The sequence below is a fragment of the Serratia sp. AKBS12 genome, from assembly GCF_024793895.1.
Classification (GTDB): domain Bacteria; phylum Pseudomonadota; class Gammaproteobacteria; order Enterobacterales; family Enterobacteriaceae; genus Serratia_F.
In genome coordinates, this window is the sequence record NZ_JANUSB010000015.1 from 173,015 (window position 1) to 228,943 (window position 55,929).

Here is a 55,929-nt window from a genome sequence, read left to right on the forward strand (position 1 = left end):
CACAATATATCCATGCCTGTGATTAAAGAATTCGTTGTATCAATTTTATACTCAATCGATTGCAAGCGACGGCCTACAGCGCTGTCGTTTGAAAGATGAAGAGTAATCTTTTATTGGAGTAACAAGATGCAAAAAATAGCTGAGCTGTATCGCGGGAAGGCGAAAACCGTCTACACCACCGAAAATCCCGATTTGCTGGTGTTGGAGTTCCGCAACGATACGTCAGCACTGGATGGTCAGCGCATTGAGCAGTTCGATCGCAAGGGGATGGTGAACAACAAATTTAACCACTTCATCATGAGCAAGCTGGAAGAAGCCGGCATCCCGACGCAAATGGAACGCCTGCTGTCTGACAACGAAGTGCTGGTGAAGAAGCTGGACATGGTGCCGGTCGAATGCGTGATCCGCAACCGCGCAGCCGGTTCGCTGGTGAAGCGTCTGGGCATTGAAGAAGGCCTGGAGCTGAATCCACCGCTGTTCGATCTGTTCTTGAAGAACGATGCGATGCACGATCCGATGGTAAACGAATCCTATTGTGAAACCTTCGGCTGGGTTGGCAAAGAGCACCTGGCGCGCATGCGTGAGCTGAGTTATCAGGCCAACGAGGTGCTGAGCAAGCTGTTTGACGACGCCGGACTGATCCTGGTGGATTTCAAACTGGAGTTTGGTCTGTTCAACGGCGAAGTGGTGCTGGGCGACGAGTTTTCGCCGGATGGCAGCCGCCTATGGGACAAGAACACCCTCGATAAAATGGACAAAGACCGCTTCCGCCAAAGTCTGGGCGGGCTGATTGAAGCCTATGAGGAAGTGGCGCGCCGCATCGGCGTGAAACTGGACTAAACCCCGCGCATTATCCGGGGCGGCCTTGCTGCTCGCCCCGTCATTTTTTCATTTCCAGCAAATTTCTGCCTTTCCTCCGCCAACAAGCATTTATAATGGCAATCAGTGGGCGAGTTTCCTACGATTATTAAAAACCTACACTGGAGTTTATTTATGCGTTGGCAAGGGCGTCGAGAAAGTGACAATGTTGAGGATCGTCGCGGGCAGTCTTCAGGTTTGGGTGGCGGCGGTTTTCGGCCGCCGATTCGCGGCAAGGGCGGCATTGTGCTGCTGGTGGTGGTACTGGTCGCCGGCTATTATGGCATCGATCTGTCGCCGCTGCTGACCGGTGGCGACGTCTCTCCTACCCAGCAGCAGAGTGCCAGCATCAGCCCCAGGGATGACGAGCTGGCGAAGTTTACCTCGGTGGTGCTGGCTTCCACCGAAGACAATTGGAATGAAGTCTTCCAGCGGATGGGGAAAACCTATCAGCCGCCGAAGCTGGTGATGTACCGCGGAGTGACGCGCACCAGCTGCGGCACCGGTCAGTCGGCAATGGGGCCGTTCTACTGCCCGGGTGACAAAACGGTGTATATCGACCTGTCGTTCTATCAGGACATGAAAGACAAGCTGGGCGCCGGCGGTGACTTCGCTCAGGCTTACGTGGTAGCGCACGAAGTAGGGCATCACGTGCAGAACCTGCTGGGCATCGAACCGAAAGTGCGTCAGATGCAGCAGGGTGCCAGCCAGGTGGAGGTTAACCGCCTGTCGGTGAAAATGGAGCTGCAAGCGGACTGCTTTGCCGGCGTGTGGGGTAAATATGCCGAGAAGCAGCAAATGTTGGAAGAAGGCGACCTGAAAGAGGCGCTGAATGCCGCGCAGGCGATCGGCGACGATCGGCTGCAACAGCAAGGTCAGGGCCGCGTGGTGCCGGACAGCTTTACCCACGGTACCTCCGAACAGCGCTACACCTGGTTCAAACAGGGTTTTGACAGCGGCGATCCAAACACCTGCAATACCTTCGCTTCACGTTAAAACCACCGGCATGCCGGTGGCGGTATTGGCGATTGTCCCCGTTGTCTGACGCACCCGTCAGCGGGGGCGCGAACGGTTGTCGCCTCGATGCAATATCCCTTTGCTGGATGCGCTGTCGGCGATGCGTTCGCCGAGCTTCCTGAATGCGGGGCTGGAAAAATGATGTTACAGACAACGCAACGGCTGATGCAGCAACAAGGTATCCGTCGACTGCTGGTACTGAGCGGCGACGCGCAGTGGTGTCGGCAGCAGGCGCAACAATTGGTGGCCAGCCTGCCAGGCGATTGGCCGTGGGTGGGAGACGACGTACCGGACGGCATGGCGGCCATTACTGGCGGGGCGGTACGCTCTCTGCTGGGGCAAGAGCGGCTGCACGCGGTGTTTGATGCTGCCAACGGGCTGGACGTTGAGGCGCTGGCGCAGTTGGCTGGCGTATTGCGGGCCGGCAGCTGGTTAATCTTGCTGACGCCGCCATGGAGCCTGTGGCCGCAGCGGGCAGATGCCGACAGCCTGCGCTGGAGCGATTGCCCGCAGCCGATAGCCACGCCGAACTTTATTCATCACCTGCAACAGCAACTGGCGGCAGACGCCGAAGTCAGCCACTGGCAACAGGGGCATGCACCGCAGTTTGCCGCCTTACCGCCGCGAGCCGTCTGGCAGGCGCCGGACGGCACACCAACCGCCGAACAGCAGACGCTGCTGGCACAATTACTCACCGCCGAGGCCGGCATCTGGGTGCTGACTGCGGCGCGTGGCCGCGGCAAGTCTACGCTGGCCGGCATGCTGGTCACGCATTCACCGTTCAACTGCTGGATCACCGGCCCCAGCCGTGCAGCCACCGAGGTTGCAAGCCAATGGGCGCAGGGGCAGGCGCAGTTCTGGGCGCCGGATGCCCTGTTGGCGCATTGTCGCGAACGGGGGGCGCCGCACGTCGATTGGCTGCTGGTAGATGAAGCGGCGGCGATCCCCGGCCTGCTGTTGCAACAGTTGGTCAGTTATTTCCCACGGGTATTGTTAACCACCACCGTCCAGGGCTATGAGGGCACCGGGCGCGGCTTTTTGCTGAAGTTCTGCGCGGCTCTGCCGCAATGGCAGGCGCTGACGCTCAGTCAACCGATGCGTTGGGCGGCAGGCGATCCGCTGGAGCGGCTGATTGATAATGCCTTGCTGTTTCACGAGCTAGCGGCCTGGTCAGCGCCAGAGCAAACGCCGGTTTTGCGCATGCTGGAGCAGCCGCAACTGTGCGCCGATGCGCGATTGCTACGCCGTTTTTACGCGCTGCTCAGCAGTGCGCATTATCGGACCTCACCGCTCGATCTGCGTCGATTAATGGACGCGCCAGGCATGCATTTCAGCGCGGCATTATTGGCAGACGAGGTGGTGGGGGCGCTGTGGCTGGTGGACGAAGGCGGTTCGAGCAATGCGCTGGCACACGATGTGTGGGCCGGGCGACGACGGCCGCGCGGTAATCTGGTGGCACAATCGCTGGCGGCACACAGCGGCCAGTGGTGGGCGCCGACGCTGCGCGCTCGCCGTATCAGCCGCATTGCGGTACTGCCCGAACTGCGGCAGCAGGGCATCGCGCGTCAGCTGATTGAACAACAGCGCCAGCAGGCACGGGGGCTGGATTACCTCTCCGTCAGCTTTGGCTATACCGAGCCGCTGTGGCGTTTCTGGCGCGCCTGCGGCTTTGAGCTAGTACGCATCGGCAGCAAGCCGGAGGCCAGCAGCGGCTGCTACAGCGCGATGGCGCTACTGCCGCTCAGCGAGCAGGGCGAAGCGCTGTGCCATGCGGCACACAAGCATTTGACGCGTGACTGGCGCTGGCTACGGCAGCGCATCGATCTGGCACTGGACATCCCCGGTGACGACGGTGACCCGTTGCTTAACGAAGCCGACTGGCGCGAACTGGCCGGTTTTGCCTTTGCCCACCGTCCGCTAGAGGCTAGCCTGGGCGCCTTGCAGCGGTTATTGCTGTCCAGCTGTCTGCCATTGCCGGCGTTGCGCATGCATCTGCAACGGCAACAGACGGTAGCACAATGCGTCGCACAGACCGGCGTCAGCGGTCAGAAGGCATTGCTGCGCCAATGGCGGCAGGAGGCCGGGGAGGGGCTTGAGCAGCTACAGCCGCAGCACTGCCGGCAGTGGCGCGAATGGGCGCTATCATCTCCCACCGAGTCATTGCAATAAATGGAAAGACTTGTTCAATTTACCGCTGGGGCGTGAGATGCTGAAGTTTGCAGAGAAAGTCGATCCCGATCAGGTGTATGAGGATATCGCGCAGTTGGTTGCGGACCCTAAGGGCGTTCTTGATGCTCTCCGCTAGACCAGGGGGGCGGTTCGGAAGATGGCTGGCAGTATTTGCGACGGTAACCAATGAAAATCCATCCTGGCACCGGTTAAAAGAGACCGGCGAAGGTTTTGACTATTCTCAACCTCTGGCTGAGAAGAAAAGCCAAAGCGCAAAAAGAGTCGTTACAGCCATCGAAAACCGATCTGGAAAAAGCGAAAATTGCCGTTCCTCACACCGTGAAGGGCTGAAAAAGGCCGGGCGGATGTCCCCTGGCACGCCGGAGAAGATGAAAAAAATAGAAGAATATAGATTGCGGCTGGCATGTATTTGATTGTTTCTCCAGGAACAAAGCGGCATCACTAAAGCCGCTTCTACCTGATGCCAGGAATGATCTGATAAAAACGAGACAGCCATTGCAAACGACGCTGGTTCGCAGCTATTACGGTCCCAGACAGCGTATCAGGCCAGGAGCTTCAACTAACGTTTTGCTTAATGGACAGTTGAACATTCTGACCATGGGCATTGCATATTGGCTTTGATGCAAACTAACAACACTCTCCGCCAAATTCCAGATAGATTTTCGCCAGGTTCTGATACTGATTGAAACGATTTTCATCCAGCGCCAGCTCCGCCTGACGGCGCTGTTCCTGCGCATTCAGCCAATCAGTGATGGCTACCGCGCCTTGTCGGTAGCGCACCTCGTTCAAACGTTCTGATTTGCGCGCTAGTGTCAATGCTGCCCGTAGACGCGCCTCCTGTTCCATTAGTTGTGCACGCAGTGACAGAGCGTCCTCCACGTCGGACATCGCCTTGTACAGGGACTGCCTGAACGTCAATACTCGCTGCTTATAATCGTTGTGAGCAATGTTGATGTCCAGGTTCATTTGCCGCCATTCGAGAAACGGTAACGTCAGGTTGGCACTTACTGAGCCAATAGGATTACGCAGAAACTCCAGCAGTTCGTTACTGCTGCTACCCAGGGAGCCGGTCAGGCTAAAGGCTGGATAATACTGGACGCGTTTTATGTCGATGTTGGCCAGCGCTTCACGCAGTCGCAATTCTTTGGCGCGGATATCCGGTCGGTTGCTCAGCACGCTGACCGGAATCCCACTTTTGATGTGCGGCAGCGGCCGCGCCGACAAACGAACGGGTTCCACTACCGTGTTACCTGGCGGGGCGCCCAGTAACACCGTTTGCTCATTCAGCGCCTGCTGACGATCGCGATGCAGCGTCAGCAGACGGTTTTCCTGCGTCAGCAAATTTTGTTCAGCGTTCACTACGTTCAGCGCCGAGATACTGCCAGCGTGATAACGGGCAGTGGCCAGTCGTAGCGTGTCTTTAGCATAGGCGATACTTTGTTGAAAAATTCCGATCTGCTGATTGATAAAGCCAATTCGCCAGTAGTTGTTACTGGCCTCAGCTATCAGAGTCAGCCGTGCGGCCCGCAAATCCTGTTCGGTAGCCTGGCTGGCCCACTCAGCAGCATCGCGTTGACGGGCCAGTTTGCCCCACAGATCGACCTCATAGCTTGTATTGAGGCTGGCGCTGCTGGTTTTGTTCCATGCAAACGAATTGGACAGCGAACGCGTGGCACCGCTGTTCATCGTGACGTTAAGGCTGGGTTTTGTACTTATACCGACTCGTTCGGCCTCAAGTCGGGCTTGATACAAGCGCAGTACCGCGACAGCCAGATCGGTGTTGCCAGCGATCACCTGCTGTAGCCAACGTTCAAGCTGGGGATCATGAAAATCGTGCCAGTCGAACGGTATCGGAGTGCTGACGGCATTGGCCTCATACTCCCAGTGCTCTGGGTAACTGACCTGTGGCGTCTGATAATCACTTTTCAGCATATTGCCGCAACCCGTGTTGAGCAGGGTTGCGAGGAATAATGCTAGAGGAGGTAAAATTTTCATGGGTTACTCGTTGGCCAAAGAGGTGACTGGATCCATCCATGCAGCCTTACGGGCGGGGAGATAACCGAAAATCATGCCGATTAAAGTAGAGCAAAAAAATGCTGCTGTGGCGGCCTGCCAGGAATAAATGGCGGTGAGCATGCCCCCTGCCAGCGCCGTAAACAATGCGCTGGCAGCGAACGATAGCGCAATGCCCAATGCGCCGCCGATCAGACATACCAACACCGCTTCGATCATAAATTGCTGCATGATATCGCTTCGTCGAGCACCGACTGCCATGCGTACACCGATTTCATGGGTACGCTCAGTCACTGAGACCAGCATGATATTCATTACGCCGAGACTGCCGACCACCAGCGAGATTGATGCCACCATCAGGATCAGCAAGCTGAGCGTCATAGAGGTATGCTCGATAGACTTGCGAAATTCATCACGGTTGAACAGCATGAAATCCTTCACGCCGTGACGCTGTGTCAACAGTTGAGTAATGGCGCTGACGGCTGCCGCGTTATCGATGCCATCTTTCAGCCGCACGCTAATACTGCTCAGCACCGACTTTCCCACCATGCGGTACATGACTGTGGTGTAGGGCATCCATACGGTGATGCGGTTAGGCGTGTAGTCACGGTTACTTTTAGCGATACCGACCACCCGTGCCGGAACGGAGCCGAGAAACACAATTTGCCCAAGCGGCTCCACGCCAAGGTCACCGAACAGTGCCTGACGAGCATTATCGTCGATGATCACTTCTTGCAGCGCATTACGATCATCGCGGAAGGTCGTACCTTGTACCAAAGTAATGCCATTGACGCGAAAATAGTCACGTCCGATGCCGCTAATCGATGCGCTGGCTGACTTGCTGTTAAACCGGATGATATCTGCAGTGCTGACCTCGGGGCTGACGCTGTCGACGAAGTTTTGCTTCGCCAGCGCATCTGCATCGGCCGGTACCAGGGTACGGATGCTGTCGATGGCATCATCGAAAAAATCGCGCCCAGGATAAATACTGACCATGTTGGTACCCAGCTCCTTGATATTAGCCAAGGTGCGTTGTTTGGCACCTTCGCCCAAGGCCACCACCGTGACTACCGCGGCAATGCCGAAAATAATGCCGGTCATGGTCAGAGCAGTGCGCAAACGGTGTGAGTTCATCGCTTTCAACGCCATTTGCAGCGATTCGTGGGTGCGGTCGAGCAAACTTTGCCAGCCCTTTTGTCGACTACGGTTCAGTAACGGAAGAGGCTGAGAGACTACCGATTTACGCCCGGTATCCGTGACGATTTCCCCGTCCCGCAGTTCAATCACGCGCTGTGCGTGCTGCGCCACGCTTAGGTCGTGAGTGACAATCACTACCGTGTGCCCGCACTGATTCAATTCACTGAGAATTGCCAGCACTTCCTGCCCAGACTGGGAATCCAGTGCGCCAGTGGGCTCATCAGCCAATATGATCTCCCCACCGTTGATCAACGCGCGAGCGATGCTGACACGCTGCTGTTGTCCTCCGGAAAGCTCACCGGGTTTGCGGTGCTCACGTCCTTCCAGTCCCAGCCGGGCAAGCAGTTCGGCCGCTCGTTGACGGCGTGTGTCTCGCTGGCTGTTAGCGTAAATCGCCGGGATCTCAACGTTGCTTTGTGCGCTGAGATCGGGCATCAGGTGGTAGCGCTGGAAGATAAAGCCGATGTGCTCACGACGTAACCTGGCCAACGCGTCTGGTGAAAGGTGGGCAGCATTCTGTCCACCGATGTAATAGTCACCCTGGTCTGGCACCTCGAGGCAGCCCATGATGTTCATCAGCGTTGATTTGCCGGAGCCGGAAGCACCGATGATCGCCACCAGTTCGCCGGCGGCAATGGTCAGGTTGATATCTTTGAGCACCGTTAACGGCTGGCCGCCGTTGGTGTAGGTGCGACTAATGCCTTTTAACTCGATAATGGTATTCACAGGGAAATGTCGTCCTCGCGCGATTCAGTGCTAGGTTGCGACAGCACCACGTTTTCGCCGACCTTCAAACCCGCGAGGATCTGAACATCGACGTTATTGGTAATGCCGGTTTTTACCTCGCGTATTTCCAGTTGATTATCTGGGGTAATTACCTGTACCTGTTGTTTTTTCCCTTCGACTTTACGCACTGCCTGGATCGGCACCAACAGGGTGTTTTTGGCTTCGTCCAGCAGCAAAGAGACTTGTGCGGTCATGGCGATACGCAGATGGTTGTCCGGATTCGGCACATCCAGCAGCGCATTGTAATACACCGAGGCATTCGAGGTGCCGGAACCGGAGACTGAGTTACTGCCGACCAGAGAATCGTCTTTCATCACCGATTCCGGCGCCAGTTCGATAGTACGTAACGTAGCATCGTAGCGCCGGTTCGGCTCCGAGAAGATGGTGAAGTAGGCTTTTTGCCCGGAGGAAATCCGGGTGATATCGGCCTCGGAGATTTGGGCTTTGATGGTCATCACGTTCAGCCGCGCCAGTTTGATGATGGTAGGCGCACTCTGGCTGGAGTTCACGGTTTGCCCCTGCTGAGTAACGATTGCGATGACGATGCCATCCATCGGTGCCAGTACGTGGGTGTAGCTCAGGTCAACCTTTTTCTTATCGACTTCTATTTGTGCCTGTATTAGGCGAGCGTTGAGGGACAACAGTTCGGCACGAGTGATGGCAAGGGTAGCCTCGGAGGACTCAAACTCCTCACGTGAGCTGGCTTCATCGTTCAGCATCTGGCGCTGACGTTTAAAGCGCGACTCCGCCTGCTTCAACTGCGCTCGTTTGGCTTGTAAATCAGCTTTTACGACGTTGAGTGCTGCTTCGGCGATGCGCAAGTCGTTACGTTGCGGCAGGTCATCGATATCAGCGATCGGTTGCCCTTTGGTGACGCGGTCGCCCAGTTTCACCTTCAGTGATCTTACTTGCCCGGATACCTGCGCCCCGACATTAACACGCTCTATTGCATCAAGGTGTCCGGTTGCCAGCACGCTGTTTTCGATGTCGCCTAGTCGTACTGGCGCAGTAACATAGGCTGGAAGTGGTGAACGCTGCAGGTAAATCGCCCCTGTAATCACGATAATGACAAGCAGGGTAGCAACGATAAACATCTGGCAACGAGAAGGGATTTTCATTATTGGAATGAGCCCAAATTTTTGGTCATGTATTCAATGTGTAGAACAGGTGATTACAGGTAATACTCACGTTTGATGAATGTGCCGAAAACCTTGCTGCATATTTCCGCTAACATACGTTCAAAACGTTGCTTCCATGCATATCATAGTCATTTTTATCACCCACAAATGATCCTATCTCGTTAATATGGCAGATTAGTTTAATTTGTAGATTATCCAGCGCCAGGGCGGATACCGGCGTTGTGTATTGCAAGATCAATAACCTGTTCTTTCATACCGGGTTGGTAGGCATGATTAGCGTAATCAAGTTGGAAATCTCGACAACGTGACTGGCAGTGGTAACTCTGGTGTCCAGCCCGATCCACACTTTTAACAGTGTCAATGTGTTCATAAAAGAGATCTTTCGCGTCAAACAAGAGTCATGAGTTCTAACCCGTAAGGTAGAGAATTATACATGCCTGTCTACATATTGAATAGTTGACAAAATTTTCGGCAGTAGCATAAGAAAAAAACCTGAATAATATCTGGTCAACGACAGGAGTTGGTAAAATAAAATAAAGAAACGGCAGGTTTCACAGATAATGCAGTAAAACCTGTCGTTTTCATTGAAAGAAAATTATTTTTTATTGCACTGAATAGTATGGAACAAGGCTTTTCCTCGCCATAATCCCATCGCCTTACCTTTAGCTTCCCCTTGTCCGCCAGCATACACGGTAACTTTATTTAAGGCTTTCCCTGTGTAGCTTTTAGCTGAGCAGGAGTAGTTCGTAGGGTACGCTGCGGATGACGAGAATGAAAAAGCCATCAGTAACGGAGAAATCCAAAGGAGATGTTTAACCTTCATAATTTAAACCTTCTGTTGATAAATGTTATTTTAGCTAGCAGCTAATACTATTTTGGTAGTCGAGCTGCTTGGGGATTAAATTAGCACTGTTAATTAAAAAACACACACAGCAGTAAAGTATTTTTTCATGATTAAATACGATGTTTTCTGTGGCTTAATATGATAAGTCTCATGATTAAATATGATAAAAATGAAAAAAACTCTTAAGCAATGGCCTGGGAGTTGGGCGGGGCGCCACGGGGTACGGATTGTAACCCGCCGGGTAATCTATGAGAGGTTTATGGTTTAATGAAACAGTTATGGTTAGTGTATGCAGATTATTTTGCCATGATATAGATAACAGTTATAAGATAAATAACAAAAAGGTGAAATAAAAATCACAATATACTCTTTTAAGTATCAGTGTGGGAATCTGTTTTCGTAATGATCTTTCATATATGGTTCATTCGTGATGTCGCGAAATATTAATTTATAAATGCTCATCTGTTAATAGACAGGTTTATATAACTCCCGACTTTACGGATTAGGATTCATGACTCTTGTTTGACGCGAAAGAGCCCTTTTGTGGGCACATCGATGTTGTCAAAAAGTTTCCGTCATATTAGTTAAAGCCTGACAGCACTGGTTTTGATACGCATAGGTTCTGTCGCATTAAGGCGTCATCGGATAACATTCTGTTTTTTGTCATGGTGCCTATTCATAACTTTGATTGGAGGTGCCTTTAAGCGCCAGCACTATTCCAGCGATGTTATTGCCCAGTGTATTTGCTGGTATCTGGTTTATACCTTCAGCTTGCGCAATCCCGAAGACAGGAACCGCGAGTCTCTTTGGTTAAGTGGACTTTCCAGTGGTGCTGGTATTGCGCCTGCAGGTAGCGCTTCCACTGCTTCTCACCACAAAAGTGGTCGTGATCGGGCAACGTGCCGAGGCTAAACACGGTCATAGTTGTCATGCAGCAAGTGTGCTACCGTTCTCTGTGCGGCGTATAGTAATGACAGGTGCCGGGCCTGCCCGGCGTATTCGTGCAACCAGGGAGTCTGTGATGAAACACGCACATTTCGTTGTCCAAAGCCCTGCAACGCCGGCTGAGCAATTATTTTTGCTGTTTCATGGCGTGGGCGATAATCCGGTCGCGATGGGCGAGATTGGCAGCTATTTTGCCAAATCGTTTCCCAATGCGCTGGTTGTGAGCATCGGTGGACCACAGCCGTTTGGCCATGGCGCCGGTCGTCAGTGGTTTTCCGTGCAGGACATCACGGAAGAAAACCGCGTCGCACGCATTGCGCAAGTGATGCCAGATTTTATTCAGACGGTGCGCTACTGGCAGCAGCAGAGCGGCATCGGCCATGCTGGCACCGCGCTGGTCGGTTTTTCACAGGGGGCGATCATGGCGCTGGAGGCGTTGAAAGCCGAGGCGCAGCTGGCGGGGCGTGTGGTGGCGTTCAGCGGGCGCTTTGCGCGTCTGCCTGAAGGGCGTTTTGGTGACAGCGTGGTGCATTTGATTCACGGCCAGGATGACGCGACGATTGATGTCGGGCATGCGCAGGCCGCAGCCGAACGAATGCAGGCTAGCGGAGTGGATGTCACGCTGGACGTAGAGCCGGGCGTCGGCCATGGTATCAATCAGGGCATGATGGACAACGCGTTGGAGCGTTTGCACTTTTACGTGCCGCAGCGCTATTGGGATGAAGCGCTGTTTGGTCGGCGCGGTGACCTGATTGCCTTCAAATAAACCTCAGGGCGCATAATGCGCCCTGATGCTATTTCTTTTTCTTTGGCCAGTCGTCTTCGTCATCCCACTGCGCATTATTATCGCGGTGCGGCGGCAATTCCGGCTTGTCGGCCAGGTATTTCTTTACGTCAACGCGACGCAATTCCTTGATCCCACTGACAATCATGCCAACCAGGATCAGCAAGATAATCCACCAGTAATCCGCTAACCATTCCATACTTACACCTTTCCTTCAGGGGAGATAAAACGCGAAAAAATTGCCGGTAAATGGCGTTCAAGCCATTCGGCGCCGGCAACCTCCCTATCTTGCCAGGCCGCCAACAGCAGCGCTGGCGTCAGCAAATGTTCGGCTTCCTGTGCCAGCGGACGATAGCTTAAATGCCAGGGTTCCACCGCAACGCCGTCGCCGTCTTCGGTAAACGGGCGATAAAAACCGAACTCGGCCATGTGCGCGCTTAGCCATTGATCAAGCGCATGAAAATAGCCGCCTTGTTCATATTCCCACGGCTCCAGCTGGAGCTTTTTCCCCGGCGGCAACAGCGTAGGATCGTATACGTCCAGATCGCTGCCCCAGTGGTGGCGGCTGGCGCCCGGCAATGCCGACCAGCGCAAAATCGCTTCACAGCGTTCGCCGGGCGACAGGGAAGCGACGCCGATCGGTTGGCTATTTCTATCTAATACTGGGCGCTCGCCGCAATATTTGCCATTCCAGATCGCCAGTTGCCGATCGAAGTCACGAAAGGTGCTGGCCGGCTGCAAGTCAAAACCGGCTCGTTGCGCGGCCTGCTGCATGGCTACAAAAGCCGCGACCGCCTGTGGTTGCAGACGATGATTGCCGACCAGTGGCGCCAGGTGCGCGGTTGAGCGGCCGGTGAGCATCTCGGCGGTGATCATGCGACCAGTTGCTCCATAATGCGTTGATACATACGGCTCAGCAGTTGCAGGTCAGCAGCGTTGACGCATTCATTGACTTTATGAATGGTGGCGTTGACCGGCCCCAGTTCAACTACTTGCGCTCCCATCTGGGCGATAAACCGCCCGTCGGAGGTGCCGCCGGTGGTCAGCAACTGCGGTGTGAGTTCCGCGTAGTGTTCGACCGCATTGACGACCGCATCCACCAGCGCACCGCGTGGCGTCAGGAACGGTTGGCCGGACAGCCGCCAGTCGATGCTGTAGTTCAACTGATGCCGTTCCAGCAGCTCTTCCACCCGCTGTTTGATCTGCGTATCGGTCAATTCGGTGCTGAAGCGGAAGTTAAACTGCACGAACAGTTCGCCGGGAATCACGTTGTTGCTGCCGGTACCGGCCTGCACGTTGGCAATCTGCATGCTGGTGGGTGGGAAGAATTCGTTGCCGCGATCCCATTCGGTCGCCACCAGTTCGTTCAGCGCCGGCATGGCGCGGTGCACCGGGTTGTCGGCCAGATGTGGGTAGGCAACGTGTCCCTGAATGCCATGGATATGCAAATTGGCGGTGATCGAGCCGCGACGGCCATTCTTCACCACATCGCCGACGCGATCGGTGCTGGAAGGTTCGCCCACCAGGCAATAATCCAGGCGTTCGTTGCGCGCCATCAGCGCTTCCACTACCTTGACGGTACCGTGCGTGGCGCTGGCTTCCTCATCGGAGGTAATCAGGAACGCCAACCGGCCCTGGTGATTGGGGTGGGCGGCGACAAAGCGCTCCGCTGCCACCACCATTGCTGCCAACGAGCCTTTCATGTCTGCCGCGCCGCGGCCATACAGCATGCCGTCGCGGATGGTCGGTTCAAATGGCGGGTTGTCCCAGCGTTTTTCATCGCCGCTCGGTACCACATCGGTATGGCCGGCGAACGCCAACGTTTGGCCTTCGCCGCGCCAGGCCCAGAAGTTTTGCGTGTCTTCGCTGTCCATCGGTTCGATGGTGAAGCCGATGGCCTTGAGACGTTCAACCATGATGGCCTGGCAACCTTCGTCGTGCGGGCTCAGGGAAGGGCGCTTGATCAGCTGTTGCGCCAGTTCGATTACGGGGCAAATCATACGCCTACCTCGGAAATGAATTGCTGATAGCCGTCGGCGCTAAAACCGAGCAGGGCATGGCCGCGACCGTCGTCCAGCAGCGGACGCTTGACGATCGCCGGTTGGGCCAGCATCAGCGCAATCGCCGCCTCGGCGTTGTCGCAGGCGTTGCGTTCGGCTTCGTCCAGCTTGCGCCAGGTGGTGCCGCGGGTATTCAGCAGCGGCTGCCAGCCCAGTTGTTCGACAAAACCGCGCAGCTGCCGTTCGGTCAGCCCGTCAGCCCGGTAGTCATGAAATTGATAGGCCACGCCCTGTTCTTCCAGCCAGCGACGCGCTTTTTTGATGGTGTCACAATTTTTGATGCCGTACATGGTCAACGTCATGGAGTTAAAACCTTTTCTGCCACGAAACACCGAGGGTTAACCGGTGGTAAACCGCCTGCGGCGGCGAAATGAGAGTCAGCGTTCAGCATGCCGAAAAACGGCGGCGAGTTCCACCGTACAATGGTCTTAAAGCGCGGGATGGGTGAAAAAAGCACGCATCTCGTCCAATGGGTCACCGGGTCAGGCGTTCGCTAGCGGCACTGGTGGTTTCGGCATTCGCCGGATTGGTCACCGGCGGAGGAGCGGTTGGACGCGGCGCGGCGGTCATCGACCGCAGTGGCCCAGTTTATATGCCAGCTTCCTTTTGAGCATTAGCCACTCATGATCGACGATCGAGAACATCACCACATCGCGCTAGCAGCCATCCGCGTTGCGTTGATGATTGCTCAGCACACCGTCTTGCCTGGCGCCAAGACGGGCAATGGCCGCCCCTGAAACAGCATTGATCCCGATCGCGAGCGGCATTATTTGACGCCTTCATACGGTAATCCCTATTGATGGTTCAGCGCACATAGCCGCTGTTTTGCAGTCGGGTCAGGGTGGCGCCTTCCGCAAACACCATACCGGTGGTCAGGTCGTGGAAACCGTATCTTTTGTAGAACGCCAGCTTGTCAGGTACCGAATAGATGAATATTTTGCCCAGCGGAGCCAGATCCTCCATGATGCGATCCATCAACTGACCGCCGTAGCCGCGCCCTTGAAAGTCGGGGTGAATGGCGACGTCAGCCAGATAGGCGACGGAAATGCGATCGCTGATGGCATGGGCGGTAGCGATCAGCTCGCCGTCTAGGTAGCCCCAATAGCAGAATTGGTTATTGCCGTAGACCTGTTCGGTGAGCAGCGGATCGCGCTTGCCCAGCCCGGCCGCCTCCAGCAGCTCGGCCAGTCGTTGCCAGTCAACCGGGTAGCGGCGTTGATCGGTGACAATCTCCATGTTTTCTCCTTAGCCGATGCGATCGAGATCGGCGGCATATTGGCGGATCGCCCGTTGGTAACTGCTGATATCGCGATGCGCAGAGGTTTCTGCCAGCAGCAGCAGCAGGTCGGTCACCGCCTGTTTGGTTTCTCCCAGGTTGTACAGCGTCATCGCGCGGAACAGGGTAATCTCTTTGGCCTGCGGGAATTCTGCCAGCCCGTGGTCAAAGGTGGCCAATGACTGCTGATACTGCCCCAGCGCGCGGTAGGTGCTGCCCAGCCCAAGCCAGGCCTCCTGGCGCTGTTGTGCCGGCAAGTCACGGGCCAGCGCCGCCAGATAGCAAGGGATCGCCTGTTGTTCCAGGCCTTGGCTGTCATACAGACAGGCCAGCTGATAATGCAGCACGGGGTCTTCCGGCTGCCGTTGCAACTGCTCTATGGCCAGCTCGGTCGCTTCCTGATAGCGGCCAAGCGCTTTCAACTGCTCGATGGTTAACGTTGCAGGCATAATGACGGCACCTTGGTGTATATATGACGTTTTTGGCACGCTACTACGGAAAAATTGACGGTACAAGGCAAACGCACGCCGGCTTGAGTTGGTGAATAATCCGAAAATGTGCGCCAACCCCGGTTTCATTGGCTGGAACCGTTCCCGAAACGCTTCACTTGGTCAAATAACAGGCGTAGAATTCGCAGCGTTAAATAAGTGAGGTTGTAAAGTTTATGGTAGATCGCGAGTTGGGAAACTGGAAAGATTTCATTGACGAAATGTTGGGCAACTGACGGTTAACAACAAGGCTGGTTCAATTGTTTAGTCTTGAAACCCTCCGGGAACATCCTGCGGATGGTTCTCGATAAAAAGTAGCATCGGTGTGCCGACGCTGCTTTTTTTATGCTTACTCTTCGGTTTTCTCCACCAGCGGTGGCAGCGTTTGCCGACCCGGGAAGCGTCGCCGCACCAGCACAAAGAACAGCGGCACGAAGAAGATAGCCAGCAGCGTGGCAGAAATCATCCCCCCCATGACGCCGGTGCCGACGGCGTGCTGGCTGCCGGAGCCAGCACCCTGACTGATGGTCATCGGCAGTACGCCGAAGATGAACGCCAGCGAGGTCATCAGAATCGGCCGCAGACGCATACGTGCCGCCTCCAGCGTCGCCGCCGTCAGATCCTGTCCTTTTTGATTCAGTTCGTTGGCAAACTCGACGATCAAAATGGCATTCTTGGCGGACAGGCCGATAATGGTCAGCAGACCTACCTGGAAGTAAACGTCGTTTTCCAGCCCGCGCAGCCAGGTGGCGGCCACGGCGCCAATCACTCCCAACGGCACCACCAGCATCACCGAGAACGGAATCGACCAGCTTTCATACAACGCTGCCAGACACAGGAACACCACCAGCAGCGAAATGGCATACAGCGCCGGCGCCTGTGAACCGGAAAGGCGTTCCTGGTATGACATGGCGGTCCATTCCAGCCCAAAACCGTTCGGCAACTGGCTGACCAAGCGTTCCATTTCGTTCATCGCAGTGCCGCTGCTGACGCCGTCGGCCGCTTCGCCGACAATTTCTACCGCTGAGCTGCCGTTATAGCGTTCCAGGCGCGGTGAGCCGTATTCCCAGCGGCTGGTGGCGAAGGCAGAAAACGGCACCATGCCGCCGTTGCCGTTGCGGACGTACCATTTGTCGATATCGCCCGGCAGCATGCGGAACGGCGCTGCCGCCTGTACGTAAACTTTTTTCACCCGGCCGCGATCCACGAAGTCATTGACATAGGTCGAGCCCCAGGCGGTCGACAAGGTGTTGTTGATATCGTCGATGCTGACGCCCAGTGCCTGCGCCTTGCGTTGATCAATATCGATTTGCAGCTGCGGGCTGTCATCCAGTCCGTTGTGGCGCACCCGCGACAACAGCGGGCTTGCCGCCGCCAGTTGCAACAGTTGATCGCGTGCCGCCATCAGCTTGCTATGGCCCAGCCCGCCATGATCCTCCAGCTCCATATCGAAGCCGGACGAACTGCCCATGCCGCTGATTGCCGGCGGGCTGCTGGCGATCACCCGCGCTTCGTTGATGTTGGCGAACGCTTTGGTGGCACGGGCAATAATATCAAACGACGATTCGCCGGAACCGCGCTCGTCCCAATCCTTCAAGCGCACGTACATGCGCGCCACGTTCTGGCCATTGCCGCCCGGGCCCGCGCCGATGGTAGCGAACACCGACAGTACGTCCCGTTGCTCTTTGGTCAGCAGATAGTGTTCCACTTTTTCCACCACCTTGGCAGTCTGCTGCAAAGTCGAACCCGCAGGCAGTTGTACCTGCACGGTGAACACGCCGCGGTCTTCCAGCGGCAGGAACGAGGTCGGCAACTTCAGGAACAGCAACGCCAGCCCGCCAAGCAGCAACAGGTAGATGAGCATATAGCGCACGCTGTGGTGCAGCACCCGCGCCACGCCGCGCTCATAGCGCATGGCGCTGCGGTTGAACATGCGGTTGAACCAGCCGAAGAAGCCGCGCTTACCGTGATGATGCCCTTTAACAACCGGCTTGAGCAGCGTGGCGCACAGGGCAGGGGTGAGGATCATCGCTACCAGTACCGACAGCACCATGGAAGAGACGATGGTGATGGAAAACTGACGGTAGATGGCGCCGGTGGTGCCGCCGAAGAACGCCATCGGAATGAACACCGCCGACAGCACCATGGCAATGCCCACCAGTGCCCCCTGGATCTGACCCATGGATTTTCGGGTGGCTTCACGCGGCGGCAGGCCTTCTTCGCTCATTACGCGTTCGACGTTTTCCACGACCACGATGGCATCATCCACCAATAGGCCGATGGCCAGCACCATGGCGAACATGGTGAGGGTGTTGATGCTGAATCCGCAGGCCGAGAGAATGGCAAAGGTGCCGAGCAGCACCACCGGTACGGCAATGGTCGGGATCAGCGTGGCGCGGAAGTTCTGCAAGAACAGGTACATCACCAGGAACACCAGCACAATCGCTTCCAGCAGGGTTTTCACTACGTCCTGGATCGAGGCTTTGACAAACGGCGTGGTTTCATAGGCTACCTTGGCCTCCAGCCCACGTGGAAAATACTGCGACAGCTCGTTGATTTTGGCCTTCACCAGTTCATCGGTCTGCAATTCATTGGCGCCGGAGGCCAGTTTGATATTCATCCCCGCGGCTGGCATGCCGTTATAGCGGCTGAGGTAATCGTAGTTCTCACCCCCCAGTTCAACGGTGGCAACGTCGCCGAGCGTCACCAGCGAACCGTCCTGATTGACCCTTAAGGTTATCTGGCGAAACTGTTCCGGCGTTTGCAATTGCGACTGGGCGTTGATGGTGGCGTTCAGCGCCTGTTTGTCGATCGACGGCGTTCCGCCAAGCTGGCCGACCGCTACCTGCGCATTCTGCGACTGGATGGCGCCGACCACGTCTCCGGTGGTCAACTGGTAACCGTTGAGCTTGTTGGGATCCAGCCAGATGCGCATGGCGTATTGCGACCCGTAGACGTCCATGCTGCCGACGCCGTTGATACGGCTGAGTGGATCCTGCAGGTTGGACACGATGTAATCGGCGATATCCTGTTTGTCCATGCTGCCGTCGGTGGAGACGAACGCCACCATCATCAGGGTGGTATCGCCAGATTTCGATACCGTTACACCTTGCTGCTGCACCGCCTGCGGCAAGCGTTTTATCGCCGCCTGCAGCTGGTTCTGTACCTGTTGCATCGCCTCGTTCGGGTCGGTGCCGGCGTCAAAGGTCAGCGTGACCGTGGCACGGCCGGTGTTGGTGCTTTGCGACGACATATACATCATGTTGTCTAGCCCGGTCATGTTTTGTTCGATGATTTGCGTAACGGTATTTTCGAGCGTTTTCGCCGAGGCACCCGGATAGTTCGCGCTGATACGCACGTTTGGCGGCGCCAGGTTGGGATATTGTTCAACCGGTAGCGAAAAAATCGCCAAGGCGCCGGTGAGGCAAAGAATAATTGCCAACACCCAGGCAAAAATCGGGCGATCAATAAAAAAATTGGCCATGTAGCGCGAACCTCGTGGTGTCTTGTTCTATCTTTAATTACGCATTAACGTTGCATTATTGGCGGTTGGGAAGGATTCCGACGCTAATGCACTTTACTCGTGAAGCGCGATTAAAGCGTGGAGAAAAAAAGGAGATAATGTAAATAACGGTAGCCTATGCCCGCGCCGGCGGCGAGTTTTGCCAAACAAACGCCATGACAACGACTTATCAGCGTTTGTTAACTAAACCGGCATTAATCTGACGTTGGAGTAAGGAATGGAAATAAACCCGGTATTTGCCCGCCGCCTGTATTTATGCTGGCTGATTAGCCACAGCGAGCGGCCGAATGTGCCACGGCTGATGGAGCTGACCGGCTGGCCGCGTCGCACCTTGCAGGACGTGCTGAAGGCGTTGCCTGGCCTGGGGGTGGAATTGCAGTTTATACAGCAGGGCGTGCGCAATAATGACGGCTATTATCAATTGGACAGTTGGGGGCCGCTCAGCAAGAGCTGGGTCTATCAGCATCATCAGACGCTGCTGGGGGCGATAGCATAACGATCCCCGGCGTGCCGGGGATCGGCTTATTGGCTCTTGTATTCCAGATACATTACCGTAGCGGCCACGCGCGAGCGCACGTCCAGCTTGCGCAGCATATTGCGAATATGCACCTTTACCGTTTCTTCCGAAATGTGCAATTGCATTGCTACCTGCTTGTTTGACATGCCGCGAGCCACTTCCTGCAACACATCCAGTTCCCGTTCGGTGAGATCGGCAAACGGATCGTGCTGTTCGCTACGGGAAGAAAGATAATCCGCCACCGCATCACTGATCACGTTCTCGCCCTCGGCGGCCAGTCGAATCGATGTCAATAACTGCTCCGGCTCGCTGTCCTTTAACAGATAACCGTCGGCACCGGCGTCGATCAGGGCATACACGTCGTTGCGTGCGTCTGACACGGTCAGCACGATGATGCGCGCATCAACGCCGTCGTTACGCAAGGCTTTCAGGGTATCGAGGCCGGAAAGGCCCTTCATGTTCAGATCCAGTAAGATGACATCGGGCGAGTGCTGCGCGGCCAACGCGATGGCGTCGTTGCCATTACTGGCTTCAGCCACCACGGTAAACAGCGGATCCAGCCCCAGCAGCTGTTTAATGCCGCGACGCATCAGCGGGTGGTCGTCGACGATCATCACTCGGTAGTGCTTCATCATGAAAATTGCTCCCTGTAGCGAGTAAAGCCACTCTAACACGGGGTAAACGAGTGGAACTGACTCTCATTTAAAATAGTGGCAATTGGCGCGAACTGCCGTAACGAAAGGGCGTACACCCGTTGTTTATTTTATGGTGGAAACGTCAGACAGACGTCGGTGCCGCCCCGTTCTCCACGTGCTATATGTAATCTTCCCCCCAGACGTGCGGCCCGCTCGCTCATGATCGACAGGCCGTAGTGGCCTTCCGGCTCGTCAAGGCTGTCGATACCACAGCCGTCATCGCTGATACAGATATGGTTGTCGCCGTTGGCGGCCATGCTGCAGTGAATGACAATCTCTTGTGCGTCGGCGTGTTTGATGGCATTGAGCACCGCTTCCCGCACGATTTGCAGCGCATGAACCTGCTGTTGGGCATTCAGCGCCTGCGAGGAAAGTCTACAGTGTAACCGAATCCGGGCGCGGGTTAGCATTTTTAATGGCGCCAGTAATTGCTGTAGAGCCGTATTTAAATCCGCTTCCTGAATGCTCAGACGGAAGGTGGCCAACAGCTCGCGTAGCTGACGGTAAGCGTCGGCCAGCGCACGCTCGAAGTCGGCGATGATCGACTGCGCCTGCGGTGAACCGTCCGCCAGCGTACGTTTCAGCAGCGTCATCTGGATGCGTAAAAAGGTCAGTGCCTGCGCCAGTGAATCATGCAGTTCACGGGCGATGGTGGCACGCTCTTCCATCAGCAGAAACTGCACGTGCTGCTTTTGAGTCCGGTTGAAGTATACGCCGCGGCCGAGCATATTGGCCACGCTCTGCATCAGGTGCGGGTTTGGCATCTGTGCGTCGGTCTGCCAGCTCAACTGCCCCAGCGGCCGGTCTTCCTGCATGATGGTCAGTCGCTGCCAGGCTCGGTCTGCCAGTGCTTCACCGCTGCCGAGCCGCCACTGACTGAAGCTGTCCTGCACATTGAGTTGAATGCAGGGCAATCGCTCGCTATGACGCACGATGCGCAATACCTCTTCAAACGCCTGCTGATCGATCTGCCCCACGCTCAGCGCCTGCGAACAGCTGTACATCACTTCCAGCGTTTTATTGGCCTGTTGCAGGCGCTCGGTTTTTTCCTGCACTTTCTGCTCCAGCGACTGGTAGAGCCGGGACAGATCGCTGGACATGGCGGTAAAGGCTGTCGACAGGACCCCCAGTTCGTTCGGCAATGCAACGTCAAGTGGCGGGTGGTTGAAATCCCGCTGTTGCACTCGCTGGCTGGCGGCCACCAGCTGCTTCAACGGTGCCACCACCTGGCGGCGCATAAAGCGGATGCAGAACAGTACCAGGCCGATAATGGCGATATAGCCCACCACGCTGATGGTGGCAACGATCGCCAGCTTGAGTTCCGAATAGCGTTGCAACGCCAGCACAAATCGATCGATCTGGCTGACGTAGCTGGCGACATTGTCCTGATAGTATTGCGTTTGCCCGTTATGAATCTGCTGTTCCAGCCGTTGCCATGCTTGCAGCAGGGAGAGGTATTTCTCGCGTACCTCTTGCGGCACGTAGAATCGGTCCAGTTTCTGTAATGCTGGCGCCTGCAGGGTATGTTGATAAGCCGCCAGATGCTGTTCCAGCATGGCGTTGTGTTGCGCCAAATCGTAGGCCAGGCGGTAACTTTGCATGCGCAGCGAACCGGCGATATTGACCGCTTCGGCGTCGCGCAGGCTATCGGCAACGGTGGTTAGCGCCAGGCCGGTAGAGAGTACCGACAGCACCACAATGCAGATCAACGCCTTGGCCAGGCTGCTGGTCACTGAACGTTTAACGAGCAAAACGGTTTCCTTCTAGGGTAACGGCATGTGTGGCGATGCCATTCGAAGACAAAACCGGCGCTTTTGCAACAGAAATGCGCTGGCGTGGCGATACGGTACGGTGGGCGACAGGCGGTGAGGCCCCCTCGTTATATACAAAAAGCAATAACGCTTCGGCAGTAAAACGGGCATCAAATGACCTTACAGATGATAAGAGATTGATCTGGCGCAAGCTACCCCCTGATTTACCCCTTTAGGGTGATTATCTACCCCTGAAGTCCAGCCTATTTTAGCCTCACCTACACCAGGGAAAGACCGTTTAAAACAACAAAAAGGCGATTAAATCGCCATTGGATTTGCATACAGCAATGTCAAGGATAAATAGCATGGCCGAATTGTCGCGGCGCAAACTGCTCAGTGGACAATGGCGTCACCCCTCAACGGCGATCCGCCCTCCGTGGTCGCTGGCTGAACCTCGCTTTATCGCCGGCTGCAGCCGCTGCCAGGCGTGCATCAGTGCCTGTGAAACCGGCGTGCTGCGCGTCGGCAGCGGCGGGTATCCGGAAATCGACTTCACCCAGGCGGAATGCACTTTCTGCGGCGCTTGCGCCAGTGCGTGCGACGCCGCGCTGTTCCATCCGCTGAACACTCCGCCGTGGCGGCTGCACGCCGTGATAGATGCTGGTTGTCTGGCCTTGCGTGGGGTGGAGTGCCGCAGCTGTCAGGACAGCTGCGAGTCACGGGCGATTCGCTTCCAGCCACGCCTGGGTGGCGTGGCGCATCCCGGGCTGAACGCCATGGCCTGTAATGGCTGCGGCGCCTGCGTGGCAGGCTGCCCAACTCATGCAATCAGCTTAACCCGGAGTGAACACCATGAATAACCAATGGCATGTCAGCGGGCTTGTCGTACAGGCTCGGCCGGAAAAATTCCCGCAGCTGTTGCCCCGGCTGCTGGCGATCCCGGATAGCGAAATCCCGGCGCAGGATCGGGCGCAGGGCAAGCTGGTGGTGGTATTGCAGGCCGCGCACTCCAATGCGCTGCTGGAAAAAATCGAGTCGGTACGCAATCTGGACGGCGTGCTGGCGGTGTCGCTGGTGTATCACCAGCAAGATGAGCAAGGTGAGGTAACGCCATGAAACTCAGTCGTCGAGACTTTATGAAGGCCAACGCGGCAGCGGCAGCCGCAGCGGCAGCCGGGCTGACCATACCGACGGTGGCGCAAGCCGTGGTCGGCAGCACGGAAGAGATCAAATGGGACAAGGCGCCATGCCGCTTCTGCGGTACCGGCTGTGGCGTGCTGGTCGGTACGCAGAATGGCCGTATCGTTGCCTCGCAGGGCGATCCGGATGCGCCGGTCAACCGTGGCTTGAACTGCATCAAGGGGTATTTCCTGCCAAAAATCATGTACGGCAAGGATCGCCTGACGCAACCGATGCTGCGCATGAAAAATGGCCAGTACCATAAAGAAGGCGAGTTCACGCCGATCGGCTGGGATCGCGCCTTCGACATCATGGCCGAAAAATTCAAGGGGGCATTGAAGGAAAAAGGTCCGGAGGCGGTCGGCATGTTCGGTTCCGGCCAATGGACCATCTGGGAAGGCTACGCCGCCGCCAAGTTGTTCAAGGCGGGGTTGCGCTCCAATAACCTCGATCCGAACGCGCGTCACTGCATGGCGTCGGCGGTGGTGGGCTTTATGCGCACTTTTGGCATGGATGAACCCATGGGCTGCTACGACGATATCGAGCAGGCCGACGCCTTTGTGCTGTGGGGATCCAACATGGCGGAGATGCACCCGATCCTGTGGTCGCGCATCACCAACCGCCGCTTGAGCGACGACAAGGTCAACGTGTCGGTGTTGTCGACCTTTGAGCATCGCAGTTTCGAACTGGCGGACAACGCCATGGTGTTCACACCGCAGACCGATCTGGCGATCATGAACTATATCGCCAACTATATTATCCAGCACGACGCGGTCGATCAGACCTTCCTCAAGCAGCACGTCAACATTCGCAAGGGCGCCACCGACATCGGCTATGGCCTGCGCCCGACCCACCCGTTGGAGAAAGCCGCCAAAAACCCCGGCAGCGACGCCTCTGAGCCGATGAGCTTCGAGGACTACAAAGCGTTTGTCGCCGAGTACACGTTGGAAAAAACCGCAGAACTGAGCGGCGTGGCGCCAGATCAGCTGGAAGCGCTGGCCAGGCTGTACGCCGATCCTGACATCAAGGTGGTTTCCTACTGGACCATGGGTTTCAACCAGCATACCCGCGGCGTGTGGGCCAATAACCTGTGTTACAACCTGCACTTGCTGACCGGCAAGATTTCCCGACCGGGCTGTGGGCCGTTTTCGCTGACCGGCCAGCCGTCCGCGTGCGGTACCGCACGTGAGGTTGGCACTTTTGCCCACCGCCTGCCGGCCGATATGGTGGTCACCAATGAAAAGCATCGCCAGATTGCCGAGCAAAAATGGCAGTTGCCCGCCGGTACCATCCCGGCCAAGGTCGGGTTGCATGCGGTAGCGCAGGATCGCGCCCTGAAGGATGGGACGCTCAATGCCTACTGGGTGATGTGCAACAACAATATGCAGGCCGGGCCGAACATCAATCAGGAGCGCATGCCGGGCTGGCGCGATGCGCGCAATTTTGTGGTGGTGTCCGATCCGTATCCGACGGTCAGCGCACTGGCGGCCGATTTGATCCTGCCCACCGCCATGTGGGTCGAAAAAGAGGGCGCTTACGGCAATGCCGAACGCCGCACTCAATTCTGGCGCCAGCAGGTAACCGCGCCGGGAGAGGCAAAATCCGATCTGTGGCAGATGGTGGAGTTCGCCAAACGTTTCCAGGTGGAAGAGGTGTGGCCAGAAGCGTTGCTGGCGCAGAAACCGCAATATCGCGGCAAAACCTTGTATGACGTGCTGTTTGCCAATGGGGTGGTCAACCGGTTCAAACTGGCGGAGATCCCGCCGGAACAGCTGAACGACGAAGCGCGTGCAGTCGGCTTCTACATCCAGAAAGGTCTGTTTGAGGAGTACGCCGATTTTGGCCGCGGGCACGGCCACGATCTGGCTGCCTTTGATATGTACCATCAGGCGCGCGGCCTGCGCTGGCCGGTGGTCGACGGCAAAGAAACCCTGTGGCGTTACCGCGAAGGCACCGATCCGTACGTCAAGACCGGTGAGTCAGTGCGTTTTTACGGTAAGCCGGACGGTAAAGCGGTGATTTTTGCCTTGCCGTATGAGCCGGCGGCGGAAAGCCCGGATCGGGAATACGATCTGTGGCTGTCTACCGGCCGGGTGCTGGAGCATTGGCACACCGGATCGATGACGCGTCGAGTGCCTGAACTGCATCGCGCATTCCCGGAAGCGGTGCTGTTCATCCATCCGCTGGACGCCAAGAGCCGTAATTTGCGCCGTGGGGATAAGGTAAAAGTACTGTCGCGTCGCGGTGAAGTCGTGAGCATCGTCGAAACGCGTGGCCGTAACCGTCCACCGAAGGGGTTGGTGTACATGCCGTTCTTTGACGCCGCCCAGCTGGTGAACAACCTGACCCTCGACGCTACCGATCCGCTGTCGAAGGAAACCGACTTTAAAAAATGTGCGGTCAAGCTGGAGAAGGTGTAGGAGCCGGCAATGAGCCAGCCACGAGACAAAACCCCGGCGCGGCGGCGTTTTTTGCGCGACGCCGCCCGCAGCGCAGCCGGCTTGGCCGGGATTGCGCTGGTGCTGGGTTTGCAGCAGAAACAGTCGCAGGCGCGGGACGGTTTGGCGTTGCGTCCGCCGGGGGCACTGGCAGATGGGGCATTCGACAGCGCCTGCATTCGCTGCGGCCAATGCGTACAGGCCTGTCCGTATCACACGCTGAAACTGGCGACGCTGCTGTCGCCACGGGCGGCCGGTACGCCGTATTTTGTTGCGCGCGACGTGCCGTGCGAAATGTGCGAGGACATTCCCTGCGTACTGGCATGTCCGAGCGGCGCGCTCGATCCTGCGCTGACTGACATCGACAACGCCCGCATGGGGCTGGCGGTGTTGCTCGACCACGAAAACTGCCTGAACTGGCAGGGTTTGCGCTGTGAAGTGTGCTATCGGGTCTGTCCGCAAATCGACCAGGCGATAACGCTGGAGATGCAGCGCAACCCGCGTACCGGCAAGCACGCGCTGTTTTTACCCACGGTGCACAGCGACGCCTGTACCGGCTGCGGCAAGTGCGAACAGGCATGCGTGCTGGAGCAGGCGGCTATCAAGGTACTGCCCCTGTCGTTGGCACGCGGTCAACTGGGCGAACACTATCGCTGGGGCTGGCGTGAAAAACAGCGTGCCGGTCAGGCGTTGGTGCCGACCGGCGGGCAGTTGCCGGCGCGTGGTAGCAAGGAGGAGTAATAATGGCCAACCCTGTGGCAGAGGCGGGGCGCGAAGCGCGTCGACGCCATGGCTGGTGGCGCAGTCAGCGGTTTTTACTGCTGCGCCGCAGCAGTCAACTGCTGATTCTGCTGATGTTCTTATCCGGCCCGCTGTGGGGCGTCTGGATCCTGCGCGGCAATTACAGCGCCAGTCTGTTGCTGGACACCGTGCCGTTGACCGATCCGCTGATGCTGCTGGAAAGCCTGTTGGCCGGCAACTGGCCCGCCTGGCTGGCCTGGGTGGGGGCGGCGGTAGTGCTGGTCTATGGCCTGATCGGTAACCGGGTGTTTTGCGGCTGGGTCTGTCCAGTCAATCCGCTGACCGATCTGGCCGCCTGGTTGCGGCGGCGTCTGGGGCTGCGCCAATCGGCCAACCTGCCACGTAATCTGCGCTACGGCATTTTACTGGCGGTGTTGGCGGGCAGCGCAGTCAGCGGCACGCTGTTGTGGGAATGGATAAACCCGGTGGCGCTGATGGGGCGCGGTCTGATTCACGGTGCATCGCCCCGGGCAGCCGGTTGGTTCGCCGGGCTGTCGGCGGCGTTTGGCGCCGGTATTTGGCTGCTGTTGGCGCTGTTCCTGTTTGACCTGCTGGTGGTTGAACACGGCTGGTGTGGCCATCTTTGTCCGATGGGCGCGCTGTACGGCGTCATCGGCAGTCAGGGCATGCTGCGCATCAGCGCCAGTGGGCGTGAAAACTGTACGCGCTGTATGGACTGCTTCCACGTTTGTCCGGAACCGCAAATCCTGCGTGAGCCGCTATTGGTACAAAAGGGCACGCCGCAGGTGGCCAGCGACGCCTGTATTGCCTGCGGGCGCTGCATCGACGTCTGTGCAGAAAACGTATTTGAAATAAACACCCAATTCCACTCTTCGGGAGCCAAAAAATGAAAAGCAATGTCCTGAGAAAGCGGTTGTCCTTGTGGGCTGCGCTGATGTCACTGGTTATCGCCGGCGTTGCGTTTGCCGCTGATGATGTCGATCTCAGCCAGTCGCCGGAGGTTGCCGCTACCGCCGAAGGCCAAATCAACATGCCGAAGCAGCAGGAGCGGATGGCGCTGAACTACGTCAATCAGCCGCCAATGATCCCGCACAGTATCGACGGCTACCAGGTCAGCAAGAACACCAATCGCTGTCTGCAGTGTCACGGCGTCGAACACTATCGCACCACCGGCGCGCCGCGCATCAGTCCGACGCACTTTATGGACAGCGACGGTAAAGTGCGTGGCAACGTCGCGCCGCGTCGCTATTTCTGCCTGCAATGCCATGTTCCGCAAACCGATGCGGCACCGATTGTCGGTAACACCTTTGAGCCTATGCCGGGCTTCGGCAAGTAAGCGGGGAAATGATGGCTGAACAACACACAGAGAAAAAAACGGGGCCGATTCGCCGTTTGTGGCGCTGGTGGCGTCGTCCGAGCCGTTTGGCGCTCGGTACCTTACTGCTGCTGGGTTTTGTCGCCGGGATTATCTTCTGGGGCGGTTTCAATACCGGCATGGAAGCGGCAAATACCGAACAGTTTTGCATCAGTTGTCATGAAATGCGTGAAAACGTCTACGAAGAATATATGGAGACGGTGCACTACAACAATCGCAGCGGGGTGCGCGCTACCTGTCCTGATTGCCACGTGCCTCACGAGTGGGGGCCTAAAATGCTGCGTAAGCTCAAGGCCAGTAAAGAATTGTATGCCAAGGTGTTCGGCTTGATCGACACGCCGCAGAAGTTTGAAAACCATCGTCTGGCGATGGCGACCAACGAATGGGCACGCATGAAGGCCAACGATTCACAGGAATGTCGTAACTGTCATAACTTTGACTATATGGATTTCACCGCACAGAAAACCGTTGCGGCAAAAATGCATGACAAGGCGATTACCGAAGGCAAGACCTGCATTGACTGTCATAAAGGCATTGCACACAAGCTGCCGGATATGCGCGACGTGGCCAACGGTTTTTAAACCTCTTGGGGTTTGATTATCCCGCCGAGCCGTCAGGCCGGCGGGTTTTTTATTGCAAATTGACCGCGGCTGAGTTTTGCTATTGAGCAACAGGTTAGATGCAGTACGAAACGGAAGAAGGGTCAATGTCAGCAAAAATCGAGAATGTGAACAAAGAGCTACTGTCCGACAATTGGTATGTGCTTAATAAATATACTTTTGATTTAAAACGTAAAAATGGCGGTTTTGTCCGGCAGATGCGCGAGGTCTATGACCGTGGCAACGGCGCCACCATCCTGTTGTATAACCGGGACAAAGGCACGGTAGTGCTAACCAACCAATTCCGTATGCCGACCTACGTCAACGGTAATCAAAGCGGTATGCTGCTGGAGGCCTGTGCCGGTCTGCTGGACGGCGATGCGGCGGAACAGTGCGCCCGTCGGGAAGCGATAGAAGAGACCGGCTTTCAGGTCGGCGAGGTGAAGAAAATTTTTGAAGCCTATATGTCGCCGGGCGGCGTTACCGAGCTGATCCACTTCTTTATCGCCGAATATGATGATAGCCAGCGCCATACCGGCGGCGGTGGGGTGGAAGACGAAGATATCGAAGTGGTGGAGTTACCGTTTGACCAGGCGGTGGCGATGATTGCCGATGGCCGTATCAAGGACGGCAAGACCATCATGCTGTTGCAGTATCTGCAGATCAATCGCCTGTTGGCATAAAAAAGCCCGGCTGAAAGCCGGGCTCAGACTGATGACAAACCTCATTCCTGCACAGAGCGAATAGAGGTCAATCAATAAAAAATCAGGAAAATCAATTTATTGATTTTCGGCCGATCGCCACAAAGCAGGGAAAACCACGTTTTTTCCTGCTTTGTCAGCAACCTAAGCCCGGCTGATAGCCGGGCTTTCCATCGGTTACTTCAACAACGCCCTGGCCTTCGCCACCACGTTGTCGACGGTGAAGCCAAATTCCTTGAACAGCTGGTCCGCCGGCGCCGATTCGCCGAAGCTGGTCATGCCCACCACCGCGCCGTTCAGGCCGACGTACTTGTACCAGTAATCGGCAATGCCGGCTTCGATGGCTACCCGAGCGGCTACCGCCGACGGCAGCACCGATTCGCGGTACGCCGCATCCTGTTTGTCGAACGCGTCGGTAGACGGCATCGACACCACCCGCACCTTGCGCCCTTCGCCTGTCAGCTGCTCATACGCGCCCACCGCCAGCTCCACTTCCGAACCGGTGGCAATCAGGATCAGCTCCGGCGTACCGTCACAGTCTTTCAGCACGTAGGCCCCGCGGTACACGTTGGCCAACTGCTCGGCGTCGCGTGGCTGCTGCGCCAGGTTCTGGCGCGAGAAAATCAGCGTGGTCGGGCCGTCGTTACGCTCGATGCCGTACTGCCAGGCAATCGCCGATTCCACCTGGTCACACGGACGCCAGGTGCTCATGTTCGGGGTCACGCGCAGGCTGGCCAACTGCTCCACCGGCTGGTGGGTCGGGCCGTCTTCCCCCAGACCGATGGAGTCGTGGGTGTAGACGAACACGTTGCGGATTTTCATCAGCGCCGCCATGCGCACCGCGTTGCGGGCGTATTCCACGAACATCAGGAAGGTCGCCGAGTACGGCAGGAAACCGCCGTGCAGCGCGATGCCGTTGGTGATGGCGGTCATGCCGAACTCGCGCACGCCGTAGTGGATGTAGTTGCCGGCCAGGTCATCGCCGAGCGATGTGGAGCCGGACCACAGGGTCAGGTTGCTGGGCGCCAGGTCGGCAGAGCCGCCGAGGAACTCCGGCAGCAGTTTGCCGAACGCTTCCAGCGCGTTCTGCGACGCCTTGCGGCTGGCGATGTTGGCCGGGTTGGCCTGCAGCTGCTCAACCACTTTCTTCGCTTCTGCCTGCCAGTTGGCCGGCAGTTCACCGTTCATGCGGCGTTTGAACTCGGCCGCCAGTTCAGGGAAGGCCTTGGCATAGGCGGCGAACCTGTCGTTCCAGGCGGCTTCTTTCGCCTGACCGGCTTCTTTGGCATCCCACTGGGCGTAGATGTCCTGCGGGATTTCAAAGGCGGGGTATTTCCAGCCCAGCTGTTCGCGGGTGGCGTGCGCCGTGGGAGTCGTGGGTACCGGCCTTGTTCGGCGAACCGAAGCCAATCACGGTTTTGCACATCAGCAGCGACGGTTTGTCGGTAACGCGGCGGGCTTCTTCAATCGCCGCCTTGATGGCGTCGCTGTCGTGGCCGTCGACGCCGCGCACCACGTGCCAGCCGTAGGCTTCAAAGCGCTTGGCGGTGTCGTCGGTGAACCAGCCCTCGACGTGGCCGTCGATGGAGATGCCGTTGTCATCGTAGAAGGCGGTCAGCTTGCCGAGCTTCATGGTGCCGGCCAGCGAACAGACTTCGTGGGAGATGCCTTCCATCATGCAGCCGTCGCCCATGAAGGCGTAGGTGTGGTGGTCAACGATGTCATGGCCCGGGCGGTTGAACTGCGCCGCCAGGGTGCGTTCGGCGATGGCGAAGCCGACGGCGTTGGCAATGCCCTGACCGAGCGGGCCGGTGGTGGTTTCGACGCCAGGGGTATAGCCGTATTCAGGGTGACCCGGGGTTTTGGAGTGCAGCTGACGGAAGTTTTCCAGCTCGCTCATCGGCAGGTCATAGCCGGTGAGGTGCAGCAGGCTGTAAATCAACATGGAGCCATGGCCGTTGGACAGCACGAAACGGTCGCGGTCAGCCCAGTGCGGGTTGGTCGGGTTGTGGTTGAGGTAGTCACGCCACAGGACTTCGGCGATATCCGCCATTCCCATGGGGGCGCCCGGGTGGCCGGATTTTGCTTTTTGTACGGCGTCCATGCTGAGTGCGCGGATGGCGTTGGCAAGTTCTTTACGCGAAGGCATAACAAAGTGCTCCCAAAAAATTACAGTTCAGCGGCCAGCATGTCTTCCAGCTTCTGCTGGTCAACGGCGAACAGGCGAATGCCCTCGGCCAGTTTTTCTACCGCCATGGCATCCTGATTGTGCAACCAGCGGAATTCCGCTTCTGCCAACGGGGCAGGTTGGTGGAAGCCTTCGGTCGACGGCGTCAGTTTGCGTTCGATCGGCTGGTCGCTGTTCTTCAGTTGCTCCAGCAGGTTTGGCGCGATGGTCAGACGATCGCAGCCAGCCAGCGCCAGAATTTGCTCAACCTTACGGAAGCTGGCGCCCATGATTACGGTTTGATAACGGTGCTGTTTGTAGTACTCATAAATGGTGCGCACGGATTTCACACCAGGATCCTGCTCGGCATCATAGTCGCCGGCCGGTTGTTTGGCCTGATACCAGTCGTAAATACGGCCAACGAACGGCGAGATCAGGTACACGCCGGCTTCGGCACAGGCACGTGCCTGAGCAAAGGAGAACAGCAGCGTCAGGTTGGTGTTGATCCCTTCCTTTTCCAGCTCTTCCGCAGCCTTGATGCCTTCCCAGGTGGAGGCCAGCTTGATCAGAATGCGGGATTTGTCGACGCCCTGTTCCTGATACATGGCGATCAGCTTGCGCGCTTTGGCGACACACATACCGCGGTCGAACGACAGGCGCGCATCCACTTCGGTAGAAATGCGGCCCGGCACGCTTTTCAGGATCTCCACGCCGATATTTACCGCCAGCTTGTCGCAGGCATTGATCAGTTGAGTTTCTTTATTGCCCCCCTGCTGACGGGCATATTCCAATGCTTCGGTAATCAGTGGCTTATATTGAGGCAGCGCAGCGGCTTTCAGGATCAGCGAAGGGTTGGTGGTAGCATCTTCCGGTTCGAACTGGCGAATGGATTCGATATCGCCACTGTCGGCAACCACAACGGTCAGCTGCTTGAGTGCGTCTAATTGGTTCATGTATAGCTCCTTGATTTACCCTGCATATTTCGCAACGTAGCGGCATTGGCTACCAGCAATTCCGAGTCACTGACCGTGTCCGGAATTTGCTGGTTACCGTCTTGCCGTGCTCTTTTCTTCCAGGTCGCGGCAGGCCTTTGGCGTTATCTGTCGGTTTCCGGTGGGACTTCGCTGGCTGCCTGGCTACGTTTCGACGTCATAAGATAGAAATGAGAACATTTGTCATCATAGGGTGAACACACTGCATCATACGACAGGCAAATAAAATGCGCTTTTTCTGATTGTTGCGATGGATAAGAACAATGAATCCCGAGCAAAGGCAGGCAGAGCGCGGTAGTTCACGCCGGCCTGCATGCCGAAAGCGGTTTCAGCGCGAGCTGTTCACCTGTTCGTAATAACCGATTTTAGCCACTTTGGGGGCGGAACCGCCACCTTCAAATTCTGAATCCAGCCAGGCGTCGACGATGCTTTTCGCCAGTTCTACGCCGATCACCCGTGCGCCCAGCGTGATGATCTGGGCGTCGTTGCTTTTACGCGCGCGCTGCGCGGAATAGGTGTCGTGGCACTGTGCTGCGCGGATCCCGGCCACCTTGTTGGCCACGATACTCATGCCAATGCCGGTGCCGCACAGCAGAATGCCGCGCTGATGCTGCTCGGCCTTGATCGCCTGTGCAACGGCAAAGGCAATATCCGGATAGATGCCGTCGTCGGCACCGCGGCTGCGGGTGTAATCGGTTACGGCAATGTCGCGCTGCTGGAGATAAGCAACGATCGCATTTTTCAATTCAATGGCGGCATCATCGGCGCCGATGGCAATTGGCAACATAACGATCTCCTGGTTGGGGACAGAAAAGGGACGATCCTCATAGGGCGTCTGCTGCTTAACATATCGGCTATTAATCAAATGTTCAATCATTGATCTTTTGTTTGATCGTGATTTGAGTTTTTTGTCTCAATAAAGGTGATTTGTATCACTATTTTTTTCTTTTAAGCGGAAGTTTTGGTTTTTTAGGTGGCTTTTTGAGCGAAATCACAGTTTCAAAAGTTCATGGTGGGCAATTTTGTTATTAGCAGTTAGTGTTCATTTGTTCTTTTAGTGTATGAATGTTCATAAGAGAGACCCTACCAGAGGATAAAAACCATGTGTCAGACCAGCGTAAACCCGGCAAAAATGGCCAGCGGCATCCCGGAAACCATGAAGGCGATCGTCGCCTATGCGCCAAAAGATTACCGTCTGGAAGAGGTAGCGGTACCGAAGATCGGCGAAAAGGAGATCCTGGTAAAAATCGAGGCTTGTGGCATCTGCGCCGGAGATATCAAAGCTTTTGAAGGTGCGCCAAGCTTTTGGGGAGATGAAAATCAGCCGGCCTATATCAAGGCTCCGATGATCCCAGGCCATGAGTTTATTGGCCACGTGGTGGGTTATGGTGAAGGAGTGGAAGGCTTCGCCATCGGCGATCGGGTGGTTTCCGAACAGATCGTGCCGTGCTGGCAATGTCGTTTCTGTAATCGCGGTCAGTACTGGATGTGTGAGAAACACGATCTGTACGGCTTCCAGAAGAACGTCAACGGTGGCATGGCGGAATACATGAAGTTCACCAAGGAGGCGATCAATTATCACGTCCCGGCGGAGCTGCCGATCGAAAAGGCCATTCTTATCGAACCTTATGCCTGTTCGTTCCACGCCGTGCAGCGTGCCAGCATCAAGCTGGGCGATGTGGTGGTATTGGCCGGTGCCGGAACCTTGGGGCTGGGGATGATCGGCGCGATTAAGAAGTCCGGACCATCGAAGCTGATCGTGCTCGATCTGTCCGACGACCGTCTGGAACTGGCGAAATCCTTTGGCGCAGATCTGGTATTGAACCCCACCAGAGACGACGTGCCGGCCATCGTCAGGCAGCTGACCGACGGCTATGGTTGCGATATCTACATCGAAGCCACCGGCGCGCAAAAATCGGTAGAGCAGGGGCTGACGCTGATCCGCAAGCTCGGCACCTTTGTGGAATTCTCGGTATTCAAGGATCCGGTCACCGTCGACTGGAGCATCATCAGCGACCGCAAGGAGCTGGACGTGCTCGGCTCGCATCTCGGGCCGTACTGTTATCCGCTGGTAATTGAAGGTATCAGTAACGGCGACTTGCCAACCGAAGGCGTGGTGACACATACCTTGCCGCTGGAGCAGTTCGCCGAGGGCTTCGAACTGATGAAACGCGGTATCGGTTCGATCAAGGTAGTGCTCAACCCGAACCTGTAACGCCTGCGCCATTCCTCGGGTGCAGGCCTGCCTGCGCCTCCACAAATCGTTGTGTTGGGGGTTGTATGTTGAACGGACTGATTAATCGCATAGGTCTTTCACCGAAACTGCTGCTTGGCTATGCCGGCGTGCTGGTATTCATGATGGGCGAAGGATTGGAACAGGGCTGGTTGTCACCTTATCTGATCGGCAAGGGGCTGAGCATTCAGGAGTCGGCGTTGCTGTTTAGCGTTTACGGCTTTGCCGCGGCGATTGCCGCCTGGTTTTCCGGCGTGCTGGCAGAAATCTTCACCGCCCGGCGGGTGATGCTGGCCGGTCTGATTTTATTCCTCTTTGGGTCGGTCTTCTTCCTGGCGTTCGGCCTGCCGAGCAATAACCTGGCGATTATGGTGCCGACCTATGCGCTGCGCGGGCTGGGTTATCCGCTGTTTGCCTACGGTTTTCTGGTGTGGGTGGCGTACGAAGCGCCGCCGGCCAGGCTGGGCTCCGCCGTGGGGATTTTCTGGTTTGTCTACAGCGGTGGCCTGAGCGTGTTAGGGGTAATGTATTCCAGCATCATGCTGCCGTATCTGGGTGAAATTCATACCCTGTGGAGCGCGCTGATCTTCGTGGTGCTGGGGGCGATGATTGCTCTGCTGCTTAATCGCGGCACCACGGAAGAGCAAGGCGCCGATAGAGAGAAAGCCTCGCTGAGTTACGTATTGAAGGGGATCACCATCGCCTTTGAAAATCCCAAAATCGGTCTGGGCGGCATTGTGCGCACCATCAATACCTCGGCGGCGTATGGTTTTGTGGTGTTTATGCCGATGTACATGATGGATATCGGTTTTACCCGCACCGACTGGTTGCAGATGTATGCGGCACTGTGGACGGTGAACATCATCTTCAATCTGATTTTCGGCGTGATCAGCGACGGTCTGGGGTGGCGCAACGTGGTGATGTGGTTCGGCTGCGTCGGCTGCGCCCTGACCACGCTGATGTTCTATTACGTACCGCAATTCTTTGGTGCCAACTATCTGCTTACCGTACTGGCTGCCGGTCTGTTCGGCGCCTGTCTGGCCGCCTTTGTGCCGCTGTCGGCAATTATGCCGTCACTGGCTCCGGACAATAAAGGCGCGGCGATGTCGATCCTCAATCTCGGCGCCGGCTTGAGTACCTTCGTCGGCCCGGCGGTGGTAGGGCTGTTTATCGGCAGCCTTGGTACGGTCGGGGTTATCTGGATTTTCACCGGCCTCTACCTGTTCAGCGGCGTGCTGATGAAGTTTGTCACCTTGCCGAAAACGGTGACCAGCATTGAGGAAAAAAATAATCCGAGTTTGGCAAAAATATCCTGATGGGGCGTGAAGTTCACAGTTTTAGGGGGAGATATGTCCAATAAACAGCAAGCAGGCCAGGATCCACTCACACTGGATGAAAAAGTGGCGCTGGTCACCGGCGGTGCTGCCGGTATCGGCTATGCCATCGCCGAGCGTTATTTGCAGCACGGCGCCCGGGTGGTGCTGATGGATCGTTCCACGGCGGTGGTGGACACCGCCCGGCGGCTCGATGCGCAGCGTGCGCTGGGGATGGTGGTGGACGTGACCGACAGCGCGTCGGTAGAACGGGCCGTCGCACAGGCGCAGGCGTATTTTGGCCGGTTGGACGTGTTGGTCAACAGCGCCGGTATCGTCGCGCTGCACGCGGCGGAGGAATTGCCGGAACAGAGCTGGGACGCCACGCTGGCGGTCAATCTGAAAGGGGTGTACCTCACCAGCCAGGCGGTAGGGCGGATTTTCATCCGTCAGCGTAGCGGCAGCATCATCAATCTGGCATCGCAGGCGGGGGTGGTGGCGTTGCCCGGACACCTGGCGTATTGCGCCAGCAAGGCCGGCGTGATCGGCCTGACGCAGGTGCTGGCGCTGGAATGGGGGCCGTACAATGTACGGGTCAATGCCATTTCTCCCACCGTGGTACTGACAGAACTGGGGCGCAAGGCGTGGTCCGGCGAGGCGGCGGAACAGATGCTGGCAAAAATTCCCCTGCGCCGCTTTGCAGAACCGCAGGACGTCGCTGCCAGTGCACTGTTTCTGGCCAGCGACGCCGCGTCGATGATCACCGGTACCAATCTGCTGATTGACGGCGGTTACACCATCCAGTAATTCACACTCAGGCAAGAGAGGCAATGATGAACAGAATCATTAACCATCCCGATCGCGTGGTAGAAGATGCGATCCAGGGGTATTTGCAGGCTCACCCCGACTATTTCTGCGCCACCGACAATGCGCGCGTGCTGAAATATCCCGCCGCACCGCTTGCCGGCAAGGTGGGGATCGTCACCGGCGGCGGCTCCGGCCATGAGCCGGCGTTTTTAGGCTATGTCGGCAAAAACATGCTGGATGCCGTGGCGATTGGCGAGATATTTTCCTCGCCTACCGCCGGCGCCTTTCTGGATGCATTCAAGGCTGCCGATGGTGGCGCCGGCGTTGCGTGCCTGTACGGCAACTATGCCGGCGACAATATGAACGTCAAAATGGCGATGAAAAAGGCGTCTGCGGCAGGCATCAGCGTGAAAACGGTGGTGGCCAATGACGATGTGGCGTCGGCACCCGCCAGTGAAATGGACAAGCGTCGCGGCGTCGCCGGGGAAATTCTGATGTGGAAGGTCGGCGCCGCCGCGGCTGCCAAAGGCTATGATCTCGATGGCGTCATCGGCGCGGCACAAAAGGCCATAGACCATTGCCGTTCAATTGGCGTCGGCCTCAGCTCTTGCACCATTCCCGCCGTCGGCAAACCCAATTTTCATATCGATGACGGCAAGATGGAAATCGGCATTGGCCATCACGGCGAGCCGGGGATAGAAGTTTCCGCCATTCAGTCGGCGGCGGAGATGGCGACCACCATGCTGGATTTCGTGCTCGGCGACATGCCGTTAACCAAGGGTGACGAGGTGGTAGTACTGGTTTCCGGCCTGGGCGCGACGCCGGTGATGGAGCTGTATATCTATTACGGTGAAATCGCCCGGCGCCTGGCAGAACGCGGTATTCAGGTGCATCGCCGTTACGTTGGCAACTACTTCACCTCGCTGGAGATGATGGGGGTTACGCTGACGCTGATGAAGCTGGATGATGAACTCAAAACCTTGATGGATGTGCCAAGCCAATCGTTGGGCCTGACCCAGACGGAGTGATTTTATGACCGAATATATTTCGACGCAGCATGGTAATGAGATTGTGGACAGTCTGGTGGCGGTGATTGTCAGCAACCGGGAATACCTGAGTGAAATTGATGGCGCTATCGGCGATGGCGATCACGGCATCAATATGGCCAAGGGATTTACCCTGTGTGCCGACGCCATCAAGGGGCGCAATCTGTCGCTGGCGCAGGCGTTCGACGCGCTGTCTGATGCGCTGATGGAAGGCATTGGCGGATCGATGGGGCCGCTGTACGGCAGCCTGTTTATGGGCATGGCCGACAGCGTACGAGAGCACGCCGAACTGGACGCGCCGCGTTTTTTGGCCATGCTGAAACAGGGCCTGAGCGAACTGCAGGACATCAGCAGCGCCGGCGTTGGTGATAAATGTCTGATGGACACCTTGATCCCGGCGGTGTCGGCGTTTGAACGGGCGCTGCAGCAGGGGGCGGATTTTTCCGCTGCGCTGGCGCAGATGAGTCAGGCCGCTGCCGTAGGGCGCGACGCCACGCGCGATCTGGTGGCCAAAATCGGCCGAGCCAGCCGTTTGGGGGAACGGTCGCGCGGTGTACTGGATGCCGGCGCGGTGTCTTGCTGCCTGTTGCTCACCCGACTGGCGCAGTCGGTGCAGCAGCGGTTACAGACCGTGACCGCCTGAATACTCCGCAGGGGTAGCGACGCCGGTCGAGCGATCGGCGATTGAGCGATGACCAAGGCGGCAACATGCGCATCCGCTTTGGCGCAACCTCAATGGGTTAGGGTATAATGGCAGTTCTTCAGTATTGATCCATGGGTTTAGCATGCTGAACCCATTGCCGTTAATAACTGGCCAAACTTGCCGTGGGGAAACGTGTAACGGATGGAAAAACAAACAGTGTCCCAGGATAACGAACTACTGACTGAAATTGCCGTTGCTTATTATCAGGACGAGATCACACAGGAAGAGATCGCAAAAAAGTTTGGCATTTCGCGCATTAAAGTCGGCCGTTTGCTGAAACGCGCCAAAGAAGAGGGCATCGTCGAGATCACGGTGCGCTATCACCCGGTGTTCAGCACTCGGCTTGAGCAGCAAATGCTCGAGCGCTTCCCGATTAGTCGTGCGCTGATCGCGCTTGATTATCAGGACGAAGATGAACAGCGGCGGCAGGTGGCCGCGCTGGTGTCCAATTATCTGGCGATGTCGCTGAAGGATGATATGGTGCTGGCGGTGGGCCAGGGGCGCAATGTCGCGGCCATCGCCGATCACATCGGCAGCGTGGCTGAGCGCAACTGCAAGTTTATTTGCGGCATTGGCGGTACGCACCGCCCTGGCGATGCGATCAACGCCGATCATATCAGCCGCCGACTGGCGAAGAAGTTTGGCGGCAGCAGCGAAACGCTGTACGCCCCCGCCTATGTTGAAAACCGGGCGCTCAAACAGGCCTTTATGCAAAACGGCACCATCAAGGAAACGCTGGATCGGGCGCGCAAGGCTGACGTGGCGCTGGTCGGTATCGGCGACATGAACGAAAACAGCTATATGGTCAAGTTGGGCTGGTTTACGCCACATGAAATTATCGACGCCAGCCTGAACCAGGGAGTGATTGGCGATATAGCCGGTTATGATTTCTTCAATGCGCAGGGGCAGCACGTCGACACGGTAATGAACGATCGGGTGATTGGCCTGAGCATCGACGAACTGCGTAAAATCCCCTGTGTGATCGCCATTGCTGCCGAAAATACCAAAGCGCTGGCGATCCTCGGCGCACTGCGCACCGGCGCGATTGATATCATTGCCACCAGTGCCCTCAACGTCCGCACCATCTTGAACATGTCGCAGTAAGCGGCAGATTCCCCGCACAAAAAAGGGTTCAGCGTAATGCTGAACCCGTCGCCTTTCCAACCGATTATTTGCTCAGATTGACGTCAATCGCCTGATAAAACGCGTTAGCGGTGTCGGCTACGTCCCACACGGCAAGGATAACGTGCGAACCACTGCGATCTGCAGGTATGTTGCACTGGTGAGTCACCTTGGCCGCCGGGATTGCGCCGCCGTCGTTGAATTGACAGAACGGCGTCAGATCAAACGCGGCACGGGTCAGGGGTTGTGATGCATCCCACCCCTGGCGGGTAATAAAGTAACGCCAACTGGTGGTGCTGTGGCGCGCGGTCAGATTCCAGGTGAAGGCGTTCGGGCCGCTGTGAAGGTTCAGCTTGTTCCAGCGGGTTGGCGTTTGCTGATCCAGTTCGAAGAAGGTGGATTTGTCGGCGCTGGCGATATGGCCGTCTGCCGGCCCGCTTTGCGGGAAGCCTTTCAGGCCTTCCACGCTCTGCGGTTCATATTGTACGCTGCCGCACTGGGTGTTCAGTTGCAGCTTGCACTGATACGAACGGCTGGCCGGCGACTCGACATAACCATGCGCGCTGGCCTGGTGGGAAACGCCAAACATCGCTGCGCCAAGCAGGCCGACGGACAGTAGGGTACGGGAAGTAGCGTTCATAATGACTCCTGTTGAAAAATGTTGTTTAACTGGGCTTGTTTTCACCGGCGGCGTTTTTTGCCAGAGAAAAATTAGAAATGCAGAAAACTGGCCGGCTTGTTGTATTTTTACCACCGGTTAAAAACGGTCAGAGAGGAATGTTTTATAGGCTATTAACTGAATTTATTAAGGTGATTTTTTTTGCTTTCTGGTTCAGGTTTTTTATCAGCAAGGTGAGCTGGCTGACGCCATGATGAAGTTTATTAATGGAAGGGATGAATACTCTTTCAACTGTCTAGGTCGTGAGTGGAGTATATTTCCTGTGGCAGTATTTTTGCTGTGTTTGAACTATTTTTACGTGCCAACGCCTTTGGGAATTTAGTGTCATTTTTCTTGTTGTTATTTTAAAGAGGAATTTGTATGACTAGATTATCCCTGGATGCGATTAAAATAATCAGCACCATTAAAAGTACCGGTTCGTTCTCGATGGCGGCGGAAGCCTTGCATAAAACGCCGTCCGCCATCTCGTACCGCGTTGCCAATATTGAAAGTAAGCTTTGCGTGAAGCTTTTTCACCGCAATGGCCCGATGGTGTCGCTGACCGATGAAGGGGAGTTCCTGTTGCAAGAGGGCGGCTGGATATTAAACGCGGTGCAGGATCTGGAAAGTCGCGTCAAAAATATCCCTAAGCTGGACAGTCATATTCGCATCGTGGTGGACAAACTGTTGCCACTGGACACCATCACCCAGGATATCCGCGACTTTATTGGCCATTGTCCCGGTGCCAATATTTCGCTGCAACGTGAGGCGCTGAACGGTACCTGGGACGCGCTGAAAGATAACCGTGCCGACCTGATCGTCGCCATTGGCCAAGTCCCCGACGGCGTGCAGGCGAAAACGCTGATGCTCGGCAAGCTGAACTTTGTGCTGTGCGTTTCACCCTCGCATACTTTTGCGGCGCAGAAAAAACCGGTCAGCAACAATCAGCGGTTGAATGACATTGTGGTCACCATCGCCGACAGCAGCCATCAGTTGCCAAAACGCAACGCCGGCATTTTACCGTTGCAGCGGCAACTGGCGGTGTGTGACGTGGAAAGTAAACTGGCGTTGCTCAAGCGTGGCATCGGGCATGGCTTCCTGCCGCCGACGCTGATCGAAAAAGAGCTGGCCAGCGGTGCACTGGTTGCGGTGCCGGTGGAGGTGCAAAAGGGTGACGAGATGATCTGGCTGGCCTGGCACCCGGCCAGTAAAGGGACCGGGTTCAACTGGTGGCATGAGCGGTTGACGCGTAGCAGCGACGTTCACAGTCTGATTGGGCGCGAAGTAGTGCGCGATGGCGGTTACCCTTGGCGCCACAGTTAAACGCCGTATCAAGATAACTGACCTTATTACGGGCAGGACGCGGCAATAAATAGCGTTTTGCCCACAAATTAATAACCAATAGGCAATGTCGTTGCAGGATTTATTTTTATCATTATGCCATGTTGATGTTTTATAAATCAGCCTGTTTTTCGTTGTGATGTTTTTTGATAATTAGAACATTATTAATTCATTTGCGTTGCAATAGGTTTGTTTATTAGCTTTTAACGTATCGGTGATGACCTGCCGGCGCTGTCCGGTGGGTAATAAAAACAGGAGGGGAGCGATGTCCAGCTTAGAGCCAGACGGGGTTAGCTTACTCATTTTACACGTGTGCGAATATTTACAGCCGGCATTGAATGCCATATTGGCAGGCAGCATGGCGTTATTACAGGGGGCTTATAAAAACGTGGCTATCCGCCGGCGTTTGCTAAACGCCGGGATGTGCGCATTGCTGGCATGGACGGTACGCGATGCATTGTCATTGATGGGGTGGGAATTGCAATGGGCGAATATCGCCAGCGTATTAATCGGCTTTCTTGGTGCGGATTATATCAGTGGGTTAATTAAAAAACTGATTGGTAAGAAAACGGGGGTTAAAAATGTTAAGTGAAGCGCAACCGACGCGGTTTTCCGCCCGTAGCGAACAGCGGCTGCAAGATGTCCATGCGGATCTGATTCGCGTTATGCGATTGGCACTCAATTACTCGCTGGTACCGTTTGCCATTACCGAAGGACGGCGCAACATCGAGCGGCAGCGCGAGCTGGTACGCAGCGGTAAAAGCCAGACGCTGAACAGCCGCCATCTGACCGGGCATGCGGTGGATGTGGTGGCAATGCCGGCGGGCGTGGTGTCGTGGGAGTGGGACTATTATGCGCAGATCGCCATAGCGGTACGCCGCGCAGCGCGCGAATTGGGTGTCCAGGTCGAATGGGGCGGTGCCTGGCAATCGCTGAGGGACGGGCCGCATTTCCAGTTGGCGGCCAAGGATTATCCGGCATGAGCGTCGGGTGGCAAAAACTGCTGCCGGGGGCGTTGTTGACCTTGTTGCTGGTGGCCGCAGGCCTGTGGGGATACGGCTCGTTGCAGTCGCACCGGCTGGCGCTGGCGCAGCAGCGGCTGGCCGACCAGCAGAAAACCGTAGCGCAGCAGGCGTTGCTTATCACCACGCTGCAAACCCAGGAGGCGCAGAATCGTGCGCTGATGGCGCGGTTGCAGCAACAGGAGCAGCAACTGCGCCAGCAAAGCGATAATCATCGGAGGAAATACCGTGAGGCAATTAAACATGACGCCTGCGCTGGCCGCGCTATGCCTGACGCTGTGCTTGAGCTCCTGCGCCCAGCCAACGCCACCATCCCCGATGGTGCTGCTGCCCCCTGAAGCGGTGTTTACCCCTTGCGTACAACCGCAACTGTCGGGCGATACCTGGGGAGACGCCGTGGATTATACCCTGGCATTGCAGGTGGCGCTGCGGCTCTGCGCCGGCCGGGTGGCGGCGCTCAATCTGTGGCGCGCCGGATTGCCGGCACCATAACCACGGTTTTATTCTGTTTCGTCCTGTGTTACTTGTTTTTAGCGGTTAGAAGAGAATTTCGATCAAGGTTATGGCGCGCTTCAAAGTTTGTGACGATTCTCTCACTATACTGGTTTAGCCAAAAAGTCTTACCTCAACATAAAAGTAAAAAAGCAAAGGAACCCATAATGGACGAACAGCTCAAACAGAGTGCTCTTGATTTTCATCAGTTTCCGGTCCCAGGGAAGATCCAGGTATCGCCAACCAAACCTCTGGCCACGCAGCGCGATCTGGCGCTGGCATATTCGCCGGGCGTCGCCGCACCCTGCCTGGAAATTGCGGCCGATCCGCTGGCAGCCTACAAGTACACCGCGCGTGGCAATCTGGTGGCGGTGATCTCCAACGGGACGGCGGTGCTGGGGCTGGGCAATATCGGCGCGCTGGCCGGCAAGCCGGTGATGGAAGGCAAGGGTGTGCTGTTCAAGAAGTTTTCCGGCATTGACGTGTTCGACATTGAGGTCGACGAGCTCGACCCTGACAAGCTGATCGACGTGATTGCCGCGCTGGAACCAACCTTCGGCGGCATTAATCTGGAAGATATCAAAGCGCCGGAATGTTTTTATATCGAGAAGAAACTGCGCGAGCGCATGAAGATCCCGGTCTTCCATGACGATCAGCACGGTACGGCAATCATTACCACTGCGGCGGTGCTTAACGGTTTGCGGGTAGTGAAGAAAAACATTTCCGACGTGCGGCTGGTGGTGTCCGGCGCCGGCGCCGCATCGATCGCCTGCCTCAACCTGCTGGTGGCGCTGGGCCTGCGTCAGCAGAACATTACGGTGTGCGACTCCAAGGGCGTGATTTACAAAGGTCGCGACGCCAAAATGGAAGAAACCAAAGCGGCATACGCGATTGACGACAACGGCCAGCGCACGTTGGCGGACGCCATCCCGAACGCTGACATTTTCCTTGGCTGTTCCGGGCCCGGCGTGCTGACGCAGGAGATGGTGAAGACCATGGCCAGGGATCCGCTGATCATGGCGCTGGCCAACCCGGAGCCGGAAATTCTGCCACCGCTGGCCAAGGCGGTACGTCCGGACGCCATCATTTGTACCGGCCGTTCCGACTACCCTAACCAGGTCAATAACGTCTTGTGCTTCCCGTTCATCTTCCGCGGCGCGCTGGACGTGGGCGCGACGACCATCAACGAGGAAATGAAGCTGGCTTGCGTACACGCCATCGCCGATTTGGCGTTGGCTGAACAGAGCGACGTGGTGGCCTCGGCCTATGGCGATCAGGATCTGTCGTTCGGGCCGGAGTACATCATTCCCAAACCGTTCGATCCACGCCTGATCGTCAAGATTGCGCCGGCGGTGGCCAAGGCGGCGATGGAGTCCGGCGTGGCGATGCGGCCGATTGAGGACTTCGATGCCTACGTTGAGAAACTCAGCGAGTTCGTTTACAAAACCAACCTGTTCATGAAGCCGATTTTTTCGCAGGCGAAGAAAGAGGTGAAACGCGTGGTGCTGGCGGAGGGCGAAGAAGAACGCGTACTGCATGCCACCCAGGAGCTGATTTCGCAAGGGTTGGCGTTCCCTATTCTGGTTGGGCGTCCAAGCGTGATCGAAATGCGTTTGAAGAAGCTGGGTCTGCAAATGATCCCGGGCAAGGATTTCGAAGTGGTAAACAACGAATCCGATCCGCGCTTCAAGGAATACTGGGGTGAGTACTACCAGATCATGAAACGCCGCGGCGTGTCGCAAGAGCAGGCGCGTCGCGCGGTGATCGGCAATCCGACGCTGATCGCCGCCATTATGCTGCATCGCGGTGAGGCTGACGCGATGATTTGCGGCACCATTGGCAGCTACCACGAACATTATGATGTGGTGAAAAACGTGTTCGGCTTCCGCGAGGGTGCTCACGTTGCCGGCGCGATGAATGCCTTGCTGCTGCCAAGCGGCAACACCTTTATCGCCGATACCTACGTCAATGACGATCCTACGCCGGAACAGCTGGCGGAAATTACCCTGATGGCGGCAGAAACCGTACGTCGCTTCGGTATTGAACCGAAGGTGGCGCTGCTGTCGCACTCCAGTTTCGGCACCTCCGACTGCCCGGCGGCGCGTAAAATGCGTAAAACGCTGGAACTGGTCAACGCCATGGCACCGGAGCTGGAAATCGACGGCGAAATGCACGGCGATGCTGCGCTGGTGGAAAGCATTCGTCACGATCTGATGCCGGACAGCCCGTTAAAAGGGTCGGCCAACGTACTGATCATGCCAAACATGGAAGCGGCGCGCATTAGCTATAACCTGCTACGAGTCTCTTCTTCTGAAGGGGTTACGGTGGGGCCGGTGCTGATGGGGGTGGCCAAGCCGGTGCACATCCTGACGCCGATCGCCTCGGTGCGCCGCATCGTCAATATGGTGGCGCTGGCGGTGGTCGAGGCGCAAACCACGCCATTGTGATGGCACAATGGTGAGATAACCACGGGGCGAACGGCGATTCGCCCCGTTTTTTTTAGCGCGCGGTCAGGCGTGCGGCAATCGCCCGGATATCTTGGGGGGTAGTACGACAACAGCCGCCGATCAGGCGTGCGCCGATCTGCTGCCAGTCGCCTGCCTGTTCGCTCAGGCTGCCGTGCTCGCCGCCACAGGCGTGCCAGGTTTTGCTCACCGCGTCGTAGTGTTCGCCGGAGTTCGGATAGACCAGCAGCGGAAGCGAGGTCAAGGTCGCCAGCGTCTGCAGCGCAGGCGTGACGTTTTCCAGCGCGATGCAGTTGACGCCGAGTGCCAGTACCTGCGGGTTGTGCTTTAGCAGGGAGATAACCTCGGTCAGCGGGGTACCGTCGCTGAGGTGATGGCTGTCGCGCAGCGTAAAGGAGAACCAGGCGCCGAGCGACGGGAAGTCGCGCAGCAGCGTCAGTAGTGCTTGCAGTTCATCGAACGACGGCAGCGTTTCGCACGCCAGCAGATCGACGCCGGCCTGAGCCAGCGCGGCAATGCGCGGCCGGTGGAAGGCAATCATCTCTGCCGGTGGCAACCTGTAGTCACCGCGGTATTCCGATCCGTCGGCAAGAAACGCGCCGTACGGCCCCACCGAACCGGCAATCAGCAATGGCTTGGCCTGTGGCTGCTGCGCCAGATAATCGCGGCGCGCCTGTTGCGCCAACCGCACGCTTTTGGCAATCAGCGCCAATGATTGTTGTTCATCCAGCCCTCGGCGTAAAAACCCCTGCGGTGTAGCCTGATAGCTGGCGGTAATGGCGCACTGCGCGCCGGCGTTGAAATAATCCAGATGGACCTGGTAAATCAGATCGGGATTTTCGATCAGCACCTTGGCAGACCACAGCGGATCGCTGAGATCGCAGCCGCGGGTTTCCAGTTCGGTTGCCAGCGCACCGTCTAAAATCAGTGAGCGGCCATCGGCCAGCAGTGGGGCGAGCGGGTTGTTAACCGACATGTTCTTCTCCTGCATTCAGTAATGTTTTTTCCCCGGCGGCGCGGCGGGTCAGATAATACCCGCCGTAGCACACGGCGACAAACGGCAAGCCGCAATACAGTGCGATACGCTGCTCGGGGTCAAAAGCCAAACCGATGCAGGCCAGCAGACACAGGGTAAAGCCGGCGATTGGCGTTAGCGGATAGCCGGGAGCGCGATATTTCAGCCCGGAAAGCGGTTTGCCGCTGCGTAAATACTCACGGCGGAAAGCGTAGTGCGCGGCGCAGATGCTCAGCCAGACGGCGACCACCGCAAAGCCGGAAATGGCCGACAGGGCAACGAATACCGTGTCCGGCGCGATCACGCTGGTCAGCAACGCCAGCACGCCGCCGAGCATGCTGAAGGTCAGGGCGTTGAATGGAATGCCGCGCCGGTTGACGCGTGAAAAATAGGCCGGCAGGGTGCGTTGATTGGCCAACGACCACAGCATGCGGCCAGAGGCGTACAGGCCGGAGTTGGCGGCAGACAGGATGGCGGTCAGGATAACGAAGTTGAAAATATCGGCGGCGTAAGGCACGCCAATGCGTTCAAACACCAGCACGAACGGGCTCTTTGCCACGCCGGCCTGTTCCATCGGTAACAGCGCCGCCAGCACAAATACCGTGCCGATAAAGAACACCATCAGGCGGATTACCGTGGTGCGGATTGCCCATGGCACCACTTTTTCCGGATTTTCGGTTTCGCCAGCGGCAATGCCGATAAGTTCGGTACCGGAAAAGGCAAAGTTGACGGCCACCATGGTCATCAGGATCGGTAGCGTACCGTTGGGTAACCAGCCTGAGGCGGTCAGATTATGCAGGAAAGGCGCCGGAGTACCGTCCTTCATCGGGATGATGCCGAACAGCGCCGCACCTCCAAGCACGATGAATGCCAAAATAGTGATCACCTTGATCAGCGAAAACCAGAATTCACTCTCGGCAAAGAAGCGGGTTGTCACCACGTTCAGCAAGAAGATGGCAATACAGAATACCAGGCACCACAGCCACACCGGCGACTGCGGGAACCAATACTGCATGCAGAAGCCGGCGGCGGTCAGGCTGGAGCCGAGTGCTACCGTCCAGGTCAGCCAATACAGCCACGCCACGGTGTAGCCGGTGCCCGGGCCCAGATAGCGGGAGGCATAAACGTGGAACGCGCCGGTTTCCGGCATGGCAACGGAGAGCTCACCGAGGCACAGCATGACCAGATAAACTACCAACGCGCCGATCATATAGGCCAATAGCGTGCCGAGCGCACCGGTGGTGGAAATGATATAGCCGGTGTTGAAAAACAGCCCGGTGCCGATCACGCCGCCCAGCGACAGCATCACCAGATGCCGGGCTTTCATGGTGCGTTTGAACTGCCCTTCAGCAGGCGTAGGTGATTGCTTCATATTGTATCCGTATAGACGTCTAAGCAGCTAAATGGCTAATCGTTATACCCGCTCTGCGTAATGAAATCAATGCATAGTACATCGCCAGGGGCGGTTTGTTGTTTGTAAATGATAATTGTTATCTATAATGGCCGGACGTTTTGTAAAAAGGTGACAAGATGAAATTGTGGGTTTTTGTTGTGGCGCTGATGCTGGCGGCCTGTAGTCATTCACCGGCGAACTCGCCTGCCAATCAGGTTGATGCAGCGGCGCTGCCGGGAAAAATAACCGATTTACACACCGGCCAGAGCTTGACGCCGGCGCAGCTGCTGGACCGGCTGGCGGCGGCACCGCGATTGATCGTCGGCGAGAAGCATGATAACCCCGATCATCATCGCGTTGAGCTGTGGCTGCTACAACGCCTGCCGCAGCAGCGGCCGCAGGGCAGCCTGCTGTTGGAGATGATCAATCCCGACCAGCAGGCGCGGGTCGATGCGCTACAGCAGCAATGGCGAGCCGGTGCAACGACGAAGTACAACGACTTGCCGGCTCGGCTGGGCTGGCAGGCCGGCTGGCCGTGGTCACAGTATGGCGCGTTGGTAACCGCCGCGTTGGCGGCGCCGTATCCGCTGATGTCAGCCAATCTGGATCGTAGTGAAATCAAGGCGTTTTATCAGCATCCTCAACTGCCGCCAGGGGTGGTTTCAACGTCGGCGGCAGTGCGCCAGGCGCTGGCGACAACCATTGAGCAGGCACATGGTGGCAAGCTTGACGCGCCGCAGTTGCAGGCGATGGTCGCCATCCAGCAGCAGCGCGATCGGCGGATGGCGCAACGGCTGTTGGCGGCGCCCACCCCAAGCCTGCTGATTGCCGGCGCCTATCATGCCTCAAAAGTGGTGGGGGTACCGTTGCACATTGAAGATATGCAGCCGGCGGTGAGGCCGGCGGTATTGATGCTGGTAGAGCCGGGCGCGGAGGTGAGCAAGGCCCATGCGGATTACCAGTGGGTGTTACCGGCGGCGCATTAGCGTCTGGCCTGAACCAGCCATTTATCCAGTTCGTTGGCGAACAGCTGGCGATCGCGCTGGCTCAGGGCATTCGGGCCGCCGGTCTGTATGCCGCTGGCGCGCAGGGTATCCATAAAGTCGCGCATGTTAAGCCGTTCGCGGATGGTGTCTGGCGTATAGCGTTCACCGCGTGGATTCAGCGCCACCGCGCCTTTTTCCACCACTTCGGCCGCCAGCGGGATATCGGCGGTGATCACCAGATCGCCGGCGGCGCAACGGCGGACGATTTCGTTGTCCGCCACGTCAAAACCGGCGGCTACCTGCAACGTGCGCAGGTATTTTGACGGCGGCGTGCGCAGCGGCTGGTTGGCCACCAGCGTGACCAGCGTGGCGGTACGATCGGCTGCACGGAACAGCACTTCCTTGATCACGTTCGGACAGGCGTCCGCATCGACCCAGATCTGCATGATTACTGCTCCTCCAGCCAGTCGCGTACCGGTAGAAAGTCACGATACAGCGCCGCTTCCGGGCTGTCTTGCGCCGGTTGGTAGTTATATTCCCAGCGCACCAGCGGCGGCATTGACATCAAAATGGATTCGGTGCGGCCGCCGGTTTGCAGGCCAAACAGCGTGCCACGATCCCACACCAGATTGAATTCGACGTAACGGCCACGGCGATAGAGTTGGAACTGGCGCTCCTGCTCGCCCCAGGCCATAGACTTGCGTTTGGCGACGATCGGCAGGTAGGCGTCGAGGAAGCCGTCGCCGACCGCGCGGGTAAAGGCGAAACAGTGGTCGAAATCCGGCGAATTCAGATCGTCATAGAACAGCCCACCGATACCGCGTGCTTCATTGCGGTGCTTGATGAAGAAATAATCGTCGCACCATTTTTTGTATTGTGGATAAACCTGCTCGCCGAACGGAGCGCACAGCTGCTGGGCGGTACGGTGCCAGTGCACCGCGTCCTCCTTGAAGCCGTAATAGGGCGTCAGGTCAAAACCACCACCAAACCACCAGACCGGCGCTTCGCCCGGCTTTTCAGCAATGAAAAAACGCACGTTGGCATGACTGGTGGGGATATAGGGGCTGAGCGGATGGATCACCAGCGACACGCCCATTGCCTGGAAGCTGCGGCCGGCCAGTTCGGGGCGATGCGCGGTGGCGGAAGCCGGCAGCATTGCGCCGGAAACGTGTGAAAAGTTCACCCCGGCCTGTTCGAACACCGTACCGTTGGTCAGCACCCGGCTGCGGCCGCCACCGCCTTCTGCCCGTGTCCAGCGGTCTTCAGTAAACTCGGCGCCGCCGTCGGCCTGCGCCAATTGCTGACAAATGCGTTTTTGCAGCGCCAGCAGGAAGGATTTTACTTCAGCGATGTCAGGTAAACTCATAGGGGGTGTTCACAGCCTTATACCAATTCCGATAAGCCGCCAAGTATACCCGCAATTCGCCGCGCTGGCAGCGCTTAGCGCGGTTTACGCCGGTGGGTGTCGTAATAATCGAAGAAATTGACGATGCCATCGGCAATGGCGCGGGCGATTTTTTCACGGAATGCGTGGGTGCCTAGCAGGCGCTCTTCCTCAGGGTTGGTGATGAAGGAGGTTTCCACCAGAATCGACGGTATCGATGGCGATTTCAAAACTGCAAATGCCGCCTGCTCGGTGCCTGGGCTGTGTAAATGATGCACCGGGCGAATCTGCCCCAGTACATGGCGGCCAAGCGTCAGGCTGTTATTGATGGTATCGGTCTGCACCAGATCAAACAGCACCTGTTGTAGATAATTGTCCTGCTGCCGATACTTGCTGCCGGCGACCTCATCGGCGGCGTTTTCGCGTTTCGACAGGTAGCGGGCCATAGCGCTGCTGGCGCCGCGGTTGGACAGCGCAAACACCGAGGCACCGCTGGCGCTGGGGCTGGTGAAGCCGTCGGCATGGATGGAAACGAACAGATCGGCCTGATGCTGATGGGCAATTTCCACCCGTTGGTACAGCGGAATAAATTCATCCTCTTCCCGCGTCAGACGCGCGTCGAGCTGGCGATGTTGCCGCAGGAAACGGCGTACATGATTGGCGATCTCCAGCACCACGTGTTTTTCCTGCGAACCCTCGTGGCCCACCGCGCCGGAGTCAATGCCGCCGTGGCCGGGGTCGATCATCACCAGCCGTTTACTGCCGGGCGCTTTGGCCGCCGTCTTGCCGCGCGCGCTGTGCCGCAACGTAGCGGGGGGCTCAGCGGCTTGGCTGGCGCTGGATTTAGCACCCACCAGCGCCAGGGCCAGACTGGAAAGCAACAGCTGGCGGCGGGTGGTGGAAACGGCTAACGGTTTAAAATGCCGAAAGGAATTTACACTATTTTTCATGACGTTGCGCTCCGCCGCAAAGATGATTTTGCAACGTTATATCGTATTAAACTTCATTTATCGACTTGATAACTATTTCCATTTATTAACATTGTTACCGCGAATTATCAGTTTGATATTGCGTAAGTGAATAATCACGCGATAATCAGATAAACATCTTAATTAACAGCGGCGAACAACGATGGAAATTCGCGTATTTCGACAAGACGACTTTGAAGAAGTCATCACCCTCTGGGAGCGGTGTGATTTGCTGCGGCCATGGAACGATCCGGAGATGGATATCGAGCGCAAGCTGCATCATGACGCCGACCTGTTTTTGGTGGCAGAAGTGGGCGGTGAGGTGGTGGGATCGGTAATGGGGGGATATGACGGCCATCGTGGTTCGGCCTATTACCTCGGCGTGCATCCCGACTACCGTGGACGCGGCATTGCCAATGCGCTGATCAGCCGACTGGAAAAAAAACTGATGGCGCGCGGTTGCCCAAAGATTCAACTGATGGTGCGTGAAGATAACGATACCGTGATCGAAATGTACGAAAAACTGGGCTATGAGATCCAGGGCATTACCAGCCTGGGTAAACGGCTGATTGAAGATCAGGAATATTGAAGGGGAGCGGGCGGATTATCTACCGCCCGCGGCAACGATTACCGTATTTTCTTCAGGTTTTTCACGTCAACTTCGACGTTGCTCCAGTCTTTGTCCACTTTCCCTTCCAACTGCACTTTGTCTTTCGGGGTGATGGTCTGACCGTTCCAGCGCTTGTTGTCGATCTCGACGGTCAGCGTGCCGCTGGCATCGCGGAAGGTGTAGGTGTCGTCGCCGACGCGTTGCTCGATGTTGCCTTGCAGCATCACCCAGGTATCGTCGCTCATTGATTTCACTTTATCCACCGTGGTCAGCGCTGCGCTTGGGCCAGAAAAGCCGCCTTGCTGACCGGCCGCCGTCTGGGTTTGCTGTGCGCCTGGGCCGCTGAAACCACCTTGTTGAGCCAGAACCGGGGTGCTGCACAGGGCGATCAATGCCGCCAGAGTCAGTTTTTTCATCGTTAAGCTTCCTTATCTTGGTCAGTGAATCATTAACCCCGACCACCGGGGTTGGCTTGCTTGGTAGGTTAATTAAAGCATATGGATATTAAGAGCTTCTTAAGCTGGCGCATTGAAAAGGTAAACGAGTGCACCCATCTGTGGAGAACAGACGTATTAACAAGGAAGCGGCAGTGAAGCCAGCCCCGATATTTTCCCCCGATGATTACGATCAGCACGGCCTGCTGCGACTACCGCTGTGGTTTTGGGGGGTGTTGATCCTGCAGGCTCGTACCTGGCTGCTGTTTGTAATGGCTGGCGCGTCACGCCAGCAGGGGGAGAGCATGCTACAACTGTTCTATCCCGAGACCCAACGCTTTTGGTTCGGCATCGCCCTTGGGCTGCCGGCGGCGCTGGCATTCTTGCTGAGTGGGCGGCGCGCGCAGTGGCCGCGGCTGTGGCGTAGCTGGCGCTGGGTATTGATGGCGTCACTGCTGGCGGCGCTGGGCGGCTCGCTGACTGGCGTGTGGCAGCAGGACGGCAATGCGTCGGGGCTGGACGGTGTGCTGGCGTTGCTGGACGTACTGGCGTTTGCTTATCTGCTGCTGAATGTTCGGCTGAAGGCCTGCTTCGTGCCTGGCGTTGAGTGCGACTGATCCCGTCGCTTTGCGGCACTTTTCGCATTTTACGCACTCCAAGCTGGCAACCGATGGCGAAGTGCCAGCAGTTGTGAGAGGCTGACTGGCAGCACGACGCTTATAAATTGAACCGGCCTATGCCATTAAAGTTAAGGAATTACGAGATGAATATTCGCCCACTGATATTAGGGCTGCCGCTGATCCTGACCGGCTGTTCGACGATGTCCAATTTCTCATGGTCGAGCCTGTCGCCTCTTAACTGGTTTGGCAGCAGCCTTGAAGTGAGCGGCAAGGGCGTTGGCGAGATCAATGCTGGAACGCCGATGTCGGAAAGCGCGGTCAATGACGGGCTGAACGGCGACTATCGCCTGCGCAGCGGCATGGGAACCAGCAACGGGCAGATCGTCGCGTTCTATCAGGCAATGGACGGCGATGACATCAAACTGGTGATCAGCGGCGAACCGAAAGGGCACGTTCAGCGCGTTGACGTCATGGATCCTGACGTTGCCACCGAATGGGGCAGCAAGCTGGGCACGCCGTTCAGCGATATGTACAGCAAGGCCTTCGGTGCCTGTAAACCTGCTACCGGAGATGACGCCGGCAAAGTGGAGTGCGTCGCCAGCCAAAGCAAATACGTGACGTACATTTTTAGCGGCAAATGGGCCGGGCCGCAGGACATCATCCCACCTGACGACACCTTGAAAAGCTGGACGGTCAGCAAAATCATCTGGCACGCCAAAGCGCAATAATGTCATCCCGTCGCCCGCCGGGTAAGGCGGGGCTCGCCGTTTTTCTTTGCGTTTGGGCAAGGTAATCGTGCCAGCTTACGGTATGATAACCAGGTGTATCTCCACCGTCGTTGCAGTTGCAGCCAGCAACGCAGTCATTCAGTAACCGGCATCTGCGCGTGGGGCGCAGCCGGGCACCCGATCAAGGAATAAGGAAAACAACATGACACAGGTTCAGAGCGGCATCCTGCTGGAGCATTGCCGTTTTGCCATTTATATGGAAGCCATGGTTCAGGGCGAATTTGCCGATTTGCGTCAGGGCTGCAAACAGTTTTGTCAGACGCTGAGCGAACTGCAACAGCAATTCCCCGACGCGCGCCTGGGGGCGGTAATCGCCTTTGGTTATGACGTTTGGCACGATCTTTCCAGCGGCCAGGGTGCGGCGGAACTGAAGCCATTCACCGCGCTGGGCAAGGGACTGGCACCGGCCACGCAGCGCGACATGCTGATCCATATTCAGTCCCTGCGTCATGATGTCAACTTCACGCTGGCGCAGGCGGCGCTGGCGGCGTTTGGCAACGCTATCCGGATCGAAGAAGAAACCCACGGTTTCCGCTGGGTCGAAGAGCGCGATCTGAGCGGTTTTATCGACGGCACCGAAAACCCGCAAGGCGAACAGCGCGGCGAAGTAGCGGCAATTGCCGAAGGCGATCCGGACGCTGGCGGCAGCTATGTGCTGGTACAGCGTTACGAACACAACCTGCGCCAATGGTCGCGCTTTACCACCGAACAGCAACAGCAGATTATCGGCCGTACCAAGCATGACAGCGAAGAGCTGCCGCCGGAGGCGCGTCCTGATACTTCGCACGTCAGCCGCGTTGATCTGAAAGAAGACGGCAAAGGCCTGAAAATCCTGCGCCAAAGCCTGCCATACGGCACCGCCAGCGGCAAGCACGGTCTGTATTTCATCGCCTACTGCGCGCGTTTGCACAATATCGAAAAGCAACTGCTGAGCATGTTCGGCGAGCTGGATGGCAAGCGTGATGCGATGCTGCGTTTTAGCCGCGCGGTGACCGGCAGCTATTACTTCGCCCCTTCGCTGACGCGTTTGCTGTCACTTTAATGACGCTTCGCTACTGACTGAAGCCGTCTACGCCACGGAGCCGTATTTGCCGGTACCGTGGCGAGCCCCGCCAGCGCGCCGCGCTGCCCCTGCCTTATAGCATTTGATGCTTGAAAATCACTAAACGGTATATAAAAGCGTTACAGGTCTGCACCAAGTTATAAATACACTGGTCATCATCAGGGCAAAGCCCGACGAAATGACTTAGTTAGCGAAGGTGCAGAATGAAACAAACGCGGGTTAAAAATCTCATGCTGAAAGGTTGGCTGGCCACCGCGCTGTTGGCCAGCGGTACCGTTTCGGCCGCTGAATTACTCAACAGCTCCTACGACGTTTCCCGCGAACTGTTCACCGCGTTGAATCCTGGCTTCGAACAGCAGTGGAATCAACAGCATCCTAACGACAAACTGACCATCAAACAGTCGCATGCCGGTTCGTCCAAGCAGGCGCTGGCCATTCTGCAAGGCTTGCGCGCCGATGTGGTGACCTATAATCAGGTCACCGACGTGCAGATCCTGCACGATCGCGGCAAGCTGATCCCGGCCGACTGGCAGACGCGCCTGCCGAACAACAGTTCTCCTTTCTATTCCACCATGGCCTTCCTGGTACGCAAGGACAACCCAAAAGGTATCCATAGCTGGGACGATCTGGTGCGTGACGATGTCAAACTGGTGTTCCCGAACCCGAAAACTTCCGGCAACGGTCGCTATACCTATCTGGCCGCCTGGGGTGCCGCAAGTCAGGCCGATGGCAACGATCAGGCCAAAACCCGCGAGTTTATGACCCGTTTTCTGAAAAACGTGGTGGTGTTTGATACCGGTGGCCGTGGTGCCACTACCACCTTCGTCGAACGCGGTCTGGGCGATGTGCTGATCAGCTTTGAATCCGAAGTCAATAATATCCGCAAACAGTACGGCGAAGATAAATATCAGGTGATCGTACCGCCGGTGGATATTCTGGCCGAGTTTCCGGTGGCGTGGGTCGATAAAAACGTCGAACGCAACGGCACGGCACAGGCGGCTAAAGACTATCTGAACTATCTGTATAGCCCGGCAGCGCAGCAGGTGATCACCAGCTTCTATTACCGAGTTTATGACCAGCAGGCGATGGAGGCTGCCAAAGACAAGTTCCCGGCGACCAAACTGTTCCGCATCGAAGACCAGTTCGGCGGCTGGCCACAGGTGATGAAAA

56 protein-coding genes and 2 pseudogenes (1 of these 58 running past the window's edge) are annotated in these 55,929 nt (G+C 56.9%); 34 read left to right on the forward strand and 24 right to left on the reverse strand.

Going from position 1 to position 55,929, the window contains the following annotated elements; translation table 11 throughout:
* The first annotated feature begins 126 nt into the window (after positions 1-126).
* The 4 genes from purC (at position 127) to NYE85_RS10695 (ending at position 4,478) form a co-directional block, all read left to right on the forward strand.
* Positions 127-840, forward strand: coding sequence for a phosphoribosylaminoimidazolesuccinocarboxamide synthase (gene purC, locus NYE85_RS10680; protein ID WP_259004709.1), 714 nt, complete (start codon positions 127-129; stop codon positions 838-840).
* A gap of 153 nt (positions 841-993) precedes the next feature.
* A complete protein-coding gene (locus NYE85_RS10685; RefSeq protein ID WP_259004710.1) occupies positions 994-1,854 on the forward strand; it encodes a neutral zinc metallopeptidase in 861 nt (286 codons plus the stop codon).
* 162 nt (positions 1,855-2,016) lie between these two features.
* A complete protein-coding gene (locus NYE85_RS10690) occupies positions 2,017-4,044 on the forward strand; it encodes a tRNA(Met) cytidine acetyltransferase TmcA (protein ID WP_259004711.1) in 2,028 nt (675 codons plus the stop codon).
* A 122-nt stretch (positions 4,045-4,166) separates the two neighbouring features.
* Positions 4,167-4,478: a hypothetical protein gene (locus NYE85_RS10695; RefSeq protein ID WP_259004713.1), complete on the forward strand. Its 312-nt coding sequence runs from the start codon at positions 4,167-4,169 to the stop codon at positions 4,476-4,478.
* Between the two features lie 214 nt (positions 4,479-4,692).
* Here the strand turns inward: NYE85_RS10695 and NYE85_RS10700 are convergent, their stop codons facing one another.
* The 4 genes from NYE85_RS10700 to NYE85_RS10715 all read right to left on the reverse strand — a co-directional run bounded on the left by NYE85_RS10700 (position 4,693) and on the right by NYE85_RS10715 (position 10,023).
* Positions 4,693-6,060 carry an efflux transporter outer membrane subunit gene (locus NYE85_RS10700; protein WP_259004714.1) on the reverse strand — a complete coding sequence of 456 codons (1,368 nt, stop codon included), beginning with the start codon at positions 6,058-6,060 and terminating at the stop codon, positions 4,693-4,695.
* Positions 6,061-6,063: 3 nt separating this feature from the next.
* Positions 6,064-8,001 (reverse strand): MacB family efflux pump subunit, encoded by a 1,938-nt coding sequence (locus tag NYE85_RS10705; RefSeq protein ID WP_259004715.1) that lies wholly within the window; start codon positions 7,999-8,001, stop codon positions 6,064-6,066.
* The gene (locus NYE85_RS10710; protein ID WP_259004716.1) at positions 7,998-9,179 is read right to left on the reverse strand and encodes an efflux RND transporter periplasmic adaptor subunit; all 1,182 of its coding nucleotides are present in this window, start codon (positions 9,177-9,179) and stop codon (positions 7,998-8,000) included. Before NYE85_RS10710 ends, NYE85_RS10705 begins: the two co-directional genes overlap by 4 nt.
* A gap of 616 nt (positions 9,180-9,795) precedes the next feature.
* Positions 9,796-10,023, reverse strand: coding sequence for a hypothetical protein (locus NYE85_RS10715; protein ID WP_259004717.1), 228 nt, complete (start codon positions 10,021-10,023; stop codon positions 9,796-9,798).
* A 699-nt stretch (positions 10,024-10,722) separates the two neighbouring features.
* Between NYE85_RS10715 and NYE85_RS10720 the strand changes: the two are divergent.
* Both NYE85_RS10720 and ypfH read left to right on the forward strand, forming a co-directional pair.
* A pseudogene (locus tag NYE85_RS10720) lies at positions 10,723-10,845 on the forward strand (IS6 family transposase); the annotation flags it as partial.
* Between the two features lie 220 nt (positions 10,846-11,065).
* Positions 11,066-11,755 (forward strand): esterase, encoded by a 690-nt coding sequence (ypfH, locus tag NYE85_RS10725; RefSeq protein WP_259004718.1) that lies wholly within the window; start codon positions 11,066-11,068, stop codon positions 11,753-11,755.
* Positions 11,756-11,783: 28 nt separating this feature from the next.
* On the opposite strand, the gene NYE85_RS10730 is transcribed toward ypfH, so the two are convergent.
* The 6 genes from NYE85_RS10730 to NYE85_RS10755 all read right to left on the reverse strand — a co-directional run bounded on the left by NYE85_RS10730 (position 11,784) and on the right by NYE85_RS10755 (position 15,558).
* Positions 11,784-11,972: a YpfN family protein gene (locus tag NYE85_RS10730; RefSeq protein WP_004959994.1), complete on the reverse strand. Its 189-nt coding sequence runs from the start codon at positions 11,970-11,972 to the stop codon at positions 11,784-11,786.
* Positions 11,973-11,974: 2 nt separating this feature from the next.
* Entirely contained in the window at positions 11,975-12,649 is a 675-nt protein-coding gene (locus NYE85_RS10735; protein WP_259004719.1) for a M15 family metallopeptidase, read from the reverse strand.
* Complete coding sequence (gene dapE, locus NYE85_RS10740; protein ID WP_259004720.1) at positions 12,646-13,773, reverse strand: succinyl-diaminopimelate desuccinylase; 1,128 nt, start codon at positions 13,771-13,773, stop codon at positions 12,646-12,648. The genes NYE85_RS10735 and dapE overlap by 4 nt, the downstream gene beginning before the upstream one ends.
* The gene (locus tag NYE85_RS10745) at positions 13,770-14,135 is read right to left on the reverse strand and encodes an ArsC family reductase (protein WP_259004721.1); all 366 of its coding nucleotides are present in this window, start codon (positions 14,133-14,135) and stop codon (positions 13,770-13,772) included. The genes dapE and NYE85_RS10745 overlap by 4 nt, the downstream gene beginning before the upstream one ends.
* Positions 14,136-14,637: 502 nt before the next feature.
* Positions 14,638-15,069: a GNAT family N-acetyltransferase gene (locus NYE85_RS10750; RefSeq protein WP_259004722.1), complete on the reverse strand. Its 432-nt coding sequence runs from the start codon at positions 15,067-15,069 to the stop codon at positions 14,638-14,640.
* Between the two features lie 9 nt (positions 15,070-15,078).
* Positions 15,079-15,558, reverse strand: a complete 480-nt coding sequence (locus NYE85_RS10755; protein WP_259004723.1) for a tetratricopeptide repeat protein — start codon at positions 15,556-15,558, stop codon at positions 15,079-15,081.
* 215 nt (positions 15,559-15,773) lie between these two features.
* Here NYE85_RS10755 and ypfM point away from each other — a divergent pair, with 215 nt between their 5' ends.
* Positions 15,774-15,833: a protein YpfM gene (gene ypfM / locus NYE85_RS10760; protein ID WP_100396732.1), complete on the forward strand. Its 60-nt coding sequence runs from the start codon at positions 15,774-15,776 to the stop codon at positions 15,831-15,833.
* Positions 15,834-15,946: 113 nt separating this feature from the next.
* Here ypfM and acrD read toward each other — a convergent pair whose 3' ends face one another.
* Positions 15,947-19,081 (reverse strand): multidrug efflux RND transporter permease AcrD, encoded by a 3,135-nt coding sequence (gene acrD, locus NYE85_RS10765; protein ID WP_259004724.1) that lies wholly within the window; start codon positions 19,079-19,081, stop codon positions 15,947-15,949.
* Between the two features lie 256 nt (positions 19,082-19,337).
* On the opposite strand from acrD, the gene NYE85_RS10770 reads away from it, so the two are divergent.
* Entirely contained in the window at positions 19,338-19,616 is a 279-nt protein-coding gene (locus NYE85_RS10770) for a helix-turn-helix domain-containing protein (RefSeq protein WP_259004725.1), read from the forward strand.
* A gap of 26 nt (positions 19,617-19,642) precedes the next feature.
* On the opposite strand, the gene NYE85_RS10775 is transcribed toward NYE85_RS10770, so the two are convergent.
* The 3 genes from NYE85_RS10775 to NYE85_RS10785 all read right to left on the reverse strand — a co-directional run bounded on the left by NYE85_RS10775 (position 19,643) and on the right by NYE85_RS10785 (position 22,294).
* Positions 19,643-20,272 carry a response regulator gene (locus tag NYE85_RS10775; protein ID WP_259004727.1) on the reverse strand — a complete coding sequence of 210 codons (630 nt, stop codon included), beginning with the start codon at positions 20,270-20,272 and terminating at the stop codon, positions 19,643-19,645.
* Between the two features lie 128 nt (positions 20,273-20,400).
* Complete coding sequence (gene narQ / locus NYE85_RS10780; protein ID WP_259004729.1) at positions 20,401-22,083, reverse strand: nitrate/nitrite two-component system sensor histidine kinase NarQ; 1,683 nt, start codon at positions 22,081-22,083, stop codon at positions 20,401-20,403.
* Positions 22,073-22,294, reverse strand: a complete 222-nt coding sequence (locus NYE85_RS10785) for a hypothetical protein (RefSeq protein ID WP_259004730.1) — start codon at positions 22,292-22,294, stop codon at positions 22,073-22,075. Before NYE85_RS10785 ends, narQ begins: the two co-directional genes overlap by 11 nt.
* A gap of 154 nt (positions 22,295-22,448) precedes the next feature.
* Here NYE85_RS10785 and napF point away from each other — a divergent pair, with 154 nt between their 5' ends.
* The 8 genes from napF to nudK all read left to right on the forward strand — a co-directional run bounded on the left by napF (position 22,449) and on the right by nudK (position 29,119).
* Positions 22,449-22,943: a ferredoxin-type protein NapF gene (gene napF / locus NYE85_RS10790; RefSeq protein WP_259004731.1), complete on the forward strand. Its 495-nt coding sequence runs from the start codon at positions 22,449-22,451 to the stop codon at positions 22,941-22,943.
* Positions 22,936-23,199 (forward strand): chaperone NapD, encoded by a 264-nt coding sequence (napD, locus tag NYE85_RS10795; RefSeq protein WP_039991853.1) that lies wholly within the window; start codon positions 22,936-22,938, stop codon positions 23,197-23,199. Before napF ends, napD begins: the two co-directional genes overlap by 8 nt.
* Positions 23,196-25,682, forward strand: a complete 2,487-nt coding sequence (gene napA, locus NYE85_RS10800; RefSeq protein ID WP_259004732.1) for a nitrate reductase catalytic subunit NapA — start codon at positions 23,196-23,198, stop codon at positions 25,680-25,682. Before napD ends, napA begins: the two co-directional genes overlap by 4 nt.
* A gap of 9 nt (positions 25,683-25,691) precedes the next feature.
* Positions 25,692-26,441, forward strand: coding sequence for a ferredoxin-type protein NapG (napG, locus tag NYE85_RS10805; protein ID WP_259004733.1), 750 nt, complete (start codon positions 25,692-25,694; stop codon positions 26,439-26,441).
* Between the two features lie 2 nt (positions 26,442-26,443).
* A complete protein-coding gene (gene napH, locus NYE85_RS10810) occupies positions 26,444-27,352 on the forward strand; it encodes a quinol dehydrogenase ferredoxin subunit NapH (RefSeq protein ID WP_259004734.1) in 909 nt (302 codons plus the stop codon).
* On the forward strand, positions 27,349-27,798 hold the full coding sequence (gene napB, locus NYE85_RS10815) for a nitrate reductase cytochrome c-type subunit (protein WP_259004735.1): 450 nt from the start codon (positions 27,349-27,351) through the stop codon (positions 27,796-27,798). The genes napH and napB overlap by 4 nt, the downstream gene beginning before the upstream one ends.
* Positions 27,799-27,809: 11 nt before the next feature.
* Positions 27,810-28,418: a cytochrome c-type protein NapC gene (napC, locus tag NYE85_RS10820; RefSeq protein ID WP_259004736.1), complete on the forward strand. Its 609-nt coding sequence runs from the start codon at positions 27,810-27,812 to the stop codon at positions 28,416-28,418.
* 125 nt (positions 28,419-28,543) lie between these two features.
* Positions 28,544-29,119, forward strand: coding sequence for a GDP-mannose pyrophosphatase NudK (gene nudK / locus NYE85_RS10825; RefSeq protein ID WP_259004737.1), 576 nt, complete (start codon positions 28,544-28,546; stop codon positions 29,117-29,119).
* A gap of 195 nt (positions 29,120-29,314) precedes the next feature.
* Here the strand turns inward: nudK and tkt are convergent.
* From tkt to rpiB, 3 genes and pseudogenes are all read right to left on the reverse strand, one after another.
* A pseudogene (gene tkt, locus NYE85_RS10830) lies at positions 29,315-31,286 on the reverse strand (transketolase).
* Positions 31,287-31,306: 20 nt separating this feature from the next.
* Entirely contained in the window at positions 31,307-32,257 is a 951-nt protein-coding gene (gene tal, locus NYE85_RS10835; protein WP_259004738.1) for a transaldolase, read from the reverse strand.
* Between the two features lie 367 nt (positions 32,258-32,624).
* Positions 32,625-33,083, reverse strand: a complete 459-nt coding sequence (gene rpiB, locus NYE85_RS10840) for a ribose 5-phosphate isomerase B (protein ID WP_259004739.1) — start codon at positions 33,081-33,083, stop codon at positions 32,625-32,627.
* Positions 33,084-33,398: 315 nt separating this feature from the next.
* Between rpiB and NYE85_RS10845 the strand changes: the two genes are divergently transcribed.
* The 6 genes from NYE85_RS10845 (at position 33,399) to NYE85_RS10870 (ending at position 39,502) form a co-directional block, all read left to right on the forward strand.
* On the forward strand, positions 33,399-34,511 hold the full coding sequence (locus NYE85_RS10845; protein ID WP_259004740.1) for an alcohol dehydrogenase catalytic domain-containing protein: 1,113 nt from the start codon (positions 33,399-33,401) through the stop codon (positions 34,509-34,511).
* Between the two features lie 65 nt (positions 34,512-34,576).
* A complete protein-coding gene (locus NYE85_RS10850; RefSeq protein ID WP_259004741.1) occupies positions 34,577-35,845 on the forward strand; it encodes an MFS transporter in 1,269 nt (422 codons plus the stop codon).
* A gap of 33 nt (positions 35,846-35,878) precedes the next feature.
* Positions 35,879-36,649 carry an SDR family oxidoreductase gene (locus tag NYE85_RS10855; protein WP_259004742.1) on the forward strand — a complete coding sequence of 257 codons (771 nt, stop codon included), beginning with the start codon at positions 35,879-35,881 and terminating at the stop codon, positions 36,647-36,649.
* A 26-nt stretch (positions 36,650-36,675) separates the two neighbouring features.
* On the forward strand, positions 36,676-37,677 hold the full coding sequence (locus tag NYE85_RS10860) for a dihydroxyacetone kinase subunit DhaK (protein WP_259006303.1): 1,002 nt from the start codon (positions 36,676-36,678) through the stop codon (positions 37,675-37,677).
* Between the two features lie 4 nt (positions 37,678-37,681).
* A complete protein-coding gene (gene dhaL, locus NYE85_RS10865) occupies positions 37,682-38,338 on the forward strand; it encodes a dihydroxyacetone kinase subunit DhaL (protein ID WP_259004743.1) in 657 nt (218 codons plus the stop codon).
* Positions 38,339-38,539: 201 nt separating this feature from the next.
* Entirely contained in the window at positions 38,540-39,502 is a 963-nt protein-coding gene (locus NYE85_RS10870; protein WP_259004744.1) for a sugar-binding transcriptional regulator, read from the forward strand.
* A gap of 64 nt (positions 39,503-39,566) precedes the next feature.
* On the opposite strand, the gene NYE85_RS10875 is transcribed toward NYE85_RS10870, so the two are convergent.
* A complete protein-coding gene (locus tag NYE85_RS10875; protein ID WP_259004745.1) occupies positions 39,567-40,160 on the reverse strand; it encodes a lytic polysaccharide monooxygenase in 594 nt (197 codons plus the stop codon).
* 399 nt (positions 40,161-40,559) lie between these two features.
* On the opposite strand from NYE85_RS10875, the gene NYE85_RS10880 reads away from it, so the two are divergent.
* The 6 genes from NYE85_RS10880 to maeB all read left to right on the forward strand — a co-directional run bounded on the left by NYE85_RS10880 (position 40,560) and on the right by maeB (position 45,480).
* Positions 40,560-41,501, forward strand: coding sequence for a LysR family transcriptional regulator (locus NYE85_RS10880; RefSeq protein ID WP_259004746.1), 942 nt, complete (start codon positions 40,560-40,562; stop codon positions 41,499-41,501).
* Between the two features lie 283 nt (positions 41,502-41,784).
* Positions 41,785-42,111 (forward strand): phage holin, lambda family, encoded by a 327-nt coding sequence (locus NYE85_RS10885; protein WP_259004747.1) that lies wholly within the window; start codon positions 41,785-41,787, stop codon positions 42,109-42,111.
* Entirely contained in the window at positions 42,101-42,502 is a 402-nt protein-coding gene (locus NYE85_RS10890; RefSeq protein ID WP_259004748.1) for a M15 family metallopeptidase, read from the forward strand. Before NYE85_RS10885 ends, NYE85_RS10890 begins: the two co-directional genes overlap by 11 nt.
* The gene (locus NYE85_RS10895) at positions 42,499-42,879 is read left to right on the forward strand and encodes a hypothetical protein (protein WP_259004749.1); all 381 of its coding nucleotides are present in this window, start codon (positions 42,499-42,501) and stop codon (positions 42,877-42,879) included. The genes NYE85_RS10890 and NYE85_RS10895 overlap by 4 nt, the downstream gene beginning before the upstream one ends.
* Positions 42,860-43,033, forward strand: coding sequence for a hypothetical protein (locus NYE85_RS10900; RefSeq protein ID WP_259004751.1), 174 nt, complete (start codon positions 42,860-42,862; stop codon positions 43,031-43,033). The genes NYE85_RS10895 and NYE85_RS10900 overlap by 20 nt, the downstream gene beginning before the upstream one ends.
* Before the next feature lie 167 nt (positions 43,034-43,200).
* Positions 43,201-45,480 (forward strand): NADP-dependent oxaloacetate-decarboxylating malate dehydrogenase, encoded by a 2,280-nt coding sequence (gene maeB / locus NYE85_RS10905; protein ID WP_259004752.1) that lies wholly within the window; start codon positions 43,201-43,203, stop codon positions 45,478-45,480.
* 52 nt (positions 45,481-45,532) lie between these two features.
* Here the strand turns inward: maeB and mmuM are convergent, their stop codons facing one another.
* Together mmuM and mmuP are read right to left on the reverse strand one after the other, a co-directional pair.
* Complete coding sequence (gene mmuM / locus NYE85_RS10910) at positions 45,533-46,474, reverse strand: homocysteine S-methyltransferase (RefSeq protein ID WP_259004754.1); 942 nt, start codon at positions 46,472-46,474, stop codon at positions 45,533-45,535.
* Positions 46,464-47,885, reverse strand: coding sequence for an S-methylmethionine permease (gene mmuP / locus NYE85_RS10915; RefSeq protein ID WP_259004756.1), 1,422 nt, complete (start codon positions 47,883-47,885; stop codon positions 46,464-46,466). Before mmuP ends, mmuM begins: the two co-directional genes overlap by 11 nt.
* 158 nt (positions 47,886-48,043) lie before the next feature.
* Here mmuP and NYE85_RS10920 point away from each other — a divergent pair, with 158 nt between their 5' ends.
* The gene (locus NYE85_RS10920) at positions 48,044-48,892 is read left to right on the forward strand and encodes a ChaN family lipoprotein (protein ID WP_259004757.1); all 849 of its coding nucleotides are present in this window, start codon (positions 48,044-48,046) and stop codon (positions 48,890-48,892) included.
* Here the strand turns inward: NYE85_RS10920 and NYE85_RS10925 are convergent.
* The 3 genes from NYE85_RS10925 to amiA all read right to left on the reverse strand — a co-directional run bounded on the left by NYE85_RS10925 (position 48,889) and on the right by amiA (position 51,226).
* Positions 48,889-49,338 (reverse strand): YaiI/YqxD family protein, encoded by a 450-nt coding sequence (locus tag NYE85_RS10925; RefSeq protein WP_198773508.1) that lies wholly within the window; start codon positions 49,336-49,338, stop codon positions 48,889-48,891. The two genes, NYE85_RS10920 and NYE85_RS10925, sit on opposite strands and share 4 nt — an antisense overlap.
* A gap of 2 nt (positions 49,339-49,340) precedes the next feature.
* Positions 49,341-50,258 carry an oxygen-dependent coproporphyrinogen oxidase gene (gene hemF, locus NYE85_RS10930; RefSeq protein ID WP_259004759.1) on the reverse strand — a complete coding sequence of 306 codons (918 nt, stop codon included), beginning with the start codon at positions 50,256-50,258 and terminating at the stop codon, positions 49,341-49,343.
* A gap of 74 nt (positions 50,259-50,332) precedes the next feature.
* Entirely contained in the window at positions 50,333-51,226 is an 894-nt protein-coding gene (gene amiA, locus NYE85_RS10935) for an N-acetylmuramoyl-L-alanine amidase AmiA (RefSeq protein ID WP_259004761.1), read from the reverse strand.
* A 181-nt stretch (positions 51,227-51,407) separates the two neighbouring features.
* Between amiA and NYE85_RS10940 the strand changes: the two genes are divergently transcribed.
* A complete protein-coding gene (locus NYE85_RS10940) occupies positions 51,408-51,833 on the forward strand; it encodes a GNAT family acetyltransferase (protein ID WP_259004762.1) in 426 nt (141 codons plus the stop codon).
* Positions 51,834-51,871: 38 nt separating this feature from the next.
* Here the strand turns inward: NYE85_RS10940 and NYE85_RS10945 are convergent, their stop codons facing one another.
* The gene (locus tag NYE85_RS10945) at positions 51,872-52,270 is read right to left on the reverse strand and encodes a YgiW/YdeI family stress tolerance OB fold protein (protein ID WP_259004764.1); all 399 of its coding nucleotides are present in this window, start codon (positions 52,268-52,270) and stop codon (positions 51,872-51,874) included.
* 173 nt (positions 52,271-52,443) lie between these two features.
* Between NYE85_RS10945 and NYE85_RS10950 the strand changes: the two genes are divergently transcribed.
* The 4 genes from NYE85_RS10950 to NYE85_RS10965 form a co-directional block, all read left to right on the forward strand.
* Entirely contained in the window at positions 52,444-52,905 is a 462-nt protein-coding gene (locus NYE85_RS10950; protein ID WP_259004765.1) for a DUF2919 domain-containing protein, read from the forward strand.
* 146 nt (positions 52,906-53,051) lie between these two features.
* Entirely contained in the window at positions 53,052-53,636 is a 585-nt protein-coding gene (locus tag NYE85_RS10955; RefSeq protein ID WP_259004767.1) for an RpoE-regulated lipoprotein, read from the forward strand.
* Between the two features lie 202 nt (positions 53,637-53,838).
* Entirely contained in the window at positions 53,839-54,738 is a 900-nt protein-coding gene (locus tag NYE85_RS10960; RefSeq protein ID WP_259004768.1) for a Dyp-type peroxidase, read from the forward strand.
* 224 nt (positions 54,739-54,962) lie between these two features.
* Positions 54,963-55,929, forward strand: partial view of a sulfate ABC transporter substrate-binding protein gene (locus NYE85_RS10965; protein WP_259004769.1) — the 5' portion only. It continues 56 nt past the right edge of the window; only the first 967 of its 1,023 coding nucleotides appear in the window; it begins with the start codon at positions 54,963-54,965; the stop codon falls past the right edge of the window.

Excerpts from the sequence above, each read along its gene's own strand:
- nudK (WP_259004737.1), top strand. The coding sequence starts at position 28,544 with ATGTCAGCAAAAATCGAGAATGTGAACAAAGAGCTACTGTCCGACAAT.
- ypfH (WP_259004718.1), top strand. The coding sequence starts at position 11,066 with ATGAAACACGCACATTTCGTTGTCCAAAGCCCTGCAACGCCGGCTGAG.
- NYE85_RS10770 (WP_259004725.1), top strand. The coding sequence starts at position 19,338 with ATGGAAATAAACCCGGTATTTGCCCGCCGCCTGTATTTATGCTGGCTG.
- napC (WP_259004736.1), top strand. The coding sequence starts at position 27,810 with ATGGCTGAACAACACACAGAGAAAAAAACGGGGCCGATTCGCCGTTTG.
- NYE85_RS10735 (WP_259004719.1), bottom strand. The coding sequence starts at position 12,649 with ATGATCACCGCCGAGATGCTCACCGGCCGCTCAACCGCGCACCTGGCG.
- NYE85_RS10955 (WP_259004767.1), top strand. The coding sequence starts at position 53,052 with ATGAATATTCGCCCACTGATATTAGGGCTGCCGCTGATCCTGACCGGC.
- NYE85_RS10895 (WP_259004749.1), top strand. The coding sequence starts at position 42,499 with ATGAGCGTCGGGTGGCAAAAACTGCTGCCGGGGGCGTTGTTGACCTTG.
- NYE85_RS10700 (WP_259004714.1), bottom strand. The coding sequence starts at position 6,060 with ATGAAAATTTTACCTCCTCTAGCATTATTCCTCGCAACCCTGCTCAAC.
- napB (WP_259004735.1), top strand. The coding sequence starts at position 27,349 with ATGAAAAGCAATGTCCTGAGAAAGCGGTTGTCCTTGTGGGCTGCGCTG.
- NYE85_RS10710 (WP_259004716.1), bottom strand. The coding sequence starts at position 9,179 with ATGAAAATCCCTTCTCGTTGCCAGATGTTTATCGTTGCTACCCTGCTT.
- hemF (WP_259004759.1), bottom strand. The coding sequence starts at position 50,258 with ATGAGTTTACCTGACATCGCTGAAGTAAAATCCTTCCTGCTGGCGCTG.
- maeB (WP_259004752.1), top strand. The coding sequence starts at position 43,201 with ATGGACGAACAGCTCAAACAGAGTGCTCTTGATTTTCATCAGTTTCCG.
- NYE85_RS10715 (WP_259004717.1), bottom strand. The coding sequence starts at position 10,023 with ATGAAGGTTAAACATCTCCTTTGGATTTCTCCGTTACTGATGGCTTTT.
- NYE85_RS10920 (WP_259004757.1), top strand. The coding sequence starts at position 48,044 with ATGAAATTGTGGGTTTTTGTTGTGGCGCTGATGCTGGCGGCCTGTAGT.
- NYE85_RS10755 (WP_259004723.1), bottom strand. The coding sequence starts at position 15,558 with ATGCCTGCAACGTTAACCATCGAGCAGTTGAAAGCGCTTGGCCGCTAT.
- NYE85_RS10745 (WP_259004721.1), bottom strand. The coding sequence starts at position 14,135 with ATGACGTTGACCATGTACGGCATCAAAAATTGTGACACCATCAAAAAA.
- rpiB (WP_259004739.1), bottom strand. The coding sequence starts at position 33,083 with ATGTTGCCAATTGCCATCGGCGCCGATGATGCCGCCATTGAATTGAAA.
- NYE85_RS10695 (WP_259004713.1), top strand. The coding sequence starts at position 4,167 with ATGCTCTCCGCTAGACCAGGGGGGCGGTTCGGAAGATGGCTGGCAGTA.
- tal (WP_259004738.1), bottom strand. The coding sequence starts at position 32,257 with ATGAACCAATTAGACGCACTCAAGCAGCTGACCGTTGTGGTTGCCGAC.
- amiA (WP_259004761.1), bottom strand. The coding sequence starts at position 51,226 with ATGAAAAATAGTGTAAATTCCTTTCGGCATTTTAAACCGTTAGCCGTT.
- NYE85_RS10855 (WP_259004742.1), top strand. The coding sequence starts at position 35,879 with ATGTCCAATAAACAGCAAGCAGGCCAGGATCCACTCACACTGGATGAA.
- NYE85_RS10945 (WP_259004764.1), bottom strand. The coding sequence starts at position 52,270 with ATGAAAAAACTGACTCTGGCGGCATTGATCGCCCTGTGCAGCACCCCG.
- NYE85_RS10750 (WP_259004722.1), bottom strand. The coding sequence starts at position 15,069 with ATGGAGATTGTCACCGATCAACGCCGCTACCCGGTTGACTGGCAACGA.
- NYE85_RS10900 (WP_259004751.1), top strand. The coding sequence starts at position 42,860 with ATGGTGCTGCTGCCCCCTGAAGCGGTGTTTACCCCTTGCGTACAACCG.
- NYE85_RS10940 (WP_259004762.1), top strand. The coding sequence starts at position 51,408 with ATGGAAATTCGCGTATTTCGACAAGACGACTTTGAAGAAGTCATCACC.
- NYE85_RS10875 (WP_259004745.1), bottom strand. The coding sequence starts at position 40,160 with ATGAACGCTACTTCCCGTACCCTACTGTCCGTCGGCCTGCTTGGCGCA.
- NYE85_RS10690 (WP_259004711.1), top strand. The coding sequence starts at position 2,017 with ATGTTACAGACAACGCAACGGCTGATGCAGCAACAAGGTATCCGTCGA.
- NYE85_RS10775 (WP_259004727.1), bottom strand. The coding sequence starts at position 20,272 with ATGATGAAGCACTACCGAGTGATGATCGTCGACGACCACCCGCTGATG.
- napA (WP_259004732.1), top strand. The coding sequence starts at position 23,196 with ATGAAACTCAGTCGTCGAGACTTTATGAAGGCCAACGCGGCAGCGGCA.
- napF (WP_259004731.1), top strand. The coding sequence starts at position 22,449 with ATGGCCGAATTGTCGCGGCGCAAACTGCTCAGTGGACAATGGCGTCAC.
- napG (WP_259004733.1), top strand. The coding sequence starts at position 25,692 with ATGAGCCAGCCACGAGACAAAACCCCGGCGCGGCGGCGTTTTTTGCGC.
- mmuM (WP_259004754.1), bottom strand. The coding sequence starts at position 46,474 with ATGTCGGTTAACAACCCGCTCGCCCCACTGCTGGCCGATGGCCGCTCA.
- napD (WP_039991853.1), top strand. The coding sequence starts at position 22,936 with ATGAATAACCAATGGCATGTCAGCGGGCTTGTCGTACAGGCTCGGCCG.
- NYE85_RS10880 (WP_259004746.1), top strand. The coding sequence starts at position 40,560 with ATGACTAGATTATCCCTGGATGCGATTAAAATAATCAGCACCATTAAA.
- NYE85_RS10885 (WP_259004747.1), top strand. The coding sequence starts at position 41,785 with ATGTCCAGCTTAGAGCCAGACGGGGTTAGCTTACTCATTTTACACGTG.
- napH (WP_259004734.1), top strand. The coding sequence starts at position 26,444 with ATGGCCAACCCTGTGGCAGAGGCGGGGCGCGAAGCGCGTCGACGCCAT.
- NYE85_RS10925 (WP_198773508.1), bottom strand. The coding sequence starts at position 49,338 with ATGCAGATCTGGGTCGATGCGGACGCCTGTCCGAACGTGATCAAGGAA.
- NYE85_RS10860 (WP_259006303.1), top strand. The coding sequence starts at position 36,676 with ATGAACAGAATCATTAACCATCCCGATCGCGTGGTAGAAGATGCGATC.
- NYE85_RS10685 (WP_259004710.1), top strand. The coding sequence starts at position 994 with ATGCGTTGGCAAGGGCGTCGAGAAAGTGACAATGTTGAGGATCGTCGC.
- NYE85_RS10890 (WP_259004748.1), top strand. The coding sequence starts at position 42,101 with ATGTTAAGTGAAGCGCAACCGACGCGGTTTTCCGCCCGTAGCGAACAG.
- dhaL (WP_259004743.1), top strand. The coding sequence starts at position 37,682 with ATGACCGAATATATTTCGACGCAGCATGGTAATGAGATTGTGGACAGT.
- NYE85_RS10845 (WP_259004740.1), top strand. The coding sequence starts at position 33,399 with ATGTGTCAGACCAGCGTAAACCCGGCAAAAATGGCCAGCGGCATCCCG.
- NYE85_RS10870 (WP_259004744.1), top strand. The coding sequence starts at position 38,540 with ATGGAAAAACAAACAGTGTCCCAGGATAACGAACTACTGACTGAAATT.
- NYE85_RS10730 (WP_004959994.1), bottom strand. The coding sequence starts at position 11,972 with ATGGAATGGTTAGCGGATTACTGGTGGATTATCTTGCTGATCCTGGTT.
- NYE85_RS10850 (WP_259004741.1), top strand. The coding sequence starts at position 34,577 with ATGTTGAACGGACTGATTAATCGCATAGGTCTTTCACCGAAACTGCTG.
- mmuP (WP_259004756.1), bottom strand. The coding sequence starts at position 47,885 with ATGAAGCAATCACCTACGCCTGCTGAAGGGCAGTTCAAACGCACCATG.
- acrD (WP_259004724.1), bottom strand. The coding sequence starts at position 19,081 with ATGGCCAATTTTTTTATTGATCGCCCGATTTTTGCCTGGGTGTTGGCA.
- purC (WP_259004709.1), top strand. The coding sequence starts at position 127 with ATGCAAAAAATAGCTGAGCTGTATCGCGGGAAGGCGAAAACCGTCTAC.
- NYE85_RS10960 (WP_259004768.1), top strand. The coding sequence starts at position 53,839 with ATGACACAGGTTCAGAGCGGCATCCTGCTGGAGCATTGCCGTTTTGCC.
- dapE (WP_259004720.1), bottom strand. The coding sequence starts at position 13,773 with ATGATTTGCCCCGTAATCGAACTGGCGCAACAGCTGATCAAGCGCCCT.